At 63.8% G+C, this 57,671-nt stretch carries 47 protein-coding genes (1 of these 47 cut by a window edge); 30 read left to right on the plus strand and 17 right to left on the minus strand.

Translation table 11 applies throughout. The features are described from left to right. The 3 genes in view from accC to AB6B38_RS02585 are tightly spaced (at most 11 nt apart) and all read right to left on the minus strand, a layout consistent with a single transcriptional unit that may run on beyond the window. Positions 1-560: the beginning of an acetyl-CoA carboxylase biotin carboxylase subunit gene (accC, locus tag AB6B38_RS02575; protein WP_371394153.1), read on the minus strand. 793 nt of this gene lie to the left of the window's left edge; the window shows 560 of its 1,353 coding nt (coding positions 1-560); it begins with the start codon at positions 558-560; its stop codon lies beyond the left edge, outside the window. A 9-nt stretch (positions 561-569) separates the two neighbouring features. Next, positions 570-1,061, minus strand: coding sequence for an acetyl-CoA carboxylase biotin carboxyl carrier protein (accB, locus tag AB6B38_RS02580; protein ID WP_371394155.1), 492 nt, complete (start codon positions 1,059-1,061; stop codon positions 570-572). Between the two features lie 11 nt (positions 1,062-1,072). Then, positions 1,073-1,534, minus strand: a complete 462-nt coding sequence (locus tag AB6B38_RS02585; RefSeq protein WP_371394156.1) for a type II 3-dehydroquinate dehydratase — start codon at positions 1,532-1,534, stop codon at positions 1,073-1,075. A gap of 138 nt (positions 1,535-1,672) precedes the next feature. Between AB6B38_RS02585 and thiS the strand changes: the two genes are divergently transcribed. After that, positions 1,673-1,900, plus strand: coding sequence for a sulfur carrier protein ThiS (gene thiS / locus AB6B38_RS02590; RefSeq protein ID WP_371394157.1), 228 nt, complete (start codon positions 1,673-1,675; stop codon positions 1,898-1,900). Further along, positions 1,857-2,435 carry a hypothetical protein gene (locus tag AB6B38_RS02595; protein ID WP_371394158.1) on the plus strand — a complete coding sequence of 193 codons (579 nt, stop codon included), beginning with the start codon at positions 1,857-1,859 and terminating at the stop codon, positions 2,433-2,435. The genes thiS and AB6B38_RS02595 overlap by 44 nt, the downstream gene beginning before the upstream one ends. A 3-nt stretch (positions 2,436-2,438) precedes the next feature. On the opposite strand, the gene AB6B38_RS02600 is transcribed toward AB6B38_RS02595, so the two are convergent. Further along, positions 2,439-2,627, minus strand: coding sequence for a hypothetical protein (locus AB6B38_RS02600; RefSeq protein ID WP_371394159.1), 189 nt, complete (start codon positions 2,625-2,627; stop codon positions 2,439-2,441). Between the two features lie 84 nt (positions 2,628-2,711). Here AB6B38_RS02600 and AB6B38_RS02605 point away from each other — a divergent pair, with 84 nt between their 5' ends. Further along, complete coding sequence (locus tag AB6B38_RS02605; RefSeq protein WP_371394160.1) at positions 2,712-3,524, plus strand: thiazole synthase; 813 nt, start codon at positions 2,712-2,714, stop codon at positions 3,522-3,524. Positions 3,525-3,717: 193 nt separating this feature from the next. Beyond that, positions 3,718-4,137 carry a VOC family protein gene (locus AB6B38_RS02610; RefSeq protein ID WP_371394161.1) on the plus strand — a complete coding sequence of 140 codons (420 nt, stop codon included), beginning with the start codon at positions 3,718-3,720 and terminating at the stop codon, positions 4,135-4,137. A gap of 15 nt (positions 4,138-4,152) precedes the next feature. On the opposite strand, the gene AB6B38_RS02615 is transcribed toward AB6B38_RS02610, so the two are convergent. From AB6B38_RS02615 to AB6B38_RS02625, 3 genes are all read right to left on the minus strand, one after another. Further along, positions 4,153-4,887: a DsbA family protein gene (locus AB6B38_RS02615; RefSeq protein WP_371394162.1), complete on the minus strand. Its 735-nt coding sequence runs from the start codon at positions 4,885-4,887 to the stop codon at positions 4,153-4,155. Positions 4,888-4,904: 17 nt separating this feature from the next. After that, complete coding sequence (locus tag AB6B38_RS02620; protein ID WP_371394163.1) at positions 4,905-6,335, minus strand: M48 family metalloprotease; 1,431 nt, start codon at positions 6,333-6,335, stop codon at positions 4,905-4,907. 115 nt (positions 6,336-6,450) lie between these two features. Beyond that, positions 6,451-9,027, minus strand: coding sequence for an Rne/Rng family ribonuclease (locus AB6B38_RS02625; RefSeq protein WP_371394164.1), 2,577 nt, complete (start codon positions 9,025-9,027; stop codon positions 6,451-6,453). A gap of 610 nt (positions 9,028-9,637) precedes the next feature. Here AB6B38_RS02625 and AB6B38_RS02630 point away from each other — a divergent pair. The 3 genes from AB6B38_RS02630 (at position 9,638) to prfB (ending at position 14,678) form a co-directional block, all read left to right on the plus strand. Beyond that, the gene (locus AB6B38_RS02630; RefSeq protein ID WP_371394165.1) at positions 9,638-10,849 is read left to right on the plus strand and encodes an N-acetylmuramoyl-L-alanine amidase; all 1,212 of its coding nucleotides are present in this window, start codon (positions 9,638-9,640) and stop codon (positions 10,847-10,849) included. Between the two features lie 123 nt (positions 10,850-10,972). Further along, a complete protein-coding gene (locus AB6B38_RS02635) occupies positions 10,973-13,456 on the plus strand; it encodes a penicillin-binding protein 1A (RefSeq protein ID WP_371394167.1) in 2,484 nt (827 codons plus the stop codon). Positions 13,457-13,558: 102 nt separating this feature from the next. Continuing rightward, positions 13,559-14,678 (plus strand): peptide chain release factor 2 gene (prfB, locus tag AB6B38_RS02640; RefSeq protein ID WP_371394168.1). Its coding sequence is split into 2 segments (ribosomal slippage): positions 13,559-13,627 and positions 13,629-14,678, totalling 1,119 coding nucleotides; the frame shifts between segments, so codons are not numbered across the junction. Between the two features lie 85 nt (positions 14,679-14,763). Here the strand turns inward: prfB and AB6B38_RS02645 are convergent. The 4 genes from AB6B38_RS02645 to bcp form a co-directional block, all read right to left on the minus strand. Beyond that, positions 14,764-15,243: a polymer-forming cytoskeletal protein gene (locus tag AB6B38_RS02645; protein ID WP_371394170.1), complete on the minus strand. Its 480-nt coding sequence runs from the start codon at positions 15,241-15,243 to the stop codon at positions 14,764-14,766. A 58-nt stretch (positions 15,244-15,301) separates the two neighbouring features. Continuing rightward, positions 15,302-16,534 (minus strand): M23 family metallopeptidase, encoded by a 1,233-nt coding sequence (locus tag AB6B38_RS02650; protein WP_371394171.1) that lies wholly within the window; start codon positions 16,532-16,534, stop codon positions 15,302-15,304. Between the two features lie 163 nt (positions 16,535-16,697). Then, the gene (locus AB6B38_RS02655; protein ID WP_371394172.1) at positions 16,698-17,513 is read right to left on the minus strand and encodes a ferritin-like domain-containing protein; all 816 of its coding nucleotides are present in this window, start codon (positions 17,511-17,513) and stop codon (positions 16,698-16,700) included. Next, positions 17,510-17,980, minus strand: a complete 471-nt coding sequence (gene bcp / locus AB6B38_RS02660) for a thioredoxin-dependent thiol peroxidase (RefSeq protein WP_371394173.1) — start codon at positions 17,978-17,980, stop codon at positions 17,510-17,512. The genes AB6B38_RS02655 and bcp overlap by 4 nt, the downstream gene beginning before the upstream one ends. Before the next feature lie 102 nt (positions 17,981-18,082). Here bcp and AB6B38_RS02665 point away from each other — a divergent pair, with 102 nt between their 5' ends. Next, positions 18,083-21,508 (plus strand): AsmA-like C-terminal region-containing protein, encoded by a 3,426-nt coding sequence (locus tag AB6B38_RS02665; RefSeq protein WP_371394174.1) that lies wholly within the window; start codon positions 18,083-18,085, stop codon positions 21,506-21,508. A 72-nt stretch (positions 21,509-21,580) separates the two neighbouring features. Next, positions 21,581-22,666, plus strand: coding sequence for a 3-isopropylmalate dehydrogenase (gene leuB / locus AB6B38_RS02670; protein ID WP_371395062.1), 1,086 nt, complete (start codon positions 21,581-21,583; stop codon positions 22,664-22,666). Here the strand turns inward: leuB and AB6B38_RS02675 are convergent. Continuing rightward, positions 22,658-23,356, minus strand: a complete 699-nt coding sequence (locus tag AB6B38_RS02675) for a GntR family transcriptional regulator (RefSeq protein WP_371394176.1) — start codon at positions 23,354-23,356, stop codon at positions 22,658-22,660. The two genes, leuB and AB6B38_RS02675, sit on opposite strands and share 9 nt — an antisense overlap. Next, on the minus strand, positions 23,353-24,720 hold the full coding sequence (locus AB6B38_RS02680; RefSeq protein ID WP_371394177.1) for a formimidoylglutamate deiminase: 1,368 nt from the start codon (positions 24,718-24,720) through the stop codon (positions 23,353-23,355). The genes AB6B38_RS02675 and AB6B38_RS02680 overlap by 4 nt, the downstream gene beginning before the upstream one ends. Positions 24,721-24,757: 37 nt before the next feature. Here AB6B38_RS02680 and hutI point away from each other — a divergent pair, with 37 nt between their 5' ends. The 6 genes from hutI (at position 24,758) to AB6B38_RS02710 (ending at position 31,062) form a co-directional block, all read left to right on the plus strand. Beyond that, positions 24,758-25,987, plus strand: coding sequence for an imidazolonepropionase (gene hutI, locus AB6B38_RS02685; protein WP_371394178.1), 1,230 nt, complete (start codon positions 24,758-24,760; stop codon positions 25,985-25,987). Then, entirely contained in the window at positions 25,981-27,498 is a 1,518-nt protein-coding gene (hutH, locus tag AB6B38_RS02690; protein ID WP_371394179.1) for a histidine ammonia-lyase, read from the plus strand. Before hutI ends, hutH begins: the two co-directional genes overlap by 7 nt. Beyond that, the gene (gene hutG / locus AB6B38_RS02695; protein ID WP_371394180.1) at positions 27,495-28,295 is read left to right on the plus strand and encodes an N-formylglutamate deformylase; all 801 of its coding nucleotides are present in this window, start codon (positions 27,495-27,497) and stop codon (positions 28,293-28,295) included. The genes hutH and hutG overlap by 4 nt, the downstream gene beginning before the upstream one ends. Beyond that, entirely contained in the window at positions 28,292-29,971 is a 1,680-nt protein-coding gene (gene hutU, locus AB6B38_RS02700; RefSeq protein ID WP_371394181.1) for a urocanate hydratase, read from the plus strand. The genes hutG and hutU overlap by 4 nt, the downstream gene beginning before the upstream one ends. A 139-nt stretch (positions 29,972-30,110) precedes the next feature. Beyond that, entirely contained in the window at positions 30,111-30,275 is a 165-nt protein-coding gene (locus AB6B38_RS02705) for a hypothetical protein (protein ID WP_371394182.1), read from the plus strand. Positions 30,276-30,354: 79 nt separating this feature from the next. Continuing rightward, positions 30,355-31,062, plus strand: a complete 708-nt coding sequence (locus AB6B38_RS02710; protein ID WP_371394183.1) for a class I SAM-dependent methyltransferase — start codon at positions 30,355-30,357, stop codon at positions 31,060-31,062. Here AB6B38_RS02710 and AB6B38_RS02715 read toward each other — a convergent pair whose 3' ends face one another. Then, a complete protein-coding gene (locus AB6B38_RS02715; protein ID WP_371394184.1) occupies positions 31,063-31,269 on the minus strand; it encodes a dodecin family protein in 207 nt (68 codons plus the stop codon). It lies immediately after the preceding gene. 175 nt (positions 31,270-31,444) lie between these two features. Here AB6B38_RS02715 and AB6B38_RS02720 point away from each other — a divergent pair, with 175 nt between their 5' ends. Genes AB6B38_RS02720 through AB6B38_RS02730 form a run of 3 tightly spaced genes read left to right on the plus strand, consistent with a single transcriptional unit; the run spans position 31,445 to position 34,022 of the window. Further along, positions 31,445-32,143, plus strand: a complete 699-nt coding sequence (locus AB6B38_RS02720) for a fumarylacetoacetate hydrolase family protein (RefSeq protein ID WP_371394185.1) — start codon at positions 31,445-31,447, stop codon at positions 32,141-32,143. A 17-nt stretch (positions 32,144-32,160) separates the two neighbouring features. Beyond that, positions 32,161-32,793, plus strand: a complete 633-nt coding sequence (gene maiA, locus AB6B38_RS02725) for a maleylacetoacetate isomerase (RefSeq protein WP_371394188.1) — start codon at positions 32,161-32,163, stop codon at positions 32,791-32,793. Positions 32,794-32,819: 26 nt separating this feature from the next. Continuing rightward, positions 32,820-34,022, plus strand: coding sequence for an NAD(P)/FAD-dependent oxidoreductase (locus tag AB6B38_RS02730; protein WP_371394189.1), 1,203 nt, complete (start codon positions 32,820-32,822; stop codon positions 34,020-34,022). 4 nt (positions 34,023-34,026) lie between these two features. Here AB6B38_RS02730 and AB6B38_RS02735 read toward each other — a convergent pair whose 3' ends face one another. Together AB6B38_RS02735 and AB6B38_RS02740 are read right to left on the minus strand one after the other, a co-directional pair. Beyond that, positions 34,027-35,619 (minus strand): ABC-F family ATP-binding cassette domain-containing protein, encoded by a 1,593-nt coding sequence (locus AB6B38_RS02735; protein ID WP_371394190.1) that lies wholly within the window; start codon positions 35,617-35,619, stop codon positions 34,027-34,029. Between the two features lie 69 nt (positions 35,620-35,688). After that, positions 35,689-36,579, minus strand: a complete 891-nt coding sequence (locus AB6B38_RS02740) for a LysR substrate-binding domain-containing protein (protein WP_371394191.1) — start codon at positions 36,577-36,579, stop codon at positions 35,689-35,691. Between the two features lie 108 nt (positions 36,580-36,687). Here AB6B38_RS02740 and cysG point away from each other — a divergent pair, with 108 nt between their 5' ends. The 7 genes from cysG to AB6B38_RS02775 are packed head-to-tail and all read left to right on the plus strand — an operon-like array spanning position 36,688 to position 43,257. Continuing rightward, positions 36,688-38,106: a siroheme synthase CysG gene (gene cysG, locus AB6B38_RS02745; RefSeq protein WP_371394192.1), complete on the plus strand. Its 1,419-nt coding sequence runs from the start codon at positions 36,688-36,690 to the stop codon at positions 38,104-38,106. Beyond that, positions 38,103-38,384, plus strand: a complete 282-nt coding sequence (locus tag AB6B38_RS02750) for a DUF2849 domain-containing protein (RefSeq protein WP_371394193.1) — start codon at positions 38,103-38,105, stop codon at positions 38,382-38,384. Before cysG ends, AB6B38_RS02750 begins: the two co-directional genes overlap by 4 nt. A gap of 4 nt (positions 38,385-38,388) precedes the next feature. Next, complete coding sequence (locus AB6B38_RS02755) at positions 38,389-40,020, plus strand: nitrite/sulfite reductase (protein WP_371394194.1); 1,632 nt, start codon at positions 38,389-38,391, stop codon at positions 40,018-40,020. Beyond that, positions 40,010-41,113 (plus strand): phosphoadenylyl-sulfate reductase, encoded by a 1,104-nt coding sequence (locus AB6B38_RS02760; protein ID WP_371394195.1) that lies wholly within the window; start codon positions 40,010-40,012, stop codon positions 41,111-41,113. Before AB6B38_RS02755 ends, AB6B38_RS02760 begins: the two co-directional genes overlap by 11 nt. A gap of 11 nt (positions 41,114-41,124) precedes the next feature. Beyond that, positions 41,125-42,144: a cysteine synthase A gene (locus AB6B38_RS02765; RefSeq protein WP_371394196.1), complete on the plus strand. Its 1,020-nt coding sequence runs from the start codon at positions 41,125-41,127 to the stop codon at positions 42,142-42,144. A gap of 19 nt (positions 42,145-42,163) precedes the next feature. Then, the gene (locus tag AB6B38_RS02770; RefSeq protein WP_371394197.1) at positions 42,164-42,991 is read left to right on the plus strand and encodes a ferredoxin--NADP reductase; all 828 of its coding nucleotides are present in this window, start codon (positions 42,164-42,166) and stop codon (positions 42,989-42,991) included. Between the two features lie 11 nt (positions 42,992-43,002). After that, entirely contained in the window at positions 43,003-43,257 is a 255-nt protein-coding gene (locus AB6B38_RS02775) for a hypothetical protein (RefSeq protein ID WP_371394198.1), read from the plus strand. A gap of 3 nt (positions 43,258-43,260) precedes the next feature. Here the strand turns inward: AB6B38_RS02775 and AB6B38_RS02780 are convergent, their stop codons facing one another. Then, a complete protein-coding gene (locus AB6B38_RS02780) occupies positions 43,261-44,655 on the minus strand; it encodes a sensor histidine kinase (protein WP_371394199.1) in 1,395 nt (464 codons plus the stop codon). Positions 44,656-44,739: 84 nt separating this feature from the next. On the opposite strand from AB6B38_RS02780, the gene AB6B38_RS02785 reads away from it, so the two are divergent. The 5 genes from AB6B38_RS02785 to AB6B38_RS02805 all read left to right on the plus strand — a co-directional run bounded on the left by AB6B38_RS02785 (position 44,740) and on the right by AB6B38_RS02805 (position 57,491). Further along, positions 44,740-45,369, plus strand: coding sequence for a response regulator (locus tag AB6B38_RS02785; RefSeq protein ID WP_371394200.1), 630 nt, complete (start codon positions 44,740-44,742; stop codon positions 45,367-45,369). A gap of 491 nt (positions 45,370-45,860) precedes the next feature. Next, a complete protein-coding gene (locus AB6B38_RS02790; protein ID WP_371394203.1) occupies positions 45,861-51,803 on the plus strand; it encodes an autotransporter domain-containing protein in 5,943 nt (1,980 codons plus the stop codon). A 422-nt stretch (positions 51,804-52,225) separates the two neighbouring features. Then, the gene (locus AB6B38_RS02795) at positions 52,226-52,735 is read left to right on the plus strand and encodes an A24 family peptidase (RefSeq protein WP_371394205.1); all 510 of its coding nucleotides are present in this window, start codon (positions 52,226-52,228) and stop codon (positions 52,733-52,735) included. A 104-nt stretch (positions 52,736-52,839) separates the two neighbouring features. Further along, positions 52,840-53,052 carry a hypothetical protein gene (locus AB6B38_RS02800; RefSeq protein ID WP_371393154.1) on the plus strand — a complete coding sequence of 71 codons (213 nt, stop codon included), beginning with the start codon at positions 52,840-52,842 and terminating at the stop codon, positions 53,050-53,052. A gap of 173 nt (positions 53,053-53,225) precedes the next feature. After that, positions 53,226-57,491: an RHS repeat domain-containing protein gene (locus AB6B38_RS02805; RefSeq protein WP_371394206.1), complete on the plus strand. Its 4,266-nt coding sequence runs from the start codon at positions 53,226-53,228 to the stop codon at positions 57,489-57,491. Positions 57,492-57,671 lie beyond the last annotated feature (180 nt).

The raw sequence follows: 57,671 nt of genomic DNA on the forward strand, positions 1-57,671 counted from the left end.
TCCGTAGAAGCGGTCTGCAGCGCGCTTTCCAGCTTGTCTTCGGTCTCGGCAACCTTCATGCCGCGCCCGCCGCCACCGGCAGCCGCCTTGATGAGCACCGGGAAGCCGACTTCCTTGGCGACTTTACGCGCCTCTGCCATATCCGAGATCGCGCCGTCAGAGCCGGGCACCACGGGAATGCCCGCTTCCACGGCGGCGCGCTTGGCGGTGATCTTGTCACCCATCAGACGGATGGTCTCGGGCTTCGGACCGATAAAGGTCAGGCCATGGGCCTCCACGATCTCGGCAAAGCGGGCATTCTCGGACAGAAAGCCATAGCCGGGGTGGATGGCCTGCGCGCCGGTAATCTCGGCAGCGGCGATGATGGCCGGGATATGCAGATAGGAGCGGGCCGCCGGGGGCGGGCCAAGGCACACGCTCTCATCGGCCAGCTTGACGTGCATGGCCTCGGCATCGGCCTCGGAATGGACCGCCACGGTGCGGATGCCCATTTCCTGGCAGGCGCGGTGCACGCGCAGGGCAATCTCGCCCCGGTTCGCGATCAGGATTTTCTCAAACATCGGCCGCTCCTAGATGAGGGTGAAGAGCGGCTCGCCGTATTCGACAGGCTGGGCATCGCTGACCAGCAATTCACCGATCTTGCCCGAGCGTGGCGCGGTGATCGGGTTGAAGGTCTTCATCGCCTCGATCAGCAATATGGTGTCGCCTTCCTTCACGCTCTGGCCGGGTTTGACGAAATTATCGGCATCCGGGTTGGGACGCAGATAGACCGTGCCGACCATGGGCGAGTTGACCGCGTTGGCGGCCTTGGCAGCGGCCGGTGCCGGATCGGCAGACGGCGCAGCGGCGACAGGTGCGGGCGGCGCGGCAGGAGCCGCCGCCGGAGCAGCAACTGCGGGCGCGGCCTGTGTATAGACAGGCGCCGGGACTTCGCGCGCGACGCGGATATGCAGCTCACCTTGCGCGACCTCGATCTCGGTCAGCTCGGTATCGTTTAGGATATCGGCCAGCTGGCGGATCAGTTTCGGGTCAATGCCGGTCTTTGTGGGCGTGGAAGCCATTTAGGGAACCTTTATGCTTTTGTCTTCGGGCCGGACGCGGCGATCAGCGCGTGGACGGCCTCTATGCCAAGGATGTAGCTGCGGGCGCCGAACCCGCTGATTGTGCCGGAAACGGCGCTGGAAACATAGGAGTGATGGCGGAACGCCTCGCGCGCAGCCGGTTGGGACAGATGTATCTCTATGGCCGGAATGGCAATCGCCTTCAAGGCATCGTGCAGCGCAATAGATGTATGGCCATAGCCAGCAGGGTTGATGATGAGGGCGGATGCGTCGCGCCCGGCGTCCTGTACATGGTCGATCAGCACGCCTTCATGGTTGGTCTGGCGAAAATCGATGGTCAGGCCCAGCATGCTGGCATGCTCTGCGCACGCCGCCTCGATATCGGACAGCGTGGCAGAGCCGTAAATCTCCGGCTCGCGCGTGCCGAGCAGGTTGAGATTGGGCCCGTTCAGGATGAAAACTGGTCTCGCCACCTGATGCATGTCCCCCGGCTGGTCTGTCTCATGCGTTCAGGCGGTGCAAAACTGCCTGCCTGACGCCATATGTCGTTTCTACGACGCCTCAGGCGCGATAAACAAGAACTACCGGCATTTTAAGGGAGCATTGCCGCCATGACGAAGACCGCCAGCGCTGCTGACATCGCCGTGACGGTGAACGGGGAGGCGCGTCATCTGCCTGCGGGCCTGACGCTGGCCGGGCTGCTGACCCATCTGGGGCTGGACACGCGCAAAGTCGCGGTGGAACGTAACCTGGAGATCGCGCCGCGTTCGGCCTATGGGCAGATCGCGGTCGAGGATGGTGACCGGCTGGAGATCGTCCAGTTTGTTGGTGGGGGGTGAGCGAATAATGTCTGGTATTTCTCAGCAGAATGGCCCGCGTGATATCGGAGACATCCTGCTTCGCGCGCCCATCCGGTATCCTGCCCGCTTCCTTGCATCAGCAATAGCGACAGTCGCTCTGGTCGCCGTGTTCGCCGAAAGCGTTGATGGTGGAGCTTACCTCTTTTTGAGCGCGGCCATTTTGATGCTTATAGTCTTCATCAACACCTCCATCGTCTACGTTTTCTCGAGGACGGGCCACCGCCTCCCGGTCCTGTTCATTGCCACCTCCGGGATATTCTTGCTGACCGGCCTTGTCTGGTCTGCTGGTACCAGCGGGCCGTTGGCAGGCCAGCTTGCGCTGGTGCTGTCTGGTGGAGTGATCGCCTCAATCAGCTATCTCGTGATGATGGTTCTGGCTTCGCGCGCCGTTGTCAGATCCAGACCCGACAAGCAGGAAATGCTGGACGGCGTAATGATCTTCTTCTGGGTAGCTTTTCCTGCGATCGGGCTATTCCTGCTTTCGCGGGAAGCGCGGGAGCGGAAAATCGTCTGACGTTCAGCCCTTCTTCTTGCTGCCGACTGCGGTGAAAACGGCAATCATCGTGAAGCACACCAGCCCGCCAATCATCAGGGGCAGATTGTTCTCGAACGGCACGCCGTCAAACGTGCGCCAGGCTGCGAAGCCCCAGCTGAGCAGACCGGCAAAGGCCAGAACGATGCTGATTCCTGTAATGGCAGGATGCATAAAAAAAGCCTCCACTCGCGCTTGATACACGTCCGGTCCATCCGGGGCGTGACGGAACGATAGCCGCGCGTTACAACGCCGTCCATGACCGAAAAAACCTCCCCCGATACCGCCTCCACCCTACCTGAAGACCGCCCGTTCACGGTGGCCGGGCGGACGTTCAACTCTCGCCTCATCATCGGCACCGGCAAGTACAAGAGCTACGCGCAGAATGCCGAGGCGCTGGCGGCCTCCGGCGCGGAGATCATTACTGTCGCATTGCGCCGGGTGAATCTCTCCGATTCCAGCCAGCCCATGCTGGTCGATCATATCGACCCGAAGAAGGTGACCTTCCTGCCCAACACGGCCGGGTGCTTTACCGGCGAGGACGCGGTGCGCACGCTGCGCCTGGCGCGCGAGGCGGGCGGCTGGAATCTCGTAAAGCTCGAAGTGCTGTCGGACCCCAAGCATCTTTACCCGGAGATGGAAGAGACGCTGCGGGCCACAAAACTGCTCATCGAAGATGGCTTCGACGTGATGGTCTATTGCTCTGACGATCCGGTCTATGCCCGCAAGCTGGAGGATGCCGGGGCGTGCGCGATCATGCCGCTCGGCGCGCCCATCGGCTCCGGGCTTGGTATCCAGAACCCGGTCAATATCCGCCTCATCATCGAAGCAGCTAAAGTCCCGGTCATCGTCGATGCGGGCGTCGGCACCGCCTCTGACGCCACCATCGCGATGGAGCTGGGCTGTGATGGCGTGCTGATGAACACCGCTATCGCCGAGGCCAAAGACCCGGTGCGCATGGCGCGCGCGATGAAGCACGCTGTCATTGCGGGGCGCGAATCCTATCTCGCCGGGCGCATGGCCAAGAAGCGCTATGCTGACCCCTCCAGCCCGCTGGCGGGGCTAATCTAGAAGGCTTCGCTCGTCATACTTCGTCATTCCAGAAAGCGCGTCAGCGCTTATCTGGAACCCAGATGATTTTAAAAAGTCTGGGTTCCGGACCTCGCTAACGCTCGCCCGGAATGACGAGGCGGGTAGCCATACCCTTGACATGTTCCTATAATGTTCTGATCCTCCAAAGTCACCGGAACAAGGAACTCCGCCCATGATGGAAGCTCGCCTATCCCTCGTCACGCTAGGCGTGGCGGATATCGCGCGCTCCAAAGCCTTCTATGAGGCGATGGGATTCAAGACCGCGTTCCAGAACGAGCAGATTGTCTTCCTGCCGATGGGCGGGCTGGTGCTGGCGCTCTTCGGCAAGCACGACCTTGATGCCGACATGGCGCGCGAGAACTCCGGTCATGGCCATATCGCGCTCGCGCACAACACCCGCAGCGAAGCGGAGGTCGATGCCATTATCGATCATGCTGTGGCGAGCGGTGGCAGCCTGCTCAAAGCTGCGCACAAGGCCGATTGGGGCGGGTATTCGGGCTATTTCGCCGACCCGGACGGCCATGCATGGGAAGTCGCCTACAATCCCCATTGGACGATAGACGCCGAAGGGCGGATCAATATGGCTCCCTGACGGAGCGCGCCCTCGCTAGTTCTCCAGCGCGGCGGCCACGATCCGGTTCAGCCGTCCGATATCGGCGCCGGGTATGATGTCGCCGCCGATCACGAAGAAGGGCGTGCCGCTGACCCCTATCGAACGGGCCAGCTGATACACGCTGTCGAGATGTTCCTCGATTTCCGGCGAAGCCATGGCTTCGCGCAGCGCGTCCGGCTCGATGCCGTGTTCGGCGGCGATAAGCTCGATGCGTTCGGCATTCATCGGTGAGCCGGCCTGCATAAGCGCATTGTGAAAATCGCGGTAGGTGTCGGGAGACAGGCTCCAGACCGCCAGCGCCGCGCGGGCGGCCTCCTCTGAAGCCTGTCCCAGCAGCGGCAGCTCCTTGTAAACGACCCGTATGCGCCCCTCATGGCGCTCCATTACGTCTTCCAGCCAGTCATTCACCTGCACGCAATACGGGCAGCGATAGTCGAAGAATTCGACAATGGTCAGCTCGGCATCTTCCGGGCCGGCCACCGGGTCTCTTGCATCCTCGTAGATTGCGTCGCGATACTCCTGCGCCCCGGCGATCAGCTGGGCCTGTTCGCGCGCGCGCGCGCGGCGCTGCAATTCCACGATGGCTTCCTCGATCACCTCCGGGTTTTCCACGATATAGCGATGCACGATCTGTTCGATGGCCGAGCTATCGGTTTCGTCGGTGTCGCCATTGGCGGGTGAGCAGGCAACAAGAAGGCCGGCGGCCAAAAGGCCAGTCAGAAAACGCATGTCATAGTCCCTGAATGTTAGTGGAATGCCGGGCTTGCCAGAGGCTGGCGCCGGTTGCGCTCGGCCCTGTTCCACTCGCGGATTTCCTGTGGTGTCGGTTCTGCAACTGCGATCAGTTCGCTGGCGCGCACCCAGGCCGGGGTGCCGCTGTCCAGCTCATCGCGGGCGCGATTGGCAAAGATGTAAGCCTGCATCGAATTGCCGACCGAGAAAAAGCGTTCCGCCGTTGCAAGCTGTGCCAGCGCTGTCTCTCCGCGCGCCTCATGGGCGAGCGCCAACTGGAACCAGGCCCAGCTATTCTGCTGCTCGCGTGCCAGCGCAAAGCGCAAATGGGAGACCGCCTCATCCAGCGCATCGGCTTCGCCGGTTCCAATCAGCGATGCGGCAAGATTCACGCGCAGAAGCGGTGCATCGGGCATCAGCTCGATCGCGCGCCGGTGGGGTGCGACCGAGTCCGCTATCCGTCCGCTCTCGTAGAGCATCTGGCCCTCCAGCTCGTGGAAGAACGGGTTTTCCGGCTCCATCTCGATCAGCTGTGCCAGACGCTCGCGTGCGTGGTCCAGCCTTCCCTGCCGGAAATAGGCAACCGAGCGCGCATACCGGGCCTCAAGGCTGGTATCGCTTTCAGGGTAACGCTGGAACACCTGGGCCGGTGCCACGGTGAAGCCGATGATCTTGGCCTGTATGCGCCGCAGCTCGGCGATCTCCTCGGGGCTGTCTTCCACATCGTAATAGGGCGATGCCTCTACCCGGCGCCGCATGGCTTCGATGCGCTGGGACGAGAGGGGGTGAGAGCGGAAATACTCATAGCGCCGGGCCTCGCTCATCACCTCCTGATAACGGAAGCGTTCAAACGTGGTCACCAGACCGCGTGAGGACTGGCCTGTGCGCTCCATGAAGGTAATGGCGGCCTGATCGGCGGCGGCTTCCTGGGTGCGCGTATAGCGCAGCATGTCCAGCGTCGCGAACTGGGGCGCGGAGGCGATAATGGCCGCCCCGCCCGCACCGGCACCGGCCATGGCGGCAACGATGCCCAGCCCCAGCGTGGCAATCATGGTCGCCATGGCGCCGCGCGTGCCATCGCCAAAGCGCACCAGATGCGCGCCTTCGATATGGCCGATTTCATGCGCGATAACGGCTTTGATTTCACCGGGATATTCGGCAATCACGATTGCGCCGGTATGCATGAAGATGTTCTGGCCACGCGTGACGAAGGCGTTGAACTCGTTGTTTCCGACCAGATAGAGGCCTACCGAATCGCTATCCAGCCCTGCCGCATCCAGCAAGGGGTCGGTATAGCCCTGCATGACCGCTTCGATTTCGGTGTCGCGGATCAGGCTTATGCCCTGGGCATGGGCGGGCGCGGACGGTCCGAGGATCATCGCCGCGCTGGCGGCCAGGGCCGTCGCAGAGGCGCAGCAATCTCTCAGGCGGGTAATGATCGTCATGGAGACATGACCTCCGATACGGCTTCCACCGCAATGCATCACCCCCAACGATAGCCTTTTCATGGCAGAAGTGCAGCCCGTGAGCACATTTATACTGACAGGCTGCACACCGATATCAGGACCCCATCCCGAACAGCTTGCCTGAGCGTTGCCACCAGCCCGAACGCTTCGGCCCGGTGTTTTCGCTCTCCTCGCCCGTTTCGGTGGCCGGTGCTTCGGATGCCGGTTCAGCCTTCTTTGCGCGCGGCTTGCGGGCAGGTGCCTTCTTCTGCTTGGGCGCGTCTTCGCTAGCGCTTTCAGCTGGAGCCTCGGCGGTTTCGGCGTCCGCCTTTTTGGGAGCAGCCTTGCGCGTGCGCTTCGGTTTGGCCGGAGCCTCTGCCTCGACGGCCGCTTCACTTTGCGCAGGTGCCGCTTCGGCGGGTTCTGCCTTCTTGCGCCGTGTGCGCTTGGGCTTGGGTGCCTCTTCGCTGGCGGCTGGCTCAGCGGCCTCAACCGCGCTTTCAGCTGCCGCAGGCGCGTCTTCCACGGCTTGCTTGCGGCGGCGTGACGGGCGCGTGCGGGCAGGCGGCGTCTCGCCTGAGCCGATGGCTTCGCTTTCGCCCGGCTCGATCACCGACAGGCCGGCAATCTCGCTGCTCTCGCCTGAGCTGGATGCGGCTGCCTGATCGTCGCGTGTCTCACCATCACCGCGCCGACGGCGTCCACGGCCACCACGGCGGCCCCGGCGGCGGCGCTTGGGCTTGCCGTCCTCGTCCTGGGCGCTCGTGGCAGGGGCTCTGTCAGCGCTTTCGCCCTCTTCGTCGCCATCGCTGTCGGCATCAGCGGCTTCGGCGTCGCCTCCGGCTTGCGCCTCGGCGTGATCGGAATCGCGGTCACGGCCACCGCGCCGTCTGCGGCGGCGGCGCGATTTGCGCTCTCCACCGTCACCATCGGCCTTTTCCGAACGGGTGTCTTCGTGCGCTTCTTCAGCGGCGGCACCCGCTTCCAGCGCGGCTTCCTCTTCCGCCGCCTGCCGGTCGGCTTCTTCCTCGGCGGTCAGCGAACCGGCTTCGACGGTGATCGGCTTGGGCACATAGGGTCCGCGATCACCGTCTTTACGCGCTTCCAGCCGCTCGATGCGTGATCCGTCGCGCTTCAGGTCGATATCTGTCGCGATCAGGACGCGCATGTCGAAGCGCTGCTCGACCGCGCGCAGATAGTCGCGCTTCTCGTTGAGCAGGTAGAGCGCCACCTCGTTGGGCAGATGCAGCGCGATCTTCAGGGCGCGCCCTTTAAGGCCCTCTTCCTCAACGCTGCGGATAGCCGCCAGAGCGCTCGATTCCACGCTTCTGAGATAGCCAATGCCATTGCAGTGCGGGCAGGGCTCTGTAGAGCCTTCCACCAGGCTCGTGCGGCGGCGCTGGCGGGAGATTTCCATCAGGCCGAACTGGGAGATTTTCGCCATCTGGATGCGCGCGCGGTCCTTGGCGAGCACCTCTTTCATCTTCTTCTCGACGGCGCGGATGTTCTTGTTGTCCTCCATATCGATGAAATCGATAATGATGAGGCCGGCAAGGTCACGCAGGCGCATCTGGCGCGCCGCTTCCTCGGCCGCTTCCAGATTGGTGCGCAGCGCGGTCTGCTCGATATTGCGCTCTTTGGTCGACTTGCCCGAGTTCACGTCGATGGCGACCAGCGCCTCTGTCGGGTTGATGACCAGATAGCCGCCTGATTTCAGCTGTGCGACGGGGGAGTAGATCGCCTCAAGCTGGCTTTCGGTCCCGTGGCGCAGGAAAAGCGGCATGTCGTCGGTATAGGGCTGCACCTTGGTGGCGTGGCTCGGCATCAGCATGCGCATGAAGCCCTTGGCTTCCTTGTAGGCTTCCTCGCCTTCGACCAGGACGTGCTCGATATCCTTGTCGTAAAGGTCGCGGATCGCGCGCTTGACCAGATTGCCTTCCTCGTAAATCAGCGAGGGAGCAACGGATTTCAGCGTGGTCTCGCGGATCGTCTCCCACAGACGGATCAGATAGTCGTAATCACGCTTGATCTCCAGCTTGGTGCGCGCCGCGCCCGCTGTGCGGATGATGAGGCCCATGCCGCGCGGCAGATCGAGCGACTGGACGGCGCTTTTCAGGCGCTTGCGGTCGGTCGCGCTGGTGATCTTGCGCGAAATGCCGCCCCCACGGTCGGTATTGGGCATCAGCACGCAATAGCGTCCGGCCAGCGACAGATAGGTGGTCAGCGCCGCGCCTTTATTGCCGCGCTCCTCCTTGGAGACCTGCACGAGCATGACCTGGCGGCGCTTGATGACCTCCTGGATCTTGTATTTGCGAAGCAGGTTGCGCCGTTTGCGGGCAATCTCCTCCATCAGATCCTCGTCATCATCGGCATCGTCGCCGCCATCGCTGTCGGTATCGGCGGTCAGCTCGGCTTCGGCCTCGCGCAGGGCCTGACGGTCCTCGAACGGGATCTGGTAGTAGTCGGGATGGATCTCGTTAAAGGCCAGAAAGCCGTGCTTGTTGCCGCCATATTCGACAAAGGCGGCCTGAAGCGAGGGTTCTACACGGGTGACCTGGGCGAGATAGATATTGCCACGGATGGGGCTGCGTGAAGCCGACTCAAAGTCGAAATCTTCAACGCGGTTGGAATCCACAATGACCACCCGGGTTTCTTCCGGGTGGGAGGCGTCGATCAGCATTTTGCGGGACATAAAGGCGAGCTCCGGTGCGCGCGCCAGCACGAATCATCCGGCCTGTAAGGGCCAGAGCAGATAGCTGGGCGCTGAGTTGGGAGCGCAAGGGCGGCGTCGCTTCTGAAGGGGTCGAAGGGAAAGCACGCGCCTGGCGCATGTTCAAGGTTCCTTGTCGGCCTGTCCGGCACCCCCTGAAAGGCAGGGGAAACACGCGGAGCAGGCCGCTTTGACTGGTCTGGGGCGCGTGCGCGCAGAACCGGATGAGCGGTCCGCGGCGTCTGCCCGGTAAATCTTTGCTGCCCCGTTGATCCGCTGCGCGAGCCAGCGACGTATCGCCAGGCTCCCGGTCGCGCGGGGCGAGGTAGTGAAGCGTGTCAGGCGCCAGCAATTGCCGGACTGGCTGACAGCGTTATCAACACCGAAGCACACCATGCACCATTCGCTCCGGGATGAAAAGCAAGCTTATCCGTGCTAGCCAGCAATTATCGTTACGCGCTGGTAACCGAATCGAAACCGGGGCGGGCTATTCTCTGTATGAGACCTGCGTTCAAGCAGGCCGGCTGAGGGTGTGCTACAGAGGGTGATGACGGTGGCGGTTATCAATGGACTATCGGGTCTGAAGGCATGCATGGCGGCGCTGCTCGTCATGGTGGCCAGCGGCTTTGCCCATGCAGATTCCATTACCGCCGTGCGCTTTGGCGTGCACGACACCCATACCCGCATCGTGATCGAGACCCGCTCCGAGATGGAGTTTCGCGCCTTCACCTCTGGCGAGGTGTCGCCGCGCCTGATCGTTGATATTCCGGGCGCAGGCTGGGCGGTCAGCGGTCTCGATGGCCGGCAGGGGCAGGGCCACGGGCTCGCCGGACGGTTCCGCTTCGACCCCGCTGCGCAGACGCCGCGCCTGATTTTCGATCTGACCGAGAGCGCGCAGGTGCGCGAGAGCTTCGCCCTCCCGCCGGGCGAGGGCGGCTATCGTATCGTGATTGACATTGAACCGGCACCGGCGGCGGTGATGACGGCCAGCTCCGGCTTTGACGTCACCGATCACACCATCACCCAGTATCTCGCCGAACGTGTGCAGGTATCTTACGTGCCGCCGCGCTGTGAGCGCCCGCGCATCGTGATTGATCCGGGCCATGGCGGACGTGACCCGGGCGCGCCGGGCCGGTTTGGCGGCGTATCGGAATCCCATCTGGCGCTGGCGGCCGGGCTGGCGCTGCGCGATATTCTCAATGCCCGTGGCCGTTATGAAGTCATTATGACGCGCGACCGCGATATTTTTCTGGAGCTTGATGAGCGTATCCAGGTCGCCCGCCGGGCGCAGGCAGACATCTTCATCTCGCTGCACGCCGATGCCGCGCCCAACAGCGCGACCGGCCCGCGCGGCGCGGCTGTCTACACACTGTCTGACTCCGGTACCAACCGCGCGCGCAACCGGGCGCGTCAGGACGGTGAGTGGCTGCAGACCAGCGCGGCGCGCACCGAGCAGGTCAACAATCTGCTGCTGGAAATGTCGCTGCAAGAAAAGCGCAACCAGTCGCTTATCTTCGCCGCCTCCATTCTGGAGACCTCTTCGGCGATCACGCCGCTCTTCCGCCGCGAGCCGCTGGAGCGCGGCTTCTGGGTGCTGCTGGATTCCCAGATCCCCGCCGTCCTGTTCGAGATGGGCTTTATGACCAACCCCGACGACTCGCGTAATCTGAACACTCCGGCCTATCGCCAGCGGCTGATGGCGGCGGTGGCGGACTCCATCGATGCCTATTTCGCAGTCTGCAATAATACCGGCCCGGTCCGCACCGCAGCTGCTGGCAATTCAGGCGGCCCGGCGCTGCGCTGACCTTCCGCCCTGAAACCGGCTTGGACGTATCGGCCTCATCAGGCCATAATGCCGCCGCAGTGAGGGGCATGGTCTGCAGCCCTGCCAGACAGGCAGGCAGCATCGACTGGACAGGCGGAATACATGGCAGTCTTCAGCGTGAAAAACTTCGGCAAGCTGGCTCTCTGGGCAGGCTCGACCATTGCGGTTGTCGGCATTGTGGCTCTGGTCGCGGTGTCCATCTACGTCGCGCGGGTCACCGAAGACTTGCCTGATTACGCGCAGCTGGCCGAGTATGAACCGCCGATTATGAGCCGCATGCATGCCGGCGACGGGCTGCTGATCGCCGAATATGCGTTTGAGCGCCGCGTTTTCGTGCCGATCGAGGCGATCCCGCCCCAGGTCCTGAACGCCTTCCTCGCGGCAGAGGATGCCAATTTCTATAATCATAGCGGCATCGACCTGATGGGGCTGGTGCGCGCTGCCGTGTCCAATATCGGCAATATTATCAATGGACGCCGTCTTGAGGGCGGTTCGACCATCACCCAGCAGGTGGCCAAGAACTTCCTGCTCTCCTCCGAGCAGCGTGTAGCGCGTAAAGTTCAGGAAATGGTGCTGGCCATGCGCATGGAGCGGGCCTTCACCAAGGACCGCATACTGGAGCTGTATCTCAACGAGATTTTCCTCGGTAACCGCGCCTATGGCGTGGCAGCGGCCGCGCTGAACTATTTCGACAGCTCACTCGATGAGCTGGAACTGCACGAGATCGCGTATCTCGCAGCCCTGCCCAAGGCGCCGAACAACTACCATCCGACCCGGCGCCCCGAAGCGGCCATTGGACGGCGCAACTACGTGCTCGCCCGCATGCACGTGAACGGCTTCATCACGGAAGCAGAGATGCGCGAAGCGCAGGCCCAGCCGCTCGAAACGGTCAGCCGTCTGCAGGGCGAAACCTATCTGGCGGCGGAGTATTTCGTCGAGGAAGTGCGCCGCGAACTCTTCAACATGTATGGCGAGGAGCAGCTTTACTCCGGCGGCCTGTCGGTGCGCACCTCGCTCGATACCCGCGCCCAGCTGGCCGCCCGCTCGGCGCTGCGTGCGGGCCTGCTGGAATATGACCGGCGCTACGGCTATCGCGGCCCGCTCACCACGCTGGAGAACTTTGACGCCTGGCCGGAACAACTGGCCGAAGTCGAGGTGCCGCGCGATCTCGACGAGGGCTGGACCCATGCTGTCGTGCTGGAAGTGCGCGATGGTGACGTGCTGATCGGCACGGTCGACCGCGCACGCGGCTCCATTCCGCTGTCCGAATTGCGCTGGGCGCGCCGCCCGTCCCGGCGCTCGTCTGATAATTTCCCGGCTCTGGGTGCTGCCATTCAACGCCCGTCCGACGTGCTGGAACTGGGCGATGTGGTACTGGTCGAGCGCCTGTCGGAAGAGGGCGAGGAATACGCCCTGCGCCAGGTGCCCGAAGTGAACGGCGCGGTGATGGCGCTTGATCCCTATACCGGCCGGGTGCTGGCCATGATTGGCGGCTATTCCTTCCAGCACAGCCAGTTCAATCGCGCCACGCAGGCGCGCCGTCAGCCCGGCTCTTCGTTCAAGCCCTTTGTCTATGCCGCCGCGCTGGACAATGGCTTCACGCCCGCCAGCATCATTCTGGATGCGCCGTTCGCGGCCACAGGCGGCGGGGACAACCGCTTCTACCGCCCGTCCAATTATTCCGACCGGTTCTACGGACCTTCCACAATGCGTCTGGGGCTGGAGCTCTCGCGTAACGTGATGACGGTGCGGCTGGCGCAGGATACCGGCATGCAGCCCATTGCCGAATATGCCGAGCGCTTCGGGATTTACGACCGGATGGATCCGGTCCTGGCCATGTCGCTGGGTGCGGGCGAGACCACGCTGTGGCGGCTGATGAGCGCCTATGGCGCGCTGGTCAATGGCGGACGGCGCGTGACGCCGACCCTGATCGACCGGGTACAGGACCGCACCGGACAGACCATTTTCGTGCACGACGAGCGCGAATGCGTGCAATGCGATGTGGAGGAATGGACAGACGGGCTTGCCGAGCCGGAGCTGGCCGAGTTGGGTGAAGAGGTTGTCGACCCGGTAACCGCCTATCAGGTCGTCTCCATGCTGGAGGGCGCGGTGCGCCGCGGTACCGGCAGCGCACTCAACGCGCTCGGCCGCCCGGTAGCGGGCAAGACCGGCACCACGAACGAGTTCCGCGATGCCTGGTTTGTCGGTTTCACGCCGGACCTGGTGGTCGGCGTCTATGTCGGCTTTGATACGCCGGCGCCGCTGGGTTCCGGCGAGGCTGGCGGCCGGGCCGCTGCCCCGATTGCGCGCGATGCATTTGCGCCCATTCTGGAAGACTATCCGGTCGCGCCGTTCCGTGTGCCCGAAGGGGTGCGCCTCGTGCCTATTGATGCGCGGTCGGGCGAGCCGTCCGTGCTGGGCCGTCCAGGCGTGATCCTGGAGGCATTCCGTCCGGGGACCGAGCCGGTACGCGGGGCCAGCCGCGAGGAAGAGACGCTCAGCTTTGGCACGGGCCGTCTGCGTGACAGCGATGGCGAGAGCGGCGAATCCGGTGAGGTGGTCGACACGCTGGACGGAATCTACTAGCCGGTACAACTGCGGGCCTTGTCTGGCGTGGCCAGCTTGGCTATGCGCCAGTCAGCCCGCCTTCAGGCACTTTTCCTTTTGCAGCATTACAGGTCCCCTCCCATGCGCGCCGATATTGCGTCCTTGAAAACCTCCATCGAGCAGTCAGTGGAACTGCTGAGGAGGCGTCTTTGACTGGGATCAGGCTGAAGCACGCCTCGACGAGCTGAACGCACGCGCCGAGGCGCCTGATTTCTGGAATGACGCGGCGCGCGCGCAGAGCCTGATGCGCGAACGCAATGCACTCGACCGGCAGATGACCAAGGTGCGCGAGATCGAAGCCGAACTCGCCGACACGCTGGAGCTGGCCGAACTGGCTGACAGCGAAGGCGATGACGACCTCTATGGCGAGGCCGTCACCGCGCTGAAGGCGCTTCAGGAGCGTGCCGGCCGGGCGGAGCTGGAAGCCCTGCTGTCGGGTGAGGCTGACGCCAATGACTGCTATGTCGAGATACATCCCGGCGCGGGTGGTACCGAGGCGCAGGACTGGGCCGCCATGCTGACGCGCATGTACACGCGCTGGGCCAATGCGTCCGGCTACAAGGTGGAGGTGATCGAGGAGCAGGCCGGCGAGGAAGCCGGGCTGAAATCGGCAACCCTGCTTATCAAGGGCGAAAACGCCTATGGCTGGCTGAAAACCGAAGCCGGGGTGCACCGTCTGGTGCGTATCTCGCCCTTTGACAGCTCAGGGCGCCGCCATACCAGCTTTGCCAGTGTCTGGGTCTATCCGCTGATCGACGACACGATCGAAATCGAGATACTCGACAAGGATGTGCGCACCGATACCTTCCGGGCTTCAGGGGCGGGCGGCCAGCACGTCAACAAGACCGACAGCGCGATCCGCCTGACCCACGAGCCCACAGGCATCGTGGTGCAGTGCCAGGCCGACCGTTCCCAGCACAAGAACCGCGAAACCGCGTGGAACATGCTGCGCGCGCGCCTCTATGAGCTGGAGCTGCAAAAGCGTGAGGCAGCGGCGCAGGCCGAAGCCGACGCCAAGACCGATATCGGCTGGGGCCACCAGATCCGCTCCTACGTGTTGCAGCCCTACCAGATGGTCAAGGATCTGCGCACCAGCGTGGAGACCTCCGACACGCAGGGCGTGCTGGACGGCGATCTCGATGCCTTCATGGCCGCAGCGCTGGCCGCGCGCGTCGGCGGGGAAGAGGCGGCCTCCAGCTAGGGCGTCCGGCGCATCCTTCACCGACAACGAAAAAGGGCGGCCCAACGAGGCCGCCCTTTTGTCATTCAGGTACTGAACGCCCGTGTTACGCCTTGGAGGCGAACGGATCGCTATTGGCTGCGGCTGCCGGGCGCGGAGCCGAAGCGGCAGATGCCGAGCTTGGCGGCGCAGGCGGCATGGACGCGGCCGCTTTGGGCTTGTCCTGCGAAATGGAGTCAGATGTGGCTGATTTCTTGTCCGAAAGCGGATCGGACGAACGGCGGCAATGGCCGTCGAAATAGGCGCCGCTTTCTACTGCCAGCGTGGCGTGAATGATGTCGCCTTCAATGCGCGCGGTGGCGGCCAGCTGCACCTGGCGGGCGCGCACGGAGCCCTCCACACGGCCGCGCACGACAACGCTCTCGGCGACCACTTCGCCCTTTACCGTGGCTTCCTCTCCAATGCTGAGCGAACCGGCGCGCACATCGCCTTCGACGATGCCATCAAGCTGAACCTCGCCTTCGGAGGAGATGGAGCCCGTGATCGTGAGATCAGCGCTGAGAATGGAGGGAGCTTTCGATTTCATGGCGGACCTTTTGGCTGGGGGCGGCGGGCTTCCCGTTTCCGGGGCGGGGGAGTCCTTTTTATTGAACATAATGTCCTGCTCTCAAGAAACGCTCAGGATCCAGGTGGTTACCCCTGAACCAGACTTCATAGTGAAGATGCGTCGCCGTTGACCGCCCGGTTGTGCCCATTCCCCCAAGGCGCTGGCCCGCTTCCACAACGTCACCGCGGCGGACATCAATGGTGTGCAGGTGCGCATAGCGCGTCCTGAACCCATAGCCGTGATCGATCTCCACGGTCCTACCATAGCCCGAGCGCCAGCCTGCGTAAACGACACTGCCTGCTGCGCCTGCAGTGATCGGCGTGCCGCGTGCACCGGCAAAATCACGTCCCGTGTGAAAGGCCGGACGGCGGGTGAACGGGTCAATGCGCGAGCCGTAGGGGCTGGTGTCCCGGTAGGGGCCGGATACCGGTACGTTCAGCGGGGTGGCGGCCAGGGCCCGCTCAAGCTCTTCCAGCTCCACCAGCCGCGATGCGATACGCGCCACGCGCGCATTGAAGGGATCGGACAGGTCCAGTCCTTCCCCCATCAGTGCCGAGCTGTCCAGTGCGACGAACGGACCGCCCGTGCCGCCATCGCCTGACCGTCCTTCGCGTACCACTTCTTCAAGCCGCAAACCGGTCAGCCGCAGAACGGCGCGCAGGTTTTCAAGGCGGGATTCTGCAGACTCTTCAGCCTGCGTCAGCGCAGCCTCCTGATCTGTCATCAGGCTTGCCACGCGTTCCTCGGCAGGGCTGCCATCGCCGGTATGCGCCGCTGTGCGGATAAGGGATTCACGCGGCGCGGTGTCGGCCGGGCTGGCGGCCATCAATATGCGGCCATTATCAAGGCTGGGGCTGAGCTGGCGTTCGCCAATCTGCAGGTCTTCTGCAAAATCTAGCAGGCGGCGGACTGTATCGTGGCGGACCTGAAACTCGCCGGCCGTGCGGTCAAACGCGTCGCTGCGCGATTCCAGGAAGGCAATGGCCGCTGCTTCGGCGGCGCGCGCCTCTTCCAGCTGCGCCTGATAAGCCGTGATGGTTTCGTTGAATCGGGCCGAGCGGATCATGTCCGTCCGGCTCTCCAGGATCATGTTTACAGTGGAGATGGTCAGCCATATGGCCAAGCCGCATGCGGCTGCCAGCGCACCAACCTGCATCTCGGTGGTCACGGCGAAGTATCGCACCTGACCATCACTGCGATGGTATATCTGCCGGTCCGGGAAGCGTTGCCTTATCAGCTCCCATGGGCCGGCGAGAAGACGTTTCACCATGCGCTCCCGCCCGGTTTTTCGTTGAAATCCCGCCTCGAAGACGAAACACTCGCACAGTAACGTGACGGTTTTCAACCAGTTCGATGCAATCGGATGCAACCTTCGGGCCGCATCTGCGTTAGGCGCAATTAAATCTTTTTTAATTCAATGTCTTAACGGCTCATTACGGAAGCAGCGCTTCGTAGAAGTCCGCTTCGAGTCCCGCTTCGGCGCGGGCCAGGGCATTAACGGGCAGTTTCAACCCGCCGGGGAATCGTTCCCGGACGAGACGGTGGAACGTCTCGCGCGGGTTCTGCCCGCGATGTGCGCAGACATGGTCCAGCCAGCGCCGGCCGGCCGCGACATGGCTGATTTCCTCGTTGTAGATGACCGTCAGGATGTCAGCGCTGGCTTGATCCCCGGCCGATTGCAGGCGTTCGATCATGCCCGGTGTCACATCCAGCCCGCGCGCCTCCAGCACCAGAGGCGCGATGGCAAGGCGCGCCGCAATGTCGTCGGAAGTCGCCATGGCCGCAGACCACAGACCGTCATGGGCGTCCAGATCACCATAGGCCGTGCCTAGCTCTGACAACCGGTCACTGACCATCGCGAAATGGCGCGCCTCGTCATCGCCGACGCCGATCCAGTCGGTCAGGAAGGCTTGCCGGGCCGCCTCGTCCAGTTCAGGCGCGCCGCCAAAGCGCACCGCCATGTCAAAGGCCAGATCAATGGCGTTGAACTCGATATGGGCGACCGCATGCAGCAGAGCCGCGCGCCCGGCCTCACTGTTCAGGCGGCGGCGTGGCACGCGCGCAGGGGGTACCAGATGCGGACGCTCCGGCCGGGCCGGGCGTTCAGGCACGGTCCCGTCCCAGTCCGGGGCATGGGACAGCGCGCCGCTCCGCCAGGCCGACGCGATTTCGCGTGCGCGCGCCGCCTTGGCTGCCGGGTCTGCCGTCAACAGGACCGAAACGGCCGCATCCTGAACCGATTGCGTCACGAGCCGGATTTCACCGTGTCCAGCACTTCTTCGACATGGCCGGGCACCTTCACCTTGCGCCAGACCGCTTTCAGCGTGCCGTCCGGGCCGATCAGGAAGGTGGAGCGCTCAATGCCCCAATAGGTCTTGCCGTACATCTGCTTTTCCCGCCAGACGCCGTAGCGTTCGGTCACGTCGCCGTCGGCGTCGGAAGCCAGGATAACGGACAGTTCATGCTTGGCGCGGAACTTGCCATGCTTGGCTGTGGTATCTTTCGATACACCGACCACAACTGCACCTGCCGCCTCGAACTCGTCAATTTTATCGCTAAACCCGATTGCTTCCTTTGTGCATCCCGGAGTGTCGTCCTTCGGGTAGAAAAAGAGAACCACGCTCTTGCCCTTGAAGTCAGATAACGAGACCGTGCCTGCGCTGTCGGTCGGCATCGAGAAATCGGGGGCCGTGTCGCCGGGCTTCAGGGTGCTCAATGATCTGCTCCTTGGATGGCTGAATGGGGTGGCAATGGATGTCAGGGCAAATGTGGGTGCCCGGACGCGTCCGTCCAGTAGTCTGCTGACATACAGGTGCCCGTGCTAGTCCGAAGCGCCCGACTTTTCCTGATCTACACGCTGGAGGCTGTCGCCGTCCTGATGGCCCTCGTCATCTTCGCGGCGGCGGCGCTTTTATGGCGTCTCGCCAGCGGGCCGGTGGATGTGGACGCGCTGGCAACGGGCCTGCGCCCTGCGATTGCCACCGCTCTGGGCGGTGAAGAGGCAAGCTATGGCCGCGCCAGCGTCCGCTTTGCGCCCGACACCCGCGCCCTGGTCGTCGATATGCGCGAGCTTGAGGTCGCCGGGGCAGGGGGCGAGGTGCTGGCCACTGCAGAGCGGGTGGAACTCGCGCTGGCGCTGGACCAGCTTGTCATAGGCCGTATCCGCCCGGTGGAGATCAGCGCGGTCGGCGGCGTGTTCACCGTGCGGCGCGATGCCTCAGGCGTGGTAAGCGCCTCTATCGGCGGGCGTACCGCGCAGGCTGGCGAGGCGGGTAATGATGGTGCAGCCCGCGCCGTTCTGGGCCGGCTGCAGAGCGCGCGTATCAGCGGCGCTGAACTGCGCGTTGACGACGCGATCAGCGGGCTTTCGGCGCGGTTTTCCGGGGCAGAACTGGCTGTCGAACGCGATGGGCGTGCCTTGCGGGTTTCCTCGCAGGCGGGCTTTCTGGCACCGGGCGGGGCCGTGCCGGTAGCCATCGAGCTGGAGACAGGGTCCAGCTTCGAGACCATATTTCTTGCCGTCTCCGCTCAGGGTCTCGTTCCCTCCACGCTCGGCAATCTCCATGGCAGCTGGGCGCAGCTGGCCGCGTTCGATCTGCCGCTGGATTTCGATCTTGTGCTCGATGCCAGCCGCGCGGGCGGTTTGAGGGCTGTTGAGCTCAATCTCGATGCCGGTGAGGGTCTTTTCCGTAGCGCCGATGGCCCGCTGGATATCCGGTCCGGCCATGTCAGCGCCTCGCTGGATGCTGCGGAAGGTGAGCTGGATCTGCGCCAGCTAGCCTTTGACAGTGATCTGCTGACGCTAAACGCGTCAGGCCGGCTTTTCGGGTTCGCCGGATATGACAGCGTGCTGCCGTCGCGCGCGCGCTTCGAGCTGTCGCTGGGGGAGGGCGCGCTGGTTCTGCCGAACACGCTTCCAGGCCCGGTCGAGTGGTCGCGCGGCGAGTTCGCAGGGCGTATGGATACCCAGTCCCTGGAGCTCGTTATCGACAGCGCCGAGGCGGAGCTTCTCGATATCGTGGCGCGGTTTTCAGCGCGGCTGGGGCTTGATGAAACGGCTGAAGGGCGCCGCCCCGCCATCCAGCTTGAGGGTGAAGCCGAGGGCGTCGTGCGCAAGGAGGCGGTGCTGGCCCTGTGGCCGGTGGAGTTTGCGCTGGGCGGACGCGACTGGGTCGAGGCCAATGTGCTGGCTGGTGAGGCACGCAATGTGCGCGCCGACATCAACATACCCGCCGAAGCCTTCAATGCCGGCATGCTGGACGATGATGACCTGTCGGTGACGTTTGACTATTCCGGCGCCACGGCCCGCTACATCTCCACCATGACACCATTGACGGGGCTTTCCGGGTCGGCAGTGCTGCGCGGCAACGGCCTCAGCCTGACGGGGCGGTCGGGGCGGATCGACGCGCTGGAGATCGACACGCTTTTTGTGGAGATACCACGGTTCAATCCGCGCGGCGCGCCGGCCCGGTTTGGCGGCGAGGGACGCGGGTCACTCTCCGGCCTGGTGGCCCTGCTGGACCAGCCGCCGCTGAACCTTGCCAGCGATTACGGGCTGGACCCGCTCACGCTTGAAGGCGAAGGCGCGGTGCGCTTCGAGATCACCCGCCCGATGCTGCGTGACGTGCCTTACGAGGATATCGGGTTTGATGTGTCTGGCCGGTTTGCCGGTGCCGCCGGTCCCAGCGGCCTTGGCGAGGTGCGCTTCACCGATGGCGATATCAGCTTCCACGCCGACAGTGCAGGTCTTGAAGCCAGCGGGGATGTGCGTATCGGGCGTTCAATGGCGCGGCTGGAATGGCACGAGCGCTTCCAGACGCCCGAAGGTGAGCTGGGTACACGCGTACGCATCGTCTCAGAGGCTGATGCGCGCGATCTTGATCTGGCCGGCATACCGGCGCGCGGCATCATTGATGGCCAGATCGGCCTGGATGCGACCTTTGCCGGTAATGGCTTTGATTTCTCCCGCTATGTGGTGATGGGCGACCTTACCGACGCCGCTCTGGAGCTGCCGGAGAATTTGTGGACCAAGCCGCGCGGCATGCCCGCCGCACTGGAAATGGTGGCGGTGCGCTCGGCCAGCGGCGGGCTTGATATCAGCCGGCTGGCCGTGCTGGGCGACGATCTCGATATCCGCGGGCAGGCCAGCCTTGCGGCGGACGGATTGCTGCTCAGTGCCGGGTTTGAACGGGTGATTATCGGCGGACGCTCCGACCTGTCGATAAGCGCTAACCGGCCCGAAGGCAGTGATGGCGCGCTGGATATCCGTATTACCGGGCGCTTCCTTGATGCCAGCGATCTGATTTCCAATCTTGTGTCCGGCACGCTGTTCAGCGGGGAGGGCGCAGGGGCCGTATCGCTGCTGGCCGATGTGGAGACGGTTCAGGCAGGAGCGGTGCGCTATGGCGCCGTCGGCCTGGCGCTGGAAGCTGATGAGCAGGGCCTGCAGCGGCTGAACCTGCAGGCCGCCCTGCCAAGGGGGCCGGTATCGCTGTCCGTCGCCCCTCGGCCTGACGGAACGCGGCTGCTGTCCGCGCAGAGCGCCGATGCCGGCGCGGTGCTCTCGACGCTGGGCGGGTTTGGCACGATCACAGGCGGAACGATGGAGCTGGACGGCGTGCTGCCACCAGCTGGCATGCCGGGCGGTGTGCAGGGCCGCCTGCTGGCGAACGGATTCCGGCTGGAGCAGATGCCGCTGCTGGCGCGCATCCTGGCCGCCGGTTCGCTGGAAGGGCTGGGCAGCCTGCTTTCCGGGCAGGGTGTCGATTTTGAACGCCTCGAGGTGGATTACGCCTTTGCCGACGGCCTGCTGGAAATGCGTCAGGGCCGCGTTGCCGGGCCGTCGCTGGGCCTGACCTGGACCGGGGTGGTCGATACGGCTGGCGAGCGCCTGAACCTGTCTGGCACGATACTGCCCTCCTACGGGATCAACTCGATACTGGGCAATCTGCCGCTTGTCGGCGAGTTGCTCACCTCTCGCCGGGGTGAAGGCGTTGTGGGCGTGACCTTTACCGCCGAGGGCCAGTTCAACGCCACGCGCGTCAGTGCCAATCCGCTGTCGGCGCTGGCTCCGGGCGTATTCCGGCGCATGTTTGAGGGAACATCGGCGCTGCGCGAGCTGGATGCGCTGGAAGCACGCCGCAGGGAAGGGGCCATGGAATCCAGCCAGCCGGGTATCGGCAGCGATGATGAAGGCGATGCCGGTGAAGAGGATGGCGAAGAGGACGGTGACGAGGACGGCTGAGCCGCACGTGCTGCGCTTGCGAAAACCTTCCGTGTCGCGCAGGTTTGCCCGGCATGATTGCAAGGCGGGATTCTGATGAAGTTGCTATTACTGCCCGGCGACGGGATTGGCCCCGAAGTGCTGGCCGAAGTCCGGCGCGTTATTGACACGCTCAACGCCCATCACGGTCTTGGCCTGAACGTGGAGAACGGTGACATAGGCGGGGCTTCGCTGGACCGGCACGGCACGCCGCTGGCACCACACGTCCTTGAAATGGCCAAAGCCAGCGACGCAGTGCTGATGGGCGCTGTGGGCGGGCCGAAATGGCAGAGCGTGTCCTACGAACTGCGCCCCGAACAGGGACTGCTCAATCTGCGCAAAGGGCTGGGCCTCTATGCCAATCTGCGCCCGGCCTTCTGCTTCCCGGCGCTGGCGGATGCCTCCACGCTTAAACGCGACGTGATTGACGGCCTCGACATTCTCTTTGTGCGCGAGCTGATCGGCGGGGTGTATTTCGGCGAGCCGCGCGGCATCGAAACGCTGCCCGACGGCACGAAGCGCGGCTTCAACACGCAAAGCTATACCACGCCCGAGATCGAGCGCGTCGCGCGCACCGCCTTCGATCTGGCCCGCCAGCGCGAGGGCAGGGTGTGCTCGGTGGAAAAGGCCAATGTGATGGAGTCCGGACTGCTCTGGCGCGAGACCGTCGCCGCCCTGCACGCGCGCGAATATGACGATGTGGCGCTGTCCCACATGTATGCCGATAACTGCGCGATGCAGCTCGTGCGCGATCCGCGTCAGTTTGACGTGATCCTCACCGATAATCTGTTTGGCGACATTCTCTCCGATGCGGCGGCCATGCTGACCGGATCGCTGGGCATGCTGCCATCTGCCGCGCTGGGAGAGCCGGGCATGCCGGGGCTCTACGAACCGATCCACGGCTCCGCGCCGGACATTGCGGGCAAGGGCATCGCCAATCCGTGCGCGGCGATCCTCAGCCTTGCCATGGCACTGCGCTACCAGCTGCGCCGGCCGGACCTGGCAGACCTGACCGAAAAGGCCGTGAGCGATGTGCTCGACGCCGGTTACCGCACAGGCGATCTGCTGGGCGGCGAAGATACGCGCCTTGTCGGCACCGAGGGCATGGGCCGCGCGATTACCGAGCGGCTGTCAGCCTAGCGTCGTGGTGAGGCGATAGCCCGGCGCGTAGGTCAGCGTGACGGCGGTAACGGCGGCATCGTCGGTACGCGTGATGCGCTCCACGCCAAAAACGGCGCTACCCCGCGCGCAGCCCAGCCGGGAGGCGAGGGCGGTATCGGCCTTGCGGGCCTGAAAGCTCAGCTCCCCGCCCGTAAACGGCACATTGCGCACCAGCCATTCATTGGCGCTGGAGGCGGCGAAGTCTGCGCGTTCCTTTGGCACCAGATCCGGGTTCAGCCAGCGGTCCTCCAGGCAGAAGGGCCGCTTGCCCGCGCTGTGCAGGGCAATGACGCGCCGCCAGCGCGTGCCGCGCGGCTGGTCCAGCGTGGCGGCTAGGTGATCGGGCAGGCGCTCTGTGCGGTCTTCCAGCAGCGTGTAGCCATAGCTGGCGCCAGACTGCTCCACCTCATGGCGGATAATGGCAATGTCAAAGACCGCGCGGCGCACCGGCGTTTCGGTGACCCGCGTGCCGCCCTTGCGCCGCCGGTCGAGATAGCCGGCCTCTGCCAGATCACGCAGCGCCCGGTTCACCGTGGCGCGGGCGCAGCCCAGCTCCTGCGCTATCTCGGCCTCTTTGGGGATCAGCGCGCCCGGCGGCCATTCGCGCGTGCGGATGCGCCGCAAGGCTTCTGCCCGCACGCTTTGCCACGCATAGGCGCTGGCGCTCACAGCCGCGCTCCCAGACGCCGGATCGTGGCGCGATAGCGCCCGGTAATCGCGTCATGGGCGATATGACGGCCGCCCTGTACCTGATGACGGCCTGCGGCCCAGACATCGCTGACCATGTTGTCATCGCCCGCGAATACCCAGCTATCGATCGTGAGATCGCCGGAGCGCCCTTCCAGCGTGATATGGCCGGTATCGAGCGCCACGAGGTCGGCCAGCTTGCCCGCAGCGATCACGCCCGCTTCGCGCCCTGCCGCCTGCGCGCCGCCTCGTGCCACGCCTTCCAGCAGCACCCGCCCGGCGGACTTTTCGCGCGTGGCAAGCGCCGCCCGGCTGCGGTCGCGCAAGCGCTGGGAGTATTCAAGCTGGCGCAATTCCTCTGACAGGGAGATGCGCACATTGCTGTCGGACCCAACGCCGAACCGGCCACCAGCCTCCAGCCATGTTGTGCCGTTGAAAATGCCGTCGCCCAGATTGCCTTCAGTGATCGGGCACAGGCCCGCCACCGCGCCAGTGCGGGCCAGCGCGCGCGTCTCTTCATCTGTCATCTGCGTGCAGTGGATGAGGCACCAGCGCGCGTCCACGTCTGCATTGGCCAGCAGCCATTCAGTGGGCCGTGCGCCGTAAGACGCCAGCACCTCCTCCACCTCGCCGGTCTGCTCGGCCAGATGCATGTGCAGCGGCGCACCCGGCGCAAGCGCTATACAGGCAGCCAGCCCTTCACGGCTGACCGCGCGCAGCGAATGCGCGGAAATGCCCAGCCTTGTGTCGGCGGGCAGAGGCTTTACAGCGTCGCTGGCTGAGTCAACAAGGCGCTCAAACCGGCTGACATCATTGCCGAAACGGATCTGGCCTGCGCCCAGCGGGCGGCCATCGCACCCGCCCTGCTGGTAAAGCACCGGCAGCAGGGTGAGGCCCACACCGGTCTGGCTGGCCGCTGCTGCGATGCGGTGGCTCATCTCGCCCAGATTGTCATAGGCCGCGCCATCGGGGCCGTGATGGAGATAGTGAAACTCCACATTGGTGGCGTAGCCGGCCTCCAGCATTTCCATCTGAACGAAGGCGGCAATCGCCTCCACATCATCAGGGGTGAGGGCATCGAGAAAGGCGTACATCGCCTTGCGCCACGTCCAGAAATTGTCCGACGGGTCGGCGCCCCGGCGTTCGGTCAGGCCCGCCATCGCCCGCTGGAAGGCGTGGGAGTGCAGGTTTGCGGGTGCGGGCAGCAGGATTCCGGTGCGGTAATCGCCACTCTGAGGGGTAGCGCCTGCCTCTATTGAGGTAATGCGGCCGCCGTCCAGTACCACGCGTACATCGCGCGCCCAGCCGGTTTCCAGAAGTGCTTCGCCCGCGTGAATGACGCCCATGCCCGCTCCGTTGACTCGCATAATAAGTCTATACTTAATGAGCCGGCTTGCAGGAGGAATCAAGGTGGAACACGCCCGCACCCATGTGCTGACCGGCGCCAGGCTCGCCGTCACGGCAGAGCCGGTAAGCGGTGCCGGTGCCATCGTCATTGAGGGCGAGCGGATTGCGTGGGCAGGGCCTGAGGGTGATTTGCCGGGCGCATACCAGAATGCTTCCACGCGTGATCTGGAGGGGCGTCTGGTGACGCCTGCGCTGATCGACTGCCACACCCATCTCGTTCATGGCGGCAACCGCACGCGCGAGTTCGAGCTGCGCCTTGAGGGCGCGAGCTATGAGGAAATCGCGCGGGCAGGGGGCGGCATCGTCTCCACCGTTACGGCGACGCGCGGCGCTGGCGAAGCGCAACTTCTCGCCGAAGCCCTGCCGCGTCTTGATGCGCTGCTGGCAGAAGGGGTAGCGACGGTAGAGATCAAATCCGGCTATGGCCTCGATATCGAGACCGAGCTGGCCATGCTGCGGGTGGCGCGCGCACTGGAGCGTGAGCGACCCGTTACCATCCGCACCAGCTTCCTTGGCGCGCATGCCATCCCGGCGGAATACAAGGGCCGGGCGGATGCCTATCTCGATGAGGTGTGCCTGCCCGCCTTGCGTGCCGCGCACGCCGAGGGCCTAGCCGATGCGGTGGACGGGTTCTGCGAGAATATCGCCTTCAGCGCGGACCAGATCGAGCGTGTGTTCGCTGAAGCCAAGACGCTGGGCCTGCCCGTAAAGCTGCATGCCGAGCAGCTCTCCCAGCAGGGCGGCACACAGCTTGCCGCGCGCTATGGCGCGCTGTCGGCAGATCATCTCGAATACGCCGATGAGGACGATGCGAAGGCCATGGCGAAGGCCGGCATGGTCGCCGTGCTGCTGCCCGGTGCCTTCTACTTCCTGCGCGAGACCAAGCTGCCGCCCATCGCCGCACTGCGCCAGCATGGCGTGCCCATGGCGCTGGCGACGGACTGCAATCCCGGCTCCTCGCCCCTGACGTCCCTGCTCCTGGCGATGAATATGGGCTGCACGCTCTTCCGCCTGACGCCGGACGAGGCACTGCGCGGTGTGACGCTGAATGCGGCGAAGGCGCTGGGTCTTGATGACCGGGGCCTCATCGCGCCCGGCAAGCGCGCCGACCTTGCCATCTGGGATGCTGAAATTCCTGCCGAACTCGCCGGGCGTATCGGCTTCAACCCGCTCCACCAACGCATTTTCGGAGGCCGCCCATGCTGACGCTCATTCCCGGCTCGGTCCGCCTCGCTGATCTCGAACGTATCTGGCGCGAGGGCCTGCCCGCCCGCCTCGATCCATCCGCCCGCGAGGGCGTGGAAGCCTCTGCTGCGCGTGTGGCGCAAGCGGCGCAAGGCGCGGAAGCGGTTTACGGCGTCAATACCGGCTTTGGAAAGCTCGCCCATGTGAAGATCGCTGCGGGCGATACGCGTACCCTCCAGCGCAATCTCATCCTCTCCCATTGCTGCGGGGTGGGGGACGAGACAGAGCCTGCAACCGTGCGCCTGATGATGGCGCTGAAGCTCTTAAGCCTCGGGCGCGGCGCGTCCGGCGTGCGCTGGGCGCTGATCGCGCTCATCGAAGCCATGCTGGAAAAGGGCGTCACGCCCGTCATCCCCTTGCAGGGCTCGGTTGGCGCGTCGGGTGATCTCGCCCCGCTGGCCCACATGGCCGCCGTATTGATCGGGGAGGGCGAAGCGATCCATGCGGGCAAGCGCCTGCCCGGTGCGCAGGCACTCAGTGCAGCGGGCCTGACTCCAATAGTGCTGGAGGCCAAGGAGGGGCTTGCCCTCATCAACGGCACGCAATTCTCCACCGCCATGGCGCTCGCGGGTCTGTTTGATGCGTTGCGCCTGACCGCCAATGCCGTGCTCACTTCCTGCCTCTCCACTGATGCGGCGATGGGCTCCACCGCGCCCTTGCATCCGCAAATCCACGCCCTGCGGGGCCATCGCGGACAGATAGAGGTGGCCGAGCGCATGCGCGCGCTGATGGACGGCTCGCAGATACGCGACAGCCATCGCGAGGATGATACGCGCGTGCAGGACCCGTACTGTATACGCTGCCAGCCGCAGGTGGCGGGCGCGGCGCTGGATCTCTTACGCCAGGCGGGCGCGACGCTGGAGATCGAAGCCAACGCCGTCACCGACAATCCGCTGGTGCTGGATGATGCCATCGTTTCGGGTGGCAATTTTCACGCAGAGCCGGTGGCCTTCGCCGCCGACATGATCGCGCTGGCAATCGCCGAAGTCGGCGCGATTGCCCAGCGGCGCATCGCGCTTCTGGTTGATCCGAACCTCAATCACGATCTACCGCCCTTCCTCACCCCCGCACCGGGCCTGAATTCCGGTTACATGATCGCGGAAGTGACCACCGCCGCCCTGATGAGCGAGAACAAGCATCTGGCCAATCCGTGTTCGACCGATTCAACGCCCACCTCCGCCAATCAGGAAGATCATGTGTCGATGGCGGCCCACGCCGCCGTGCGCCTGATGCGCATGAACGCGAACCTTGCCCGCATCCTTGCCGTCGAGGCGATGAGCGCGGCGCAGGGCATCGCCTTCCGTGCGCCCTTGCAGACCTCACCTAAGCTTCTCGCGGCGATTGAGGCGCTGCGCGCGGACGTGCCGGTGCTGGAAGCCGACCGCTATATGGCGGGCGATATTGAGCGCGCCGCAGAGCTGGTGCGCTCCGGTGCGCTCATTCAGGCTGCCGGGCTGGAGATCGCTCCATGAACCCTGTCAGCGTCAAGGAGGGGATCAGCCCGGTCGTCATCGCCGTGCCGCATGCCGGCACCTGGCTACCCGAAGAGGTGCGTGCGCGGCTGAACGCGCGCGGGGCTACGCTCGCCGATACGGACTGGCATGTGGACCGGCTCTATGACGGGCTGCTTCCCGGCGCGGCCATGGTGGTGGCGAACTTCCATCGCTATGTGGTCGACCCGAACCGGCCGCCCGACGGGGCGAGCCTCTATCCCGGCCAGAACACGACCGGGCTTGTCGCGACGACTGATTTCGATGGCGAGCCCATCTGGACCGAACCGCCCACAACGGACGAGACCGCCGCGCGCGTGGCGGCCTTTCATGCGCCCTACCATGCGGCGGTTGCTGCGGCGCTGGAGGCGGCCAAAGCCCGCCATGGCGTGGCCATTCTCTATGATGCGCATTCCATCCGCTCGCGCATCCCATTTCTGTTCGATGGCACGCTGCCCGACCTCTGCATCGGCACGGCGGACGGGACTAGCTGTGATGAATCTCTGTCTGAAGCAGTGATGAAAATTGCTGGCAGTTCAAAGCGCTACAGGCATGTTCTCAATGGCCGCTTCAAGGGCGGCTGGACGACACGCCATTATGGAAAGCCCGCGAGCGGCGTCCACGCGATCCAGATGGAGCTGGCCCAGTCGGCCTATCTGAAAACCGAGGCCGCGCCCTTTGCCTATGACGACGCGAAGGCCGCGAGCCTGCGCGCAATTCTCTCCGAAATCCTGCACCGGCTGGAAGAGCTGGCGCCCGATCTGAAGGTGACACCATGAGCCAGACACGGCGCAATGCGCGCGACATCTATCCGCCCACCGGCACGACGCTGAACGCGAAAAGCTGGATGACCGAAGCGCCGCTGCGCATGCTGATGAACAATCTCCACCCGGATGTGGCCGAGAACCCGCACGAGCTGGTCGTCTATGGCGGGATTGGCCGGGCCGCGCGCAACTGGGAAGCGTTCGACGGCATCGTCGCGGCGCTTAAAGACCTCAATGAGGACGAGACCCTGCTGGTCCAGTCGGGCAAGCCTGTGGGCGTGTTCCGCACCCACGCCGATGCGCCGCGCGTGCTGATCGCCAATTCCAACCTGGTGCCGCACTGGGCCACCTGGGAGCATTTCAACGCGCTCGATAAGCAGGGCCTGATGATGTACGGCCAGATGACGGCTGGCTCGTGGATCTATATCGGCACGCAGGGCATCGTGCAGGGCACGTATGAGACCTTCGCCGAGGCTGGCCGCCAGCATTATGGCGGTGATCTCACCGGCAAATGGATACTCACCGCCGGTCTTGGCGGTATGGGCGGGGCGCAGCCGCTGGCCGCTGTCTTCGCCGGAGCTTCCTGCCTGGCCGTGGAATGCGACGAGACGCGCATCGATTTTCGCATACGCACCAGATACCTGGACGAAAAAGCGCATGACCTGGATGAGGCGCTGGAAAAGATCGCCCGCTGGACGGCAGCCGGAGAAGCCAAATCGGTCGGTCTGCTGGGCAATGCGGCGGATATCTTCCCCGAACTTGTCCGCCGCATGGAGGCCGGTGAAATCCGGCCCGACATCGTCACCGACCAGACCAGCGCACACGATCCGCTGCACGGCTATCTGCCGCAGGGCTGGAGCGTGGCCGACTGGCGCAGCAAGCAGGAAAGCGATCCCAAAGCGGTCGAGCGCGCGGCCCGCGCCAGCATGAAAACCCATGTCGCGGCCATGGTCGCCTTCCATGAGGCAGGCGTGCCGACGCTCGATTACGGCAATAATATCCGCCAGGTCGCGCTGGAGGAGGGGCTGGAGAACGCCTTCGCTTTCCCCGGTTTCGTGCCTGCCTACATTCGCCCGCTCTTCTGCCGGGGTATCGGCCCGTTCCGCTGGTGCGCGTTGTCGGGCGATCCTGAAGACATCCGCAAGACCGATGCGAAGATGAAGGAGCTGTTCCCTCAGAACACACATCTTCACCGCTGGCTCGACATGGCCGCCGAACGTATCGCGTTTCAGGGCTTGCCCGCGCGCATCTGCTGGATTGGCCTCGGCGACCGTCACAAGGCGGGCCTTGCCTTTAACGAGATGGTACGCAATGGCGAGCTGAAAGCGCCGGTGGTGATCGGACGCGACCACCTGGATAGCGGCTCAGTCGCCTCGCCCAACCGCGAGACCGAGGCGATGAAGGACGGGTCCGATGCGGTCTCTGACTGGCCGCTGCTCAATGCGCTATTGAACACCGCGTCCGGGGCGACATGGGTGAGCCTGCATCATGGGGGCGGGGTCGGCATGGGCTTCTCCCAGCATTCGGGCATGGTGATCTGCTGTGATGGCAGCGCGGACGCCGACCGGCGTCTGGAGCGCGTTTTGTGGAACGATCCCGCGACCGGCGTGATGCGCCACGCCGATGCGGGCTATGACATCGCCGCCGACTGTGCGCGCGAGCATGGCCTCAACCTGCCCGGTATTCTTTAAGCGCGAGTGATTGACAGCACGGTGGCGTCCCCGTAATGGCGAAGGCGATGCAGCAGCCCTTGCGGGCTGCATGCAGCGCCCGTCCGCCGCATGACCCCATGCGGGTAAATGAGCGGACCCTTCTGAAGAGCGATGGCACATGACCGCTATGCGGTTTTCTTCCGGTGATCCGATTGTGGACCGGCGCGCGGACTATGCAGACCAGCTTGGCGAGCGCGGTGATATCGAGGCTGCCATCGAATTGCTGGCGGGCGCGCTGGAGCTGGTACCAGCCTGGGCGGCCGGCTGGTTCCGAACTCGGTGAATTTGAGGAGGCGGCAGGACGGATTGAAGCGGCCATCGCTGCGTGGGAGCGCGCGCTTGAGATCGACCCGGCCGATCCGATGGGCGCCAGCCTGAAGCGCGATCTGGCGCGTGCCGAGCCGCTGGCGGAGTCCATGCCGCCTGCCTTTGTAGAGTCCCTGTTCGACCAGTATGCGCCGCGTTTTGAGGCCGCTCTGGTCGACGCCCTTCAGTATCGCGGGCCGCAAATCCTTCTGCAGCGTCTCATCGCCAATGGCTTCACGCGCGCCCGCAACGCGCTTGATCTGGGCTGCGGGACAGGCCTGATGGGCGAAGCCCTGCGTCCACATTGCACACGGCTGGAGGGGATCGACATTTCGGCGCGCATGCTGGCCGAGGCCGGTGCCAAGGGCGTCTACGACGCCTTGCACAAGCGCGACATTGCCCGTCTGGACCTGACGTGCGAGCGCTATAACCTCATCGTGGCCGCTGACGTGTTTGCCTATGTCGGGGCGCTCGAAGGCGTCATTGCCTGGTGCCGCGCCGCGCTCAATGAGGGCGGCATGCTGGCCTTCACGGTCGAGGCCGGTGAGGGCGATGTGGTCTTGCGCGAAAGCCGCCGCTTTGCGCACGGGCGGGACTATCTCGCCGCGCTGCTGGAGCAGGCAGGCTTTGCCTTTACCGGAATATATCCTTGCGTGGTCCGGCAGGATCGCGGCGAGGATATCCGCTCCTTCTGCGTGGTGGCCGGGCTGTCGCCGCTGCGCCATGACCGGGAAGGCGATGGCGAAGCGCACGCAGCAGCCTGATCAGCTCTCGTCCAGCAGGAAGGTGACGGCCATGTTCACGCGGAATGCGGAGATTTTGCCGTCATCCACACTCACATGCTTTTCCTTGATCCAGGCGCTCTTGATATTGCGCAGCGTCTTGGACGCGCGGGCGATTCCCTGAACCGCCGCGTCATCAAAGCTCTTGGCCGATGTTGCAGAAATTTCGGTTACACGGGCGACACTCATAATGGTCTCCTCTTGCTTGCTTGCCTCCGGGCAACGCCATGGGTCCGGATGATGTTCCAAGACTGCGAAACCGGCTGACGCGCCAGCCCACCCCCTCTTGCACTTTCGGGCCGGGTCCTGTTCCTTGCCGCAACCCTTTCGCGCGAACCCGCGCCGCCCTTCCGGGAGTATCAGCGTGACCCTTGTATTCGAACCCCGCCCGCCAGTGCTTGCGCCTGTTGCTGATGGCAAGCGCTTCCCCGTGCAGCGCCTGTTCTGTGTCGGGCGCAACTATGCCGACCATGCGCGCGAGATGGGCGCCGACCCGGATCGCGAGCCGCCCTTCTTCTTCACCGCCTGGGCCGAAACGGTCGTGACCGGCGGCGGCACAATCGCCTACCCGCAAAAGACCAGCAATTATCACTATGAGGCCGAGCTGGTCGTCGCCATCGGCAAGGGCGGGCGCAATATCCCCGCCGAAAGCGCGATGGAGCATGTCTATGGCTATGCCGCCGGGCTGGACATGACCCGGCGCGATTTCCAGGCCGATGCCAAGGCCCATGGCCGCCCGTGGGACACCGCGAAGAATGTGGAACAGTCCAAGCCGCTGGGTCTTATACGGACAGCCAGTGACGGCTTTGACCCTGCAAAGGGCCGTATCAGCCTCTCGGTGAACGGCGCGGTACGTCAGGACGCCGACCTGTCAGACATGATCTGGCCGGTTGCCGATGTGATCGCCTATCTCTCCGGCCTGTACCGGATCGAGCCGGGCGACCTTATCTATACCGGCACGCCTGCGGGCGTTGGCGCGGTGGTGCCGGGCGATGTGATAGAGGTGGCGATTGACGGGCTGGCGCCGCTGAACGTGACGGTCGGCGAGCCTTCCGGCCACTAGGAACATTGGAAAACCCCATGATCTTGCACGGATATTTTCGCTCCTCCGCCGCCTGGCGCATTCGCATCGTGCTCGGCCTAAAGGGTGTCGAGGCAAGGCAGGTTTCCCACCATTTGCGCCTTGGCGAGCAGCGCTCTGAAAGCTATTTGAAGCTCAACCCGCAAGGGCTGGTGCCGGCGCTGGAGACCGATGACGGAATTGTTCTCACCCAGTCGCTGGCCATCATCGAATATCTGGATGCGATAAAGCCGCAGCCGCTCATGGTGCCGGCCGATCCGGTGAGGGCGGCGCAGGTGCGCGCCTTTGCGCTGGCGATAGCGTGCGAGATTCACCCGCTTCAGAATTTGCGCATCCTGAAAAAGGTCTCGGCGCTGGCCGGTGATGACAATGCCGGTCCGAAATGGGCAGGCGAGGTGATCGCTGACGGGCTGGCGGCGCTGGAGGTCATGGCGGCACGGGAGCCGGGGCCGTTCTGCTTTGGCGATACGCCGACGCTGGCCGATGTGTGCCTGGTGCCGCAGCTGGGTAATGCGCGCCGCTTTGGTGTGAATGTTGATGCCTTTCCGCGCCTTCTGGCCGCCGAAGCGGCGTGTCTGGCGCTGGATGCGTTTGCCAGTGCAGCCCCGGACAAGCAGCCCGACGCCGAGTAGGCGCTTGCCATGCCCGCCAGCACGCCATGACACTCACCGCTCACGCAGACACACGCTTTGACGCGCTGGTCATCGGGGCCGGGGCGGCGGGCCTGTTCTATGGCGCGCGCGCCGGGGAGGCCGGTTTGCGCGTGCTGGTGATCGATCACGCCGCCAAGCCCGCCGAGAAGGTGCGCATCTCCGGCGGCGGGCGGTGCAATTTCACCAATATCCATACCCGTCCGGAGAACTTCATCAGCGCCAATCCCCATTTTGCCAAATCGGCGCTGGCGTGCTTCACCCCGCAGGATTTCTTAGGCCGGCTCGCCCGCCACGACATCGGCTGGCACGAGAAGACGCTGGGCCAGCTTTTCTGCGATGGCCGCTCAGGCGCCATTATCGACATGCTGCTGGCTGAGCTGCGCGAGACGGGCGGCGAGCTGCGCCTTGGTACATCGGTCAACAGCGTTACCCGCACTGATACCGGCTTCCGGGTCAGCACATCGGGCGGTGTCGTGGAGGCTGCGCGGCTGGTCATCGCCAGTGGCGGCCTGTCCATTCCCAAAATGGGTGCGACCGGGCTTGCCTATGATATCGCGCGCCAGTTCGGCCACAGCGTGATCGAGCCGCGTGCCGCGCTGGTGCCCTTCGTGCTTGAGGGCCGCGACAAGGAGGATTTTGCCGCCATTTCCGGCGTGGCCTGTCCGGTCCGGGCATCCAATGACCGGGCCGCGTTTGACGAAGCCATGCTGTTCACGCACCGCGGCCTCTCCGGCCCGGCGATATTGCAGATTTCGTCCTACTGGCAGCCAGGCGAGCCGGTGGTGATTGATCTGCTGGCAGGGTTGAACGCCGTTTCCGCCCTGACCGCCTTCAAGGCGGAGCATCCCAAAAGGTCACTCGCCAGCGCGATGGAAACCCTGCTGCCCAACCGGCTGGTGGCGCTTCTGCTGGCGCGCGGCGATATTCCGGACGTGCCGCGCATGGCCGACATGTCCCACGCGGCGATAGAGGCGCTGGTGGACAGCCTGTCGCGCTGGACCGTCCGGCCCGCAGGCACGGAAGGCTGGCGCACGGCGGAAGTGACCGCTGGCGGCATCAATACCGATGAGCTGTCATCAAAGACGATGGAGAGCCGGATCGTGCCGGGCCTATATTTCATCGGCGAGTGCGTGGACGTCACCGGCTGGCTTGGCGGGTATAATTTCCAGTGGGCGTGGGCGAGTGCCCACGCTGCGGCGCAAGGCTGAGCCCTTACGCCGCGTTGGCCCGGTCGGCCTGCAGGACCAGCTTGCGATAATCGTTCAGATCGCCGTCATAGCGCGTGGCCCGGCCATCCTTGACCAGCCAGAGCTGGTCTGCCGTGCCTTCGGCCAGATAGACATCGTGGGTGATGAGGATGACGGCGCCGTTATAGTCGTTCAGCGCGTAGATCAGCGCTTCGCGGCTGTCGATATCAAGGTGGGAGGTCGGCTCGTCCAGGATCAGGATGTGCGGCTTTTCCATCGCCATGAGGCCGAGCAGAAGACGCACCTTCTCGCCGCCTGACAGTTTTTCGATATTGGTGCCAACTTTCTCGTGGGCAAAACCCATCGCGGCGGCGACGGCGCGCTGTCTGGCCGGCGGCGTGCCTTCGGGCAGGGCATCGCGCACGTGATCGAGCACCGTTTCGCCGGGGCGCAGCTCGTCCATCTGGTCCTGCGAGAAATAGCCGATACGCAAGGCGCGCGGCGCGGTCCGCTCGCCCGCTATCAGCGGCAGGCGCTGGGCGATGGATTTGACCAGTGTCGTCTTGCCCTGACCGTTGGCGCCCACGATGGCGATACGGTCATCGGGGTCGAGGCGCAGATCGATGCCGGAGAGGATCACCGCATCCTCGCTATAGCCGACCGATGCCCCGCGCAGCTGGAGCAGCGGCGCGGCGAGCTTGTCGGTGGAGGTGGGAAAGGAGAAGGGGACCGTGCGCTCTTCGAGCGGCACCGTGATCTCCTGCATTCTCTGCAGCATCTTCACGCGCGACTGCGCCTGACTGGCCTTGGACGCCTTGGCGCCGAAGCGGTCGATGAAGGATTGCAGATGGGCGCGGTCGGCCTCCTGCTTGGCGCGCTGGCTCTCCAGCAATGCGGTTCTGGCGGCGCGCAGCTTCAGCCAGGCATCATACCCGCCCGGCGAGATGGATAGCTGCTTGTGCTCGAGCGCCATGGTATGGGTGACGCAGCGATTGAGCATTTCGCGGTCGTGCGAGACAAGCAGCACGGTATGGGGATATTTCTTCAGATAGGTTTCGAGCCACGCCGCGCCTTCAAGGTCCAGATAGTTGGTCGGCTCGTCCAGCAGCAGAAGGTCCGGCTCGGAGAACAGAACGCCCGCAATGGCAGCGCGCATGCGCCAGCCGCCGGAAAACTCGCGCGTCGGCCGGTAGAGATCGGCATCGCTGAAGCCCAGCCCCATCAGGACTTCCGCGGCGCGGGACTCTGCTGACCACGCGTCAATATCGGCAAGGCGCATATGGATTTCGCTGATCCGGTCGGGATCCTGCGCGGTCTCGGCTTCGAGCATCAGGGCGTGGCGCTCTGTGTCGGTGGCCAGCACCACCTCAAGGATGGTCTCGTCTGACGGCTCCACTTCCTGCGCCACCCAGCCCAGACGCGCGCCCTTGTTCATGCGGATGGACGTGTCCGGCGAGGGGCGTTCGATCTCCTCGCGGATCAGTTTCAGGAGCGTAGACTTGCCGGTACCATTGCGGCCGACCAGGCCGACTTTCCAGCCGCCGGAAATCTGCGCGGACGCGTTCTCGAACAAGGAGCGCGCGCCGATGCGGTAATCGAGGTTTGAGATCGTAAGCATGGGGGCGGTTTAACGATGCCAGCGCCGGGCGCAATGGGGCGGCTGTGCGCGAGCAGCAAAGCGGTGCCGCTACAATTCGTCGGCTGCGTCGGTGAAGCTGGCCATTTCAGCGCGAATCCACGCAGCGAGCGCGCTGGCCGCCTCTGACCGCCTGCGCCCGCGCGCGAAGGCGAGCCAGTAGCTTTCTCCGCCGGGCATGTCGCCATCGGCAAAGACGCTGACCAGACGGCCATCGTTCACCGCGCCTGCGGCCAGCAGCTTGCGGCCCAGCACAATGCCCGTCCCGGCCGCGGCCAGCGCCAGTGCCGGGCCTGCCCTGTCCGTGATGAAGCCGGGTTCCGGCACGATGCCGTAGGCACCCCGGCGCGCCAGCCAGTCTGTCCAGCCGAGCGGCGCGCTGGTGTCGGCAATGAGGGGCAGGGTTTCAAGATCGCCGGGTGTGCGTATCTGGCGCGCCAGCGCCGGTGCGGCGAGCGGGCTGAGCGTCTCGCGCAGCAATAATTGCGCGTCCCGCCCGGCCGGTGCGCCCGCGCTGCGCACAATGGCAAGATCAGCGCCCATATCCAGAGCGGCCAGCGGATCACTGGTTACAAGCTCCAGACCACTGGTAAAGGCGCGTGTGCCCAGGCGCGGGGCCAGCCACAGGCTCGACAGATCGGGCGGGGCGGCCAGAATGATCCGCGCGGCCCGCTTGCTCTCGCGCATGGCGGCACTCGCCTCGCCCATCAGCTCGAATGCCCGGCTCAGCCGGTCCAGCGCCGCCCCGCCCCGCTCGGTCAGGCGCAAGGTGCGTCCCTCGCGTTCGAACAGGGCAGAGCCGATCAGCGCTTCAAGCTGGCGCACCTGCTGGCCAATGGCGGCCGGGGTGACATTGAGTTCACCGGCAGCAGCGGCAAAGCTGCCGCGCCGGGCAGCGGCCTCGAAAGCGCGCAGCGCGTTGAGAGGGGGCAGGGCGGCCATGATGATCCATTGCAAAGAAAATCTATCTAATAATGGCAGAATAACTCATTTGAGAAAATAATCCATAGCGCATTAGGTTGGCCATTCAGATCTGAAGGACCATGCCTTATGGACCAGTTCCTGCCTGCCATTCCCTTAAAGGGCGCCCGCGTCATCGTTATCGGTGATGGCGAGGCGGCCCGTGCCAAATTACGCCTGTTTGCCAGCGCGCCTTGCGAGCTGGTCTGGCGTCCGGCGGTCAAGACCATCAATCCTCCCCCGGCTATTGATGGAGAAACCGGAGCCCGTATCGTGCCGGGACGGTTTGTGCCGCCGGGCGCCTTTTCCGGTGCGAAATTCGTGTTCATCGCGGTGGAGGACGAAACCCGCGCGGCCCGTCTTGCCGCGCGTGCGCGCCGGGCAGGCGCTCTGGTCAATGTGGTCGACAATCTGCCGCTCTGCGATTTCTACACGCCCGCTTTGGTCGACCGCGGTTCGGTGACGATTGCGCTCTCGACCGGTGGGGCGGCACCGGTGCTGGTGCGTGATATCCGTTCGGCTCTCGAAGGGCTGGTCGCGCCGGGTGTGGGCCTGCTGGCCCGCAGCGCCAATGCCTTACGTGATACGGTGCGTGAGGCGCTGCCAACTGTGGATGAGCGCCGCCGCTTCTGGGAAAGCGCCCTGCGCGGCGAGGCGGCAGCCAGAGCCGATGCGGGCGATGGCCCCGGCACCTCGCGCGCCCTGATCCGTACGCTAGACCGTTTCCGCGACGGCGCGGCCGAGCCGGGCCGGGTGTTTCTTGTGGGCGCGGGCCCAGGCGATCCCGAACTCCTGACGCTGAAAGCCGTGCGCGTGCTGCGCGATGCGGATGTGATCGTGCATGACAGGCTGGTGCCTGAAGCGATCCTGCAGCGCGCGCGCCGGGATGCGCGCCGCATCGATGTGGGCAAGCGCCGGGGCCATCACTCCGTGCCGCAGGAGCGCATTGGCGAGATCCTCATCGAGGAGGCCCGCAAGGGCCTGCGCGTCGTGCGCCTGAAAGGCGGGGACAGCTTCATCTTTGGCCGTGGCGGCGAGGAAGCCGAAGCGGTGCGTGCCGCCAGTATCGATGTGGAGGTCGTACCGGGCATTTCAGCCGCGCTTGCCTGCGCGGCCTCCGCCCAGATACCGCTCACCCACCGCGAGGCGGCACAGGCCGTCACCTTCGTTACCGGACAGCCCAAGGCGGACGGGCCGGAGCTGGATTATCAGAGCCTCGCCAGCGCACGCCATACCCTCGTTGTCTATATGGGCGTGGCCACCGCGCCCGTGCTGAGCGCGAAGCTGATCGAGGCAGGGCGCAGCGGCGATACGCCGGTTGGCATTATCGAGAACGGCTCCCTGCCGGAAGAGCGCCGCGTGTCCGGCACGCTGGCCGGTCTTCCCGCCCTGATCGACACGCACGAGATCAAGGGTCCGGCTGTGATCGTCATTGGCGAGGTGGTGGCGCGCGCGCCTGAGATGATCTCCGGGCTTGCCCGTCAGGCAGAGCTGGAGGCGGCGGCATGAGGGCGATTACCGCAAACCGGCTGACCGATGGCCATGTCGTCTACCGCCGTGCAGACGGCATCTGGACGCCCTCCCTGATCGAGGCGGAGCGCTTTGGCGATGATGCAGCCGCCGAACCGGCGCTGAACGCGGCGCTGCGCGATATCCTGACCGTGGTCGCGCCTTACCTCATCGAGCTCGACGGCGAGCAGCCCGGCGGGCGCAAGCATGTGCGCGAGGCAATCCGGCTGAAAGGCCCAACCACCGGCACCAGCCTGCTTTACGCCGGGGAGCGCTAGGCCGATGTATCGCTATGACGAGATTGACCGGTCGATAGTCACAGAGCGCGTGGAGGAGTTCCGCGAGCAGGTAGGCGCGCGTCTCTCCGGCGCGCTGAGCGAGGACCAGTTCAAGCCCTTGCGCCTGATGAACGGGGTCTATCTGCAGCTGCACGCCTACATGCTGCGCGTGGCCATCCCCTATGGCACGCTGGATGCGCGCCAGATGAGGGTTCTGGCCCATATCGCGCGCCATTACGACAAGGGCTATGGCCATTTCACCACGCGCCAGAACATCCAGTATAACTGGCCGGCGCTGGTCGATATTCCTGAAATTCTGGAACAGCTTGCCGATGTGGAGATGCACGCCATCCAGACATCGGGCAATTGCATCCGCAACACCACAACCGACCCGTTTGCCGGTGCGGCGCAGGACGAGGTGGAAGACCCGCGCCCCTGGTGCGAGCTGATCCGGCAATGGTCCACCTTCCACCCCGAATTCACCTTCCTGCCGCGCAAGTTCAAGATCGCGGTAACCGGCTCTGACGCCGACCGCGCCGCCATTGGCGTGCACGATATCGGGCTGAAGCTGGTGAAGAATGATGCAGGCGAGACCGGGTTCGAGGTGCATGCCGGCGGCGGTCAGGGGCGCACGCCGCGCGTGGCGGTAAAGCTGCGTGACTTCCTGCCCAAGGGCGAGTTGCTGGCCTATCTGACGGCGATCATGCGCGTCTACAATCTCGCCGGGCAGCGCGACAATATCTACAAGGCGCGCATCAAAATCCTCGTGGAAACCATGGGTGCGGAGGCTTTCACGGGTGAGGTGGAAGCGATGTACCGCCAGCTGCGCGGGCGTGACCTGGCCGTGCCCGCCGAGGAAGCTGCGCGCATTACCAGCTTCTTCCCCGAACCTTCGCCGGTGGACCGCCCTGAAGGGGTGAGCGAGGCGCCGGGCTTTGCCCGCTGGCGGGCGGTCAATGTGAAGCCGCATAAAGTGCCGGGCCGGGCGATTGTAGTGATTTCCTTGAAGCCCCGCGCCGGTGCGCCGGGCGATGCGACCGCCGACCAGATGGATGCGGTCGCCTTCCTGGCCGAACGCTACGCGGACGGGGAAATCCGTGTCACCAAGGAGCAGAATCTCGTCATCCCCCATGCCATCTCGGCGCATCTGCCTGCGATTTATGAGGGTCTGCGCGAGGCCGGGCTTTCGACCGCCAATGCGGGGCTGGCCAGCGATATCGTGACCTGCCCGGGGCTCGATTATTGCAGCCTGGCCAATGCGCGCTCGATTCCCGTGGCGCAGGCTTTGTCTGCCGCCCTGATCGACCGGGGTCTGGATGAGGATACGCAGGACCTCACCATCAAGATTTCCGGCTGCATCAACGCCTGCGGCCATCACCATATCGCCAATATCGGCCTGCTTGGCGTCGATAAGAAGGGCGATGAGGTCTACCAGCTCACCCTCGGCGGCGTGGCCGATAACGGCGCGGCCATCGGCAAGATACTCGGCCCCGGCCTGACGCCTGACGAGGCGGTGGAGGCTGTGGCCGCTTGCGTCGGCGTCTTCCGCCGCGAACGCGCGGATGGCGAAACCTTTACGCACACACTGGCCCGTATCGGGTTCGAACCCTTCAAGGAGGCCGTCTATGGGCAATGACACCGCAACAAAGCCCCGGCTGGCCCGCGTGGAGATCGATACCGCCACCACGCCGGACGCGGCGCTGGAAGCAGCGCGCAGCGCACAGGCCATCGATATCCGCTTCCCGGCGTTCAAGGACGGGCGCGGCTATTCTCTGGCCGCGCTGATCCGCGAGAGCGGGTTTGCCGGCGAGCTGCGCGCGACCGGCGATATCCTGCCCGATCAGAAGGGCTATCTCACCCGCACCGGGTTTGACGTGATCGCGCCGGATGACGGCTCGCCGCGCTGGGCAAGAGCCAGCTTCACCCATGCCTACCAGCCGGGTCTTGCCAAGGGTGCCAATGACCGGCTGCCGGCCTATCGCGCCCGCGCGCTTGCCGCCCGTAAAGCCCAAGTGGAGGCGCTGAACCAGCAATATGGCGATGCCCCGCCGGAGACCATCATCGCCGTCGCGCTGGAAGTGTTTGAGGGGCGTATCGCCATGCTCTCCTCCTTCGGGATAGAGGCGGCGCTGGGGCTGGCTTTACTGGCGCAGGTGGACCGGTCGGTGCCGGTGCTCTTCCTCGATACCCAGCGCCACTTCCCGCAGACGCTCAGCTATCGCGACCAGCTGGTGGCCCATCTCGGCCTTCAGGATGTGCGCATCCTCACGCCCGATCCCGCCGAAGCGCGCGCGCAGGACAATGACGGCAAGCTGTTTGAGCGCGATGGCGAAGCCTGCTGCGATCTGAGGAAAGTGCGCCCGCTCAATGCCGGGCTGGAAGGGTTTGATGCGGTCATCACCGGGCGCAAGCGCGCCCATGGCGGCGGGCGGCAGACCCTGCAGCCCTTCGAGTTCGATGGCGAGCGGGTCAAAATCAATCCGGTGGCGGGGCTGGACCCGGCCGGCATTGCCGCACTCTACCGTTCAATGGACCTGCCCGCCCACCCGCTAGCCACGCAGGGTTACACCTCTGTGGGCTGCTGGCCTTGCACCGCGCCCTCATCAGGCGCAAATGCACGTGACGGGCGCTGGCCCGGATCGGATCGCAGTGAGTGTGGTATCTTCGATCCGGTCCGCACAGCGCGGGCGGACGCGGCGCGCAAGCGGGCCGTGCGCCTTATCGGATAAGTGGGACGGGCATGACAGGCCATATTATCGACCTTATCGGCAATACGCCGCTGATCCGGCTTGAGGCAGCTTCACGCGCCACGGGCTGCGGGATTCTCGGCAAGGCGGAGTTCCTCAATCCGGGCGGCTCGGTGAAGGACCGCACCGCGCTGGGGCTGGTGCGCGCGGCGGAAGCGTCTGGCGCGCTCAAACCCGGCGGCACCATCGTGGAAGGCACGGCCGGCAATACGGGCATCGGGCTTGCCATTGTAGGCCGCGCGCTCGGCTACAAGACGCTGATCGTCATGCCGCGCACGCAAAGCCAGGCCAAGAAGGATGCGCTCATCGCGGCGGGCGCGCAGATCATTGAGGTCGACCCTGCCCCGTTCTCCAGCGAGCACCATTTCGTCCACGTCTCCCGCCGGCTGGCCGAAGAACTTTCCGCGACACCGCAAGGCGCGTTCTGGGCCAACCAGTTCGATAATCCCGCCAATGCCGCTTTCCACGCAGCGACCACGGGCGAGGAAATCTGGACCCAGACCGGCGGCAATATTGACGGCTTTATCTGCGCGGTCGGCACGGGCGGTTCACTCGCCGGGATTGCCCGCGCCCTGCGCGCGAAAAAGCCCGGCATCGCCATTGGCCTTGCCGATCCGTCCGGCAGCGCGCTTCACAGCTATTTCACCGCAGGCGAGCTTAAAGGTGAGGGGTCGTCCATCACCGAAGGCATCGGTGTGGGGCGCATTACCGGCCAGTTGCAGGGCTTCAAACCCGACCACGCCTATCGCATCGAGGACACCGAGTTTCTGCCCATCCTCTTTGATCTGGTGGAAAATGAGGGACTGTCGCTGGGTGGTTCGGCGGGCGTGAACATTGCCGGAGCGATCCGGCTGGCGCGCGCGCTCGGGCCGGGCAAGACGATTATCACCCTGCTGTGCGATTCCGGTGCGCGCTATGCGGGCCGGCTGTTCAATCCGGACTATCTTGCCGCGCGCAGCCTGCCCGTCCCGCCCTGGACGGACAGGGGCGATAGCGCGCGCAACGCCATCTGATCGAAAACGAGGACCTGCCATGACCGCTCTTCCCGCCGCGGCTGAAACCCTTGCGCCCGTTATCGAGGCCGGTGCCTTCTTCGATTGCGAAGTGCTGGAGGTGCGCCACTACACCGATACGCTGTTCTCCTTCCGTACCGCGCGCCCGCAGAGCTTTCGCTTTCGCACCGGCGAGTTCGTGATGATCGGGCTGGCAGGTGAAGGCAAGCCGACCTTGCGTGCCTATTCGCTCGCTGGTCCGAGCTGGGATGATGCGCTGGAGTTTTACTCCATCAAGGTGGAGGACGGGGCGCTGACCTCGCGTCTGAAGCATATCCGCCCCGGTGACCGGGTGCTGGTGGGCAGAAAGCCGACCGGCACGCTGGTGCTGGATGCGCTCCTGCCCGGCAAACGCCTCTTCCTGCTCTCCACCGGCACAGGCGTTGCGCCCTTTGCCAGCATTGTGCGCGAGCCGGATGTCTATGCGCGCTACGATCAGGTGATCCTTACCCATACCTGCCGGACGGCAGCCGAGCTTGCCTATTCCCATGAGCTGGTGGCGGGGCTGAAGGATGATCCGCTGGTGGGCGAGATCGCACCGGAAAAGCTGGTCTATTTCTCGTCCGTGACCCGCGAGGACGGCCCGCAGACCGGGCGGATTACCGATCTCATCCAGTCCGGCCTGTTCTTCAAATCTATTCAGCAGGCGCGCTTTGATCCCGAACAGGACCGCGTGATGATCTGTGGATCGCTGGCCATGCTCGAAGAGCTGAAAACCATTTTCGAAGAGCTGGGTTTCACAGAAGGTTCCAATGCCCGCCCGGGCAGCTTCGTGGTGGAAAAAGCCTTCAGCGGGGACGGAATCTAGGCGTCATCTTTGTGGAGTTCGCGGCAGATGGCGCGCTGATGCTCGCTGTCGGCAATGTGGCCACGGGGTTCGAGCTATGCGATGAAGCGCTGACGTGCCGGTTTGTGCCGGGGTATCTGGCCGGTCCGTCGTCGGTTCTTTTGGAGTCCGGGGCGGGGCCGCGGCCGGTCCGGGTGCGCTTTGGCTGGGCCGATGCCCCGATCCTCAATCTTTATGATGAAGCTGGCTTGCCAGCTGGACCGTTCGAGCTGGAGATGCCGCCATAGCATTTACGCCTCAAGATCAGCTGACAGGGACGATGCGCGCGCCGCTGCGCAAGTAAGGACTGCTTTCACCCCGAAACCGGGCCGGGAATGCAGTTTCAGGCGCAGCCCGCCGCGCGCGCACAGCCCGAACATTATCTCTATACCCAACCCGGCATTCAGCCGGGCTTGTTCTTCCGCGCTTCGCAAGTCTGTCAACGAGGTGATGATGACGTCGCGCGAACTCAACCCGACGCCGTCATCCATCACGAAAATATCCACTTCCTGGCCACGCCGCCGCCCGCCGAGCAGGATTTTCGTTCCTTGCGAGTGGCTGATAGCGTTCGCCAGGAGATTGGACAGGACATGCACCACGATGCCGGGGTCTGCCTGTACCTCAAGGCGGCTGCGCCTATGCCGGATCTGGATCGCCTTGTCGGCAGCCAGCTCCTCAAGCGGCTCGACAGCGTCCGCGATCAGCCTGTCTACCGGGGATATCTGCGAGCCGGACTCGCGCTTGCCCAGGTGAAAGCTGGAAAGCGTCAGAATGGATGACAGGAGGGCCGACATGTTCCGGGCCACGATCTTTTGCCGCCGGGCCAAGACACGGACTTGCTCAAGATCGCCCCTTTCGGCCATGATTTCGAGTGCACTGGCATTGAGACCAAGGGCATAAAGCGGCTGGCGGATATCATGGCCGGTCGCCGCCAGCAGGAATGTCTGGAACTCCTCGCTCTTCTCCGCGGCGTCCCGGGCGGCGGCGTAAAGGCGCATGATATGGAAGCGCCGGCGCGCGCGGATATTCGAGACAACCGCCATGATCCACCCAAACGCACAGGCCATGAGCACCAGCACGCTCTGGGTGATTTTGGGGTAGGATGCGATGTCCCAATACCACGCAGTAAGCGCCAGATAGCAGATGGCAAGGCCGGAGCAGAAAAGGGCGACGGCAACGGGGTACGCACTTGCGCCAAAACCGATCACGATGGCGAAAATGCTGATCCAGAAGGCAGTGAAAACCAGTACGCTGGATCTGCCTTCAGGCGTTGTCTCGACCGCCGGGAACGCCATTGCAACCATGATGGCAGCCGCCAGGCCCAGCGCTATCCAGACCCTTATCACGAGCGATGGCATAACTTCCTTCCAGCCTGGCCGGGCTATCAGCAGCCAGGCGCATCCCAGAAGGCCGGTAAGTCCGGCACTGCCGCGCAAGGTGGCGGTGGGTAAAAACCATTCACTTCCATATAGGTAGAGGAAATCTGAGCTGAGAGAGCTTATAAGGCCGAGCCCGAGGCCCGCCATGGTCAGAGCGATCTGCGTGCGCTGAACGGACCAGCTGTCGTCGCAATAGGCCGCCTCCAGCGCCGCATCGGTGAACTGGCCTGTCAGGCGTCTGATCGGCGGAAATTCTTTTGCCGTCATTTGCTCCCCGGGATTTGTGTATTACTTTCTGCCATGTCGGGCCTGAACATCGGTGGCGTCAATGTCTTTAGCGGGGACAGCAATATGGATCGGACCACACTGATCCGGGTTTTTATCGTGGATGATCATAGCCTGGTCCGCGAAGCTCTTGCCCGTTCGGTTACGCTCGAACCAGACATCGAAGTGTGCGGGGAAGCCCGCGATGGAGTCAGTGCGCTCGAGCAGCTTGCTGAACTCGATCCGGATCTCGTCCTTCTCGATTTCACCTTGCCGGACATGACCGGCCTTGAAGTGGTCAGCGCAATGAACAGGGCCGGACGGAGGCCGCCTGTGCTTTTGCTGACGGGTGCTCCTTTGGACGAGACCGAACGCGCCGCGCTGGCCGACGCGGTCGAAGGTTTCGTGCACAAGGAAGATGAACGCGACACACTCATCGCCGCCGTGCGCGAGACAGCGGCGAGGCAGGTACGCAAAAAAGCCGCCACGCCGCGTGAAGACCCGCCTGCTGCGGCCATGAATGCGGGCAATCTGACAGCGCGCGAGCGTGCGGTTCTGCGGGAAATCGCCAGGGGGCACTCCATCGAGCAGATAGCCGGCAGCCTTGCCATCAGCGCGGCAACAGCCCGCAAGCACCGAGAGAACATCATGGGAAAGCTGGGGGTCAGGTCCACCGCCGCACTGGTGCGCGCGGCCGTCCAGATCGGCTGGTACTAGCGCTGGTAATAGTCATTCTGAGAGATCGAGCCGTCGCCAGTGACCCCGTGCCGACAGCGGGCTGGCTGGTCCGGCTGGTTGAAACCAGCATTCCTTCATCCGAAAGCCCGCCTCACAACAATTTGGCCAACTCTACGGCGATCATCGTATACCCCCTGCCAGAATGATAACTAATATCCTGGTTCGCAATTTGTGGTGTCAGCTGCTACGGCGTCCATAGCTGGCGAGCGGCCTGCCGGATAGCACTATTGGCGCAAACGAAACGGACACGTCGAGCGCACCTGCGCGCTGAGCGTGATTGAGTATTGGGTTCGGGGGACAATCTGATGATGCGGGTCGGCTTTAGTGCGCGTGACGTTAGTCGCAGCAGCAGCGAGCTTATTCTCTTTCCCAGGGGCAAGGGAGTCTCGGCGCTGCCACGAACTCCGAGGCTCACGGCCTCCGGTTCCAGGCAATGTGGGCACCTGCGTTCAGCCCTGATGGCGGCGACCATGCTGGCCGGTGCAGGCGCGCTGGCAGCGCTCATGCCGCAGCAAGCGCTGGCTCAGTTTCTTATTAGCGGTGGTGCGCACGAAATTGTGGACGGCGACGGCATCGGTGCGGGCACGCCTCCCGCCACTCAGATCAGCGTCTGGAATACCGGCAATCTCTATATTGGGTTTTTGAGCAACGGCACGTTAACGGTGCGCAATGGCGGGCGGGTCGGGAGCGCGACCGGATGGCTTGGATTTGATTTTGGTGACGCTGGCAATGTCACCGTCACCGGCGCGGATTCGGAGTGGATCAATTCAGGTGATCTTTTTGTCGGCTATTTCGGCAATGGCACGCTGACGATTTCCGATGGCGGGCGGGTGGAGAACACGACCGGAAGGATTGGATTTGAGTTTGGTGCCACTGGCGATGTTACCGTCACCGGCGACGGGTCGGAGTGGGTCAACTCTGACGTTCTGACCGTCGGCGATGACGACAATGGCACGCTAATCATCTCTGATGGCGGCAGGGTCAGCACAACCAGCTTGACGATTGGCGCCAATGCCGCCGGCACCGGCACGCTCAGTTTCGGCGCGGCGGCGGGCGATGCGGCCGTAGCGGCGGGCACGCTCGACACCCCCACCATCGCGTTCGGCCCGGGCACCGGAACCATCGTCTTCAACCACACCGATAATGATTTCGAGCTCGATGCCGACATTTCCGGTGCTGGCACGATCCGGCTTCTGTCCGGGCGCACCATTCTTTCGGGCAATAGCAGCTATACCGGCGACACGCTGCTGGAAGTCGGAACGCTGACGCTGGCCAGCGACAATGCGCTGGGCAGCTCGACGCTCCGCACGACCGGCTCTGTGGTGGATTATGCGGACGGGGTGGACATCTCGAACGCCATCGTCATCGACTCCAATACCACTCAGTTCCAGGTGCTGACCGGCTCAGCCACGCAGTCGGGCGTGATCTCGGAAAACAACGGCCCGCGCCCGTTTGAGAAGATCGGCGACGGTGAGCTGGTCCTGACGGCGGCCAATACCTGGACCGGCGACACGACCATCACCGGTGGCACACTGACCTTTGATGGGGGGTCGGTAAGTCTGGCGGCGAACAGGTATTTTTATATCGGCCGCCAGAATGGTGATGACTCTACGCTCAATATCCTCAATGGCGGTTCGGTCAGCAGCCAGTTTGCCTATATCGGTGATGACGCCGGTTCAGCGGGCCTGGTAACCGTGTCCGGTGCCGGTAGCCTGATGATGAACAGCGCCGAAACGACGGTCGGGAGAAGCGGTACCGGCACGCTCAACATCGAAGATGGCGGTGAGGTAAGCAGCACGCGCTCGTGGATTGGCCGGTTTGCCGGATCAAATGGTACTGCCAGTGTGACGGGCACGGACAGCCTGTGGACGCATTCAGTCTATCTTGTAGTGGGCACCGCGGGCGATGGCGATCTCACCATTTCTGACGGCGGCAGTGTCGAGGTGGCCGACCAGGGCGTCTGGATCGGAGAGATGGCCGGCTCGATTGGTGCCATAACCGTTACCGGCGCAGACTCCAGCCTGGTCAATACCGGAACGGCCCTGCGCGTGGGTAATGCTGGCTTTGGCACCCTGACCATCTCCGATGACGCCGGAGTGACAAATACCGACGGCTATATCGGCGTTGGTGCCGGCTCTACGGGCGAAGTGACGGTCACGGGGGCGAATAGTAGCTGGACCAACTCCAATCACGTCTATGTTGGCTATTCCGGCGATGGAACGCTCAACATCGAGAATGGCGGGCATGTTTCCGGCGTTGAAGGCTGGATCGGGCGATTTGCCGGCTCAAGCGGCATTGTGACCGTCACCGGCGCGGATAGCCGGTGGACCAGTTCCAGCCGTATCTATCCGGGTATTGAAGGCGATGGAACGCTGATAATCGCCGATGGCGGTGAGGTTGTCAGTGCCGGTGGCACTCTCGGCTTTTTTGCTGCTGGAACTGGCAATACAACCGTCACAGGCCCAGATAGCCGGTGGACGAACACTGACGGCCTGACTGTAGGGGCTAACGGCACCGGCATACTGACCATCGCCGATGGGGGCTCGGTCAGTAATACGGTCGGCGTCATTGGCAGTGGTGCAACCAGCAATGGTTCGGCCATTGTCACCGGCGCAGATAGCATATGGATCAATTCATCCGAGCTGCGCGTCGGCAGTAGCGGCGATGGCACGCTGACCATTGCGGATGGCGGTGTGGTCAACAGCAATGGCGGCCTCGTGGGAGCCGATGCCGGATCCAGCGGGACAGCAACCGTTACCGGGGCGAACAGCACATGGAATACCGGCTCTTTGCGTGTCGGCCGGTTTGGCGACGGTACGCTGACCATTTCCAATGGCGGCACGCTGACCAGCGTGAACGCCATTGTGGCAGCGCAGGCAGGGTCGAGCGGCAGCGTGACCGTGACGGGCAGCGGCAGTAGCTGGACCTCAACCAACTATCTGGATGTGGGTGATTTCGATACCGGATATCTGACCATTGCCGATGGCGGAACGGTCACCAGCGCGACGGGGCGGCTTGGCTATTATTCAGACGGCGACGGGCATGTGACCGTCACCGGCGCGGACAGCAGCTGGAGCATGACCGGCCTGCTGAGCGTCGGGCGGATTGGCGCAGGCGCGCTGACGATTGCTGATGGCGGCGAGGTCAGCAATGCCATCGGCTATATCGGTGAACAGGCCGGCTCCACGGGAGCCGCGGCCGTCACGGGCGCAGGGTCGAGCTGGATCAATAGCGATCTGTACATCGGGAACTCCGGCGAAGGCACGCTGACCCTTTCCGATGATGGCGAGGTGAGCGCCGATGAGGTGATAATCGCAAACAACGCAGGCTCGACTGGCACTGTGTATATAGGCTCTGATGGCGTTGCGCCGTCTGGCGCGGGCATTCTCAATACCCCGTCGGTGACCTTCGGTGCCGGGACCGGGGCGCTGGTGTTCAATCACACCAATTGCTGCGGGCTGTTTTTTGACGCCGATATCTCCAGCGATCCGCTCGGCCAGGCCTTTATCCTTCACGCCGAGGGGCTGACCCATCTGACCGGTAACAGCGCCGGATTTGCAGGCGACGTCATTGTCGGTGGTGGTGCGCTGTCGGTCGATGGCACGCTGGGCTCGGGCGATGTGGCACTGGGCGTGGATGGGTCGGGCTTCCTGACAGGCAGCGGCACGATTGGCGGGGATGTTCTGGTCAGTGGCGGCACGCTTCTTGGCACATCGGGCGCCACGCTCACCATTACCGGTGATCTGGAACTGGACGCCGGTTCGTTCGTGATCGCGGCGCTCGGCGCACCGGGCGATGGCGAGCTGTTCGCCGTCGGCGGCGATCTGACGCTGGACGGCACGCTGGACGTGATCGACATGGGAGGCTTTGGCCCCGGTCTCTACGGGCTTTTCACTTATGGCGGATCGTTGACCGATAACGGGCTGGCGCTGGGCTCAGCGCCGGTGGCAGACCTTCTGCCGGGCGAGCTGACGATCCAGACAAGCGTGGCGGGCGAGGTGAACCTGGTCTCCAATATTGGCGTCGACCTGCTGTTCTGGGACGGCGATGATCCTGCCAATGCACTCAATGGCCTGATCGATGGCGGGGACGGTGTGTGGAGCGCCAATTCCTTCACCTTCACCGATGCCGACGGGCTCGTCTCTGGTCCCTCCCGGCCGACGCCCGGCTTCATCGTGTTCTCCGCCGCCGCCGGCAATGTCACGGTCGATGATAGTGACGGTGAGATCGAAATCGCGGGCGCGCAGTTCGCGGTCGATGGCTATGTCATCGATGGCGATGGCATAACGCTTGCTGGCAATGGCGATGGCGACGCGATCTTCCGCGTCGGTAACGGCACTGGCGCGGGCGCAGCCTTCACCGCCACCATTGGCTCGGACCTTGTCGGCGATGCGGCTCTGGTCAAGACCGATCTCGGCACCCTCATCCTGACCGGCCATAACAGCTATACCGGCGGAACCGAGGTGCGCAGCGGCACGCTCATCGGCTCAACCGCTTCGATCATGGGCGATATCGCCAATGATGGCGTGGTGGTGTTCGATCAGGCGGGGGATGCCGCGCTGGATCAGGCACTGTCCGGCAATGGCCTCGTCCGCTTTACCGGTGGAGCCGAGTTCACCCTTGGCTCTGGCAACAGTTATGCCGGCGGCACCCAGGTCTTCGGCTCGCAGCTCGTGCTGACGGCCGGCGACAGCGCGGGCACGGGCGCGATCACGCTCAATAACTCCAATACCGCTTATGGTGACGGCATCACCGTTTCCAACACCCTGACCTTCTCCGGCACGAACGAACTGCAGGTGCGGTCAGGCACGGCCACCCATGCAGGCCATGTGACCGGCGGGGGCGATCTGGGTCTCACCGGGGCGGGTACGCTCATCTTCACGGGCAATGGTTCGGCCTTTACAGGCAACACCATCATCACCGGCAATGTGCTGATGAACGGCACGCTGGGGGGCACGATCGAGGTGGCCGATGGCGGCATGTTACGCGGCTTTGGCACGCTGGGTTCGACCACGGCCCTGGCGGGCTCGACCATCGCGCCGGGCAATTCGGTTGGCACGCTCACCATTGACGGTGATCTCGTGTTTGAGGACGGCTCGCTTTACGAGGTGACGGTTGCAGCCGATGGAAGCGCTGACCTGATCGCCGTCAGCGGTGCGGCCACTATCAGTCCCGGCGCGGTTATCACGGTCGGGTCGGCATCGGGAATATCCGTCGGTGCTCCGACAGTCGTGTTGTCCGCCGCTGGCGGCGTAACCGGATCATTCCAGTTCGGTGACATGATTACCGGCCTGCCGTTCATCACCAGTGCGGTGGAGACAGACGGCGACGATGTTACGCTGTTCTTCGGACGCAATGAAACGCCCTTTGCTTCGTTCGCCGCCGGCGGGAATGCGGCGTCGGTGGCGCAGGCCGCCGATACGCTCGGCTCAGGCAATCCGCTCTGGCAGGCGCTTGTGTGGCTCGACGCAGCCTCTGCTCCGCTCGCCTTCGAAGCGCTCAATGGCGAGATACATGCCACGCACCGCCAGCTGGTGCTGGATGAGACCATCCATACCCGCCGGGCCGTCACCTCGCGGCTGGCTGCTGCCCGTAGCGAAGAGACCGGGTCAGCATGGATCAGCGGGCATTTCGGCGGCGCGCAGCTTGGCAGCCGCGATGGCGCATCGCGCGTTTCGGCTGACACGTCCGGCGTGATGCTGGGTCTGGATACGCCGGTTAACGGGGATGTCCGTATCGGCGTCATGGCTGCCTTTGGCGAAACCGCGTTCAACATCACCGGGCGCAGCGCGGCTGGCCTGGCTGAAAGCCGTTCGCTGGGCGTCTATGGTGGCGGCCAGTTCGGCGGCTTTGGCCTCAGCGCAGGCGCGATCTATGGCTGGCATGATCTGTCCACCAACCGCCTGGTCAGCTTCCCCGGCATCAACGAGCACATAAACTCCAGCCACAGTGCTGACAGCGTGCAGGTGTTCGGCGAAGCCAGCCTTGCCGGGCCGGCCGGTTTTGAGCCCTTCCTCTCACTTGCTCATGTCCGCCTTGATACCGGAAGATTTGCCGAGGCGGGCGGTGTTTCCGCGCTCGCCCTTGACGGCGAAACCCGCCAGATGACGCAAGGTAGGCTTGGCAGCCGCTTTGCCCATGACTGGCAGGCAGGTGATACGGCGCTTCGTTTTGAGGGCTCGCTTGGCTGGCGGCGCGTGTTCAGCGGACATCGCCAGTTCGTCTCCGGCAATCTGGCTGGCGCTCCGGTCTTCTTTGAAGGCAATGGCGTTGACCGCGATGCGGCGGCCATTGAGGCGGGCATGGTGATCGAGCCGCTTGGCGGGATCAGCCTGGAGCTGGGCTATGCGGGCGAGATCGGCTCCAACGCCCGCAATCACGGCGCCGAGTTCCGCGCACGGTGGGCGTTCTAACTGAGTTAGAGCGCGGGGTAGGGCGGGATGTCAGGTGCTCGCAAACGGTGCTCAGAAGGGGTGCTGTCAGACGCACGCGAACGGGTCACGATATGGCAGGGCCATCGGTGATCAGGCGGTATTGCTTGGAAACTGCCGGGCTCAGGACCCGATACCAGGCCGGGTCGTACAGGATGAAATCTGGCGGAGAGGAAGTACGCCAAATCGCTCCAAGAGCTTTTAAAAAACTATAAATATCAATAAATTACAAACTTTGATTTTCGCACTGTACAGCAAAATGTACAGCAATTTGCGCGGCTGCACCTTGGCCATCCCGTCATGCAAAGGGGCTTACGGAGTAGTGCTTGAGTGTCCATGCTGGCTGGGCAGGTTTCGCAGCGCCTGGTTTTAGGGGGGCAACCTGTCTTGTGGGGGAGTTTGGTTTGCTCATTATCGCTGCCAGCCTGCTGCTGATTGCGGCCCTGCTTGCGCTTTCGATCATAGACGTCCGGCATTTGCGCCTGCCCGATATGTTGACACTTCCACTGACCGGCGCCGGGCTGATAGTGACTGCCCTGCTGGGCTGGCCGTTTACGGATCATCTCATTGGCGCCGTGGCAGGCTTCACGTTCTTTGCAGGGCTGACTTACACCTATCGGCTGACGACTGGTCGGACGGTTCTGGGTTTAGGTGATGCCAAGTTGCTGGCGGCTGGCGGTGCGTGGTGCGGCTGGTTCATGCTCCCCTTGATTGTTGCTCTTGCGTCCCTGTCTGGCCTTGCCTTTGCCGCAGCCAGCACGGTCCTTACCTGCCGCCCGTTTTCTCGCCGCGCCCTGATTCCGTTTGGTCCGTTTCTGGCGGTGGGCATTTTTCTGGCATGGCTGGTCCTGATCGGGGTCGAGGGTGACGCCGCAGGTTTCCGGCGCTTGCTTTTATATAGAGACTTGCAATGATTTCTGTTGCTTGGCGGAAAGTTGGCCCCAGGCATAAATTTTAATTTGACCTGTCCGTCAGGTTGCAAGACGCTTTGATGCATTCAGTTATGGGGGCGTGATTGATGATTTTTCCCTGCCTTTCACCTTTGGTGCTGGCTGTTTCTGTGGCTGTCTCGGCGCAGTCTGGCGGAACCACCACGGAAACCTACACCTATGACGCGCGTGGCCAGCTGGTCGATGTCCAGCGTAGCGGCGGCGTCAATCACGGCATCCGCACCGAATACACGTACGATGCCGCTCTCAACCGGATACGCAAGAAGGTGACCGGAGCCTAGCGGGCTCCGTTTTTTTTGTGCCTGGGCGCGCGGGCGTATGTCCGCTGGTTCAATTTCAGATTGGGTTTGTTTTCAGATTTAAAGCGGGGATTGCGGGAATGGGGCTGCTTGCTGCGGGATTTTTCACACGGACGTTTTCTACGTTTCGAGCGATGCCACGCCTGGCCAGTTTGATGGCTGCCATCGCCTCCTTCCTTTTTGCTGCAGAGGCTGTGCAGGCCCAGATCTTGCCGGAGGAGGGTCATGCCTTTCCGCTGGTCAACCCGGCCTTTGACGATAATGGCGTGGATATGGCCACCGGCCTGTTACAGGCCGCGATTCCGGTCATATCCATTGGCGACCCTGATGCCGGGGGGCTGAGCTATACGCAGATATTCACCGGCAATGACTGGCGTCACAGCCTGATGGGATCGGTCAGGGTGAGCGGCACGCAATACACGATCAGCCTGGGTGGCGGTGCCGAAATTTTCACCAAGTCGGGCAGTACGTTTACCCCGAACAGGCCGAGCGGCACGACGCTGACATATAGCAGCTCGACGGGGATCTATACCTACACGCTGAGTGACGGCACGGTGGTAGAGTACGACGAGGCCAATCTGGGTGATGCCAGCGGTGTCGCCCTCATCCAGGCCAATATCGTCTCGGTGACGCGTCCCAATGGCAGCCGGATGGATTATCACTACCGCAGCGTCACGGTATTCGAGCAGATTGCCTCCTGGCCGGAACCGGTCATCATCCCTTACACGTATTTCCGCCTGCAGTCGGTGACGACCAATCGTGGCTATCAGTTGCACGTGCACTACCAGCGCGATTCCCATCCGGGCGGGAACCTCACTCAGACCATGCCGGAATGGTGGAATGCCACCGGGGTCACCCTGTTTAACCTGACGCAGGATTATTGTGAGCCGACGGCGGCCTTTTCCTCATGCAGCTTTTCACAGACCTGGCCGGAGCTGACATTCCAGAATGTCAGCTCCACCGAGCGTACCTATACCGATACGCTCGGCCGGGTGACGCGCATCACGCGCGCGGGCAACGGGAATGTCACCCGCATCCGCCACCCTGGCAGTACAAGCGACGATGTGATCATCAGCTATGCATCGGGCCGGGTCTCCTCGGTCAACCAGAACGGTCTCGTCACGAGTTACACCTATGCTGATGCTGGCGGCCAGCGCACCACGACGATGACGAGCCCTCTGGGGCATACGCAGGTGGTGGTGTCGAACCTCTCGACGGGTCTTCCGGTCTCGAGCACGAACGGGACGGGCCATACGACGAGCTTTCTTCATGATAGCCATGGCCGGGTGACGCGGGTCACCTACCCGGAAGGCAATCAGGTACGCTACACCTATGACGCGCGCGGCAATGTCACCGAGGTGCGCCGCGTCGCCAAGCCATCTACGGGTCTGGCCGATCTGGTGACGAGCGCGGGCTATCCGTCCTCGTGTTCGAACCCTGTGATCTGCAACCGGCCCTTGTGGACCGAGGATGCGGCCGGCAACCGGACCGATTACACCTACAACACGACCCATGGCGGGGTGCTGACAGTGACCGCGCCGGCGCCATCAGGTTCGGGCGCGCGTCCACAGACGCGTTATACCTACGCCTCGCTGTATGCGTTTTATAAGAACTCCACAGGCAATATCGCACAAGCGCCATCTCCTGTGTGGCACCTGACGCAGGTCTCCACCTGTTCCAGCGGCACCTCGCCCTCGTGTGTAGGCACGGCAAACGAGACGCGCACCACGATCAGCTATGGCTCGGCCGGGGTCGCCAATAACCGCCTGCCGGTCTCGACCACGGTGGCGGCAGGTAATGGCACGCCCTCATCGACCGTGACGCAGAGCTATAATGTGGTCGGTGACGTGGTCTGGAGCCAGCCAGCCGTGGGCGGGTCTGCGGCGCGGGTGCACTATCATTACGATGCGTTGCGCCGGCCTGTGGGGGTAATCGGGCCGGACCCTGATGGCGGCGGGCCTCTTTTACGCCGGGCTGCGCGCATCGGCTATACGACAGCGGGCCAGGAGGCGTTCGTCGAGCGCGGCACGGTGACGGGTACGGGTCTCTCGCATCTGAACGCTATGAGCGTGCTGGAGCGCCAGGAGACCGAGTATGATGCGCTTTACCGGCCTGTCATCGCCCGGCTCAAATCCGGCTCGACCACGCTGGCCCTGCAACAGGTGAGCTATGATGCTGACGGCCGTCTGCAATGCTCGGCGGTGCGCATGAACCCTGCCCAGTTCGCCTCGCCCCCGTCTGATGCGTGTGTGCCAGGCACGCCCGGCGCCCATGGCCCTGACCGGATCACCCACCGCACCTATACCGCCGCCAATCAGATCAGCATCGTGCGCAATGGCTATGGCACCTCCGAGGCGGGCATCGATGCGCGTTACAACTACCGGGCCAACGGGCATGTCGCCTATGTGCGCGACGGGGCGAGCAACCGCACCACCTATGTCCGCGACGGCCATGACCGGCTCTCCCAGATCCGTTACCCTCAGGAGACCGTGGGCGCCAATGCCAGCAACAGCGCTGACCGCGAGCAGTTCACCTATGATGCAGCCGGAAGGCTCGTCACCCACCGGCGCCGGTCGGGCCACAACATCACCTACACCTACGACAATCTGAACCGGATCACGGCGCGCAATACCCCGTCCGGCCAGGCCAATGCCTCCTACACTTACGATCTCCTGGGCCGGGTGACGCAAGTCTCCCAGACCGGGGGGCACACGCTCTCCTATACCCATGATGCGCTGGGCCGGAACCTCACCGCTGTCACCCCGCAAGGCACGGTCAGCTATCAATATGACGCCGCAGGCCGCCGGACCCGGATGGACTGGCCGGACGGGCTCTATGTGACCTACAGCTACGATACGGCAGGGGCGCTGACCCATATCCGGGAGAACGGGGCCTCATCGGGCATCGGGGTGCTGGCGGCCTACGCCTACGATAATCTCGGCCGGGTGACCTCCATCACGCGCGGCAATGGGGTGGTGACCGGGTTCGATTATGATGCGGCGAGCCGGCTGACCGAGCTCACCCAGGATATGGCCGGCACGGCGAACGACCAGACCCTCTCCTTCACCTATAATGCGGCCGGCCAGATCGCCAGCCGCACCATGGCCAATGACATCTATGCCTTTACCGGGCATGTGAACCAGGATGTCACCCTCACCGTCGATGGCCTCAACCGCTTCCTCTCTGGCGGCGGTGTCACCTACGATTACGATGATCGCGGCAATATGACCGCCGATGGCGTGCGCGCCTACGCCTATGACTTCGACAACCGGCTCACCTCCGTCACCGGCGGGGGCACCGGGAACGTCTCCCTCACCTACGATCCGGCAGGCAGGCTCTACCAGACAGCGCAGGTCTCGGGCGCCACGACCCGCTTCCTCTATGACGGGGCGAACCTGATCGGGGAGTATGACGCCTCCAACACCCTGCTGCGCCGCTATGTGCAGGGGCCGGGCCTCGATGCGCCTCTGGTGCGCTATGATGGCACGGGCACGACGAACCGCCGCTGGCTGATCACCGATGAGCGCGGCAGTGTGGTCGCCGAGACCAATGCCTCAGGCGCAGCCGTGCAGATCAACACCTATGACGAGTATGGCATGCCGGGCTCGGGCAATACCTCCCGGTTCGGCTATACCGGCCAGATGTGGATCGCCGAAATCGGCCTCTACCACTACCGCAACCGGGTCTATAACCCTAACCTGGGACGGTTCATGCAGACCGACCCCATCGGACAAGCAGGCGGCATAAACCTCTACGCATACGTCAGCAACGATCCGATCAATTACACCGATCCCTGGGGGCTGCAGAAGAACCCGATAGAGGTAATGTTTATAATCGGCACCCGTCTAAGGGGCGTCCTGCGCTCAGGCGGCACAGCGGGCTTTAGCGGTTTTGCAGAACCGCCAGATGACATCGTCCTCACACCCATCGCCCTACAAAACGCAGACGGACAGGAGGGGGAGGAGCCACATCCGTGCCCCACCGGCAATACGCCGTGGGTTGGTCCAGCGCCTTGGGATAGGCCGGTACTTCCCGTGCATCAGATGCCACGGGGCGCACAATCTATTATGCGGGGAGCGATACGCTCTGAATATACTGATCCGTCTGATGGGTCAGTGCGGCTGAGGTTTGGCCCGAATCCGTCTTTTATCCAGAGTCTAGATGAAACCGGGGCGTATTGGCTTCACAGTCCTGATCGACCAGCTCCATCGGCTTTCGCCACACCCGAGGAACGAAGCAATACTGTGAGAATAATGCCCCCAGGCATGGGGAGCGGAAGATCAGGGCAGAGCTTTGCTGGCAATTATCCCGGCGGATATTTTATTGTTTACAATAACACTGGGCAACCAATTTCGATTTATGACGGCCGCCCCGGCGAAGCTTCTGCAACCCACAATCCAATCGCCTGTATAAGAAGGTAGAAATGACAACAGATAAATTGAAACGCGACATAAGCATGCACCTTCCAGCAATGTTTAATGATGTATTTATCATGGAGTATAGCATTATGCTTCATTCAAAGAAAATTATTGTTGAAATATCTACTAAGTTCATTGTTTGCATTAAAGATAATATCTATATTATTAAGCCGCCATTTACAA

Source organism: Glycocaulis abyssi (genome assembly GCF_041429775.1).
In the GTDB taxonomy this organism is placed as follows: domain Bacteria; phylum Pseudomonadota; class Alphaproteobacteria; order Caulobacterales; family Maricaulaceae; genus Glycocaulis; species Glycocaulis abyssi.

Coding starts and splice junctions, on each gene's coding strand:
- AB6B38_RS02760 (WP_371394195.1), top strand. CDS start 40,010: ATGGGCAATGACACCGCAACAAAGCCCCGGCTGGCCCGCGTGGAGATC.
- AB6B38_RS02625 (WP_371394164.1), bottom strand. CDS start 9,027: ATGTCCCGCAAAATGCTGATCGACGCCTCCCACCCGGAAGAAACCCGG.
- AB6B38_RS02650 (WP_371394171.1), bottom strand. CDS start 16,534: ATGGTGAAACGTCTTCTCGCCGGCCCATGGGAGCTGATAAGGCAACGC.
- AB6B38_RS02740 (WP_371394191.1), bottom strand. CDS start 36,579: ATGGCCGCCCTGCCCCCTCTCAACGCGCTGCGCGCTTTCGAGGCCGCT.
- AB6B38_RS02605 (WP_371394160.1), top strand. CDS start 2,712: ATGACCGAAAAAACCTCCCCCGATACCGCCTCCACCCTACCTGAAGAC.
- AB6B38_RS02730 (WP_371394189.1), top strand. CDS start 32,820: ATGACACTCACCGCTCACGCAGACACACGCTTTGACGCGCTGGTCATC.
- AB6B38_RS02715 (WP_371394184.1), bottom strand. CDS start 31,269: ATGAGTGTCGCCCGTGTAACCGAAATTTCTGCAACATCGGCCAAGAGC.
- hutG (WP_371394180.1), top strand. CDS start 27,495: ATGAACCCTGTCAGCGTCAAGGAGGGGATCAGCCCGGTCGTCATCGCC.
- AB6B38_RS02645 (WP_371394170.1), bottom strand. CDS start 15,243: ATGAAATCGAAAGCTCCCTCCATTCTCAGCGCTGATCTCACGATCACG.
- AB6B38_RS02680 (WP_371394177.1), bottom strand. CDS start 24,720: ATGGGCGTCATTCACGCGGGCGAAGCACTTCTGGAAACCGGCTGGGCG.
- AB6B38_RS02805 (WP_371394206.1), top strand. CDS start 53,226: ATGGCTGCCATCGCCTCCTTCCTTTTTGCTGCAGAGGCTGTGCAGGCC.
- accB (WP_371394155.1), bottom strand. CDS start 1,061: ATGGCTTCCACGCCCACAAAGACCGGCATTGACCCGAAACTGATCCGC.
- AB6B38_RS02750 (WP_371394193.1), top strand. CDS start 38,103: ATGAGGGCGATTACCGCAAACCGGCTGACCGATGGCCATGTCGTCTAC.
- AB6B38_RS02705 (WP_371394182.1), top strand. CDS start 30,111: ATGACCGCTATGCGGTTTTCTTCCGGTGATCCGATTGTGGACCGGCGC.
- thiS (WP_371394157.1), top strand. CDS start 1,673: ATGACGAAGACCGCCAGCGCTGCTGACATCGCCGTGACGGTGAACGGG.
- AB6B38_RS02630 (WP_371394165.1), top strand. CDS start 9,638: ATGGCGGCGCTGCTCGTCATGGTGGCCAGCGGCTTTGCCCATGCAGAT.
- AB6B38_RS02770 (WP_371394197.1), top strand. CDS start 42,164: ATGACCGCTCTTCCCGCCGCGGCTGAAACCCTTGCGCCCGTTATCGAG.
- AB6B38_RS02800 (WP_371393154.1), top strand. CDS start 52,840: ATGATTTTTCCCTGCCTTTCACCTTTGGTGCTGGCTGTTTCTGTGGCT.
- AB6B38_RS02755 (WP_371394194.1), top strand. CDS start 38,389: ATGTATCGCTATGACGAGATTGACCGGTCGATAGTCACAGAGCGCGTG.
- AB6B38_RS02710 (WP_371394183.1), top strand. CDS start 30,355: ATGGGCGCCAGCCTGAAGCGCGATCTGGCGCGTGCCGAGCCGCTGGCG.
- AB6B38_RS02735 (WP_371394190.1), bottom strand. CDS start 35,619: ATGCTTACGATCTCAAACCTCGATTACCGCATCGGCGCGCGCTCCTTG.
- hutI (WP_371394178.1), top strand. CDS start 24,758: ATGAGCCGGCTTGCAGGAGGAATCAAGGTGGAACACGCCCGCACCCAT.
- maiA (WP_371394188.1), top strand. CDS start 32,161: ATGATCTTGCACGGATATTTTCGCTCCTCCGCCGCCTGGCGCATTCGC.
- AB6B38_RS02765 (WP_371394196.1), top strand. CDS start 41,125: ATGACAGGCCATATTATCGACCTTATCGGCAATACGCCGCTGATCCGG.
- AB6B38_RS02595 (WP_371394158.1), top strand. CDS start 1,857: ATGGTGACCGGCTGGAGATCGTCCAGTTTGTTGGTGGGGGGTGAGCGA.
- AB6B38_RS02635 (WP_371394167.1), top strand. CDS start 10,973: ATGGCAGTCTTCAGCGTGAAAAACTTCGGCAAGCTGGCTCTCTGGGCA.
- cysG (WP_371394192.1), top strand. CDS start 36,688: ATGGACCAGTTCCTGCCTGCCATTCCCTTAAAGGGCGCCCGCGTCATC.
- AB6B38_RS02790 (WP_371394203.1), top strand. CDS start 45,861: ATGCTGGCCGGTGCAGGCGCGCTGGCAGCGCTCATGCCGCAGCAAGCG.
- AB6B38_RS02615 (WP_371394162.1), bottom strand. CDS start 4,887: ATGCGTTTTCTGACTGGCCTTTTGGCCGCCGGCCTTCTTGTTGCCTGC.
- AB6B38_RS02785 (WP_371394200.1), top strand. CDS start 44,740: ATGGATCGGACCACACTGATCCGGGTTTTTATCGTGGATGATCATAGC.
- AB6B38_RS02600 (WP_371394159.1), bottom strand. CDS start 2,627: ATGCATCCTGCCATTACAGGAATCAGCATCGTTCTGGCCTTTGCCGGT.
- AB6B38_RS02620 (WP_371394163.1), bottom strand. CDS start 6,335: ATGACGATCATTACCCGCCTGAGAGATTGCTGCGCCTCTGCGACGGCC.
- hutU (WP_371394181.1), top strand. CDS start 28,292: ATGAGCCAGACACGGCGCAATGCGCGCGACATCTATCCGCCCACCGGC.
- AB6B38_RS02780 (WP_371394199.1), bottom strand. CDS start 44,655: ATGACGGCAAAAGAATTTCCGCCGATCAGACGCCTGACAGGCCAGTTC.
- AB6B38_RS02610 (WP_371394161.1), top strand. CDS start 3,718: ATGATGGAAGCTCGCCTATCCCTCGTCACGCTAGGCGTGGCGGATATC.
- hutH (WP_371394179.1), top strand. CDS start 25,981: ATGCTGACGCTCATTCCCGGCTCGGTCCGCCTCGCTGATCTCGAACGT.